Origin of the sequence: Burkholderia pseudomultivorans (genome assembly GCF_001718415.1) — a bacterium.
Classification (GTDB): domain Bacteria; phylum Pseudomonadota; class Gammaproteobacteria; order Burkholderiales; family Burkholderiaceae; genus Burkholderia; species Burkholderia pseudomultivorans_A.
In genome coordinates this window covers 1,608,917-1,665,155 of record NZ_CP013378.1, presented here as the reverse complement: position 1 = coordinate 1,665,155, position 56,239 = coordinate 1,608,917, and the positions used below count along the sequence as shown (strand labels likewise).

At 67.8% G+C, this 56,239-nt stretch carries 51 protein-coding genes (2 of these 51 cut by a window edge); 24 read left to right on the top strand and 27 right to left on the bottom strand.

Features of this window, described 5'->3' with window-relative positions; translation table 11 throughout:
* Positions 1 to 930: the 5' portion of an MFS transporter gene (locus WS57_RS20065; protein WP_069244756.1), read on the bottom strand. The gene continues 384 nt to the left of window position 1, outside the view; 930 of the gene's 1,314 nt are visible here — the first part of the coding sequence; it begins with the start codon at positions 928 to 930; its stop codon lies beyond the left edge, outside the window.
* A 191-nt stretch (positions 931 to 1,121) separates the two neighbouring features.
* Between WS57_RS20065 and gcvA the strand changes: the two genes are divergently transcribed.
* The 3 genes from gcvA to ettA all read left to right on the top strand — a co-directional run bounded on the left by gcvA (position 1,122) and on the right by ettA (position 4,282).
* Positions 1,122 to 2,048 carry a transcriptional regulator GcvA gene (gene gcvA / locus WS57_RS20060; protein ID WP_069244755.1) on the top strand — a complete coding sequence of 309 codons (927 nt, stop codon included), beginning with the start codon at positions 1,122 to 1,124 and terminating at the stop codon, positions 2,046 to 2,048.
* A gap of 57 nt (positions 2,049 to 2,105) precedes the next feature.
* Positions 2,106 to 2,414 carry a DUF3761 domain-containing protein gene (locus WS57_RS20055; RefSeq protein WP_009692751.1) on the top strand — a complete coding sequence of 103 codons (309 nt, stop codon included), beginning with the start codon at positions 2,106 to 2,108 and terminating at the stop codon, positions 2,412 to 2,414.
* A gap of 200 nt (positions 2,415 to 2,614) precedes the next feature.
* Positions 2,615 to 4,282, top strand: a complete 1,668-nt coding sequence (ettA, locus tag WS57_RS20050) for an energy-dependent translational throttle protein EttA (RefSeq protein ID WP_009692752.1) — start codon at positions 2,615 to 2,617, stop codon at positions 4,280 to 4,282.
* A gap of 127 nt (positions 4,283 to 4,409) precedes the next feature.
* Here ettA and WS57_RS20045 read toward each other — a convergent pair whose 3' ends face one another.
* Genes WS57_RS20045 through WS57_RS20030 form a run of 4 tightly spaced genes read right to left on the bottom strand, consistent with a single transcriptional unit; the run spans position 4,410 to position 7,729 of the window.
* Complete coding sequence (locus WS57_RS20045) at positions 4,410 to 5,033, bottom strand: HAD family hydrolase (protein ID WP_059603886.1); 624 nt, start codon at positions 5,031 to 5,033, stop codon at positions 4,410 to 4,412.
* Positions 5,030 to 5,581 (bottom strand): cysteine hydrolase family protein, encoded by a 552-nt coding sequence (locus WS57_RS20040; protein WP_059514664.1) that lies wholly within the window; start codon positions 5,579 to 5,581, stop codon positions 5,030 to 5,032. The genes WS57_RS20045 and WS57_RS20040 overlap by 4 nt, the downstream gene beginning before the upstream one ends.
* A gap of 60 nt (positions 5,582 to 5,641) precedes the next feature.
* A complete protein-coding gene (locus WS57_RS20035) occupies positions 5,642 to 7,456 on the bottom strand; it encodes an aminopeptidase P family protein (protein ID WP_059514663.1) in 1,815 nt (604 codons plus the stop codon).
* An 18-nt stretch (positions 7,457 to 7,474) separates the two neighbouring features.
* Entirely contained in the window at positions 7,475 to 7,729 is a 255-nt protein-coding gene (locus WS57_RS20030; RefSeq protein ID WP_040126553.1) for a hypothetical protein, read from the bottom strand.
* Positions 7,730 to 7,900: 171 nt separating this feature from the next.
* Between WS57_RS20030 and WS57_RS20025 the strand changes: the two genes are divergently transcribed.
* The 7 genes from WS57_RS20025 (at position 7,901) to WS57_RS19995 (ending at position 14,014) form a co-directional block, all read left to right on the top strand.
* A complete protein-coding gene (locus WS57_RS20025; protein ID WP_040128703.1) occupies positions 7,901 to 8,662 on the top strand; it encodes a response regulator transcription factor in 762 nt (253 codons plus the stop codon).
* A gap of 26 nt (positions 8,663 to 8,688) precedes the next feature.
* Entirely contained in the window at positions 8,689 to 9,987 is a 1,299-nt protein-coding gene (gene hemA, locus WS57_RS20020; RefSeq protein WP_009689210.1) for a glutamyl-tRNA reductase, read from the top strand.
* Positions 9,988 to 10,068: 81 nt separating this feature from the next.
* A complete protein-coding gene (prfA, locus tag WS57_RS20015) occupies positions 10,069 to 11,151 on the top strand; it encodes a peptide chain release factor 1 (protein WP_009689211.1) in 1,083 nt (360 codons plus the stop codon).
* Positions 11,152 to 11,159: 8 nt separating this feature from the next.
* Positions 11,160 to 12,002 (top strand): peptide chain release factor N(5)-glutamine methyltransferase, encoded by an 843-nt coding sequence (prmC, locus tag WS57_RS20010; protein ID WP_069244754.1) that lies wholly within the window; start codon positions 11,160 to 11,162, stop codon positions 12,000 to 12,002.
* Positions 12,003 to 12,069: 67 nt separating this feature from the next.
* Positions 12,070 to 12,381, top strand: a complete 312-nt coding sequence (gene grxD / locus WS57_RS20005; RefSeq protein WP_069244753.1) for a Grx4 family monothiol glutaredoxin — start codon at positions 12,070 to 12,072, stop codon at positions 12,379 to 12,381.
* Between the two features lie 25 nt (positions 12,382 to 12,406).
* Positions 12,407 to 13,003, top strand: a complete 597-nt coding sequence (locus WS57_RS20000) for a UbiX family flavin prenyltransferase (protein WP_009689053.1) — start codon at positions 12,407 to 12,409, stop codon at positions 13,001 to 13,003.
* A 219-nt stretch (positions 13,004 to 13,222) separates the two neighbouring features.
* Positions 13,223 to 14,014 carry a DODA-type extradiol aromatic ring-opening family dioxygenase gene (locus WS57_RS19995; RefSeq protein ID WP_009689054.1) on the top strand — a complete coding sequence of 264 codons (792 nt, stop codon included), beginning with the start codon at positions 13,223 to 13,225 and terminating at the stop codon, positions 14,012 to 14,014.
* Positions 14,015 to 14,118: 104 nt separating this feature from the next.
* Here the strand turns inward: WS57_RS19995 and ltrA are convergent, their stop codons facing one another.
* Together ltrA and WS57_RS19985 are read right to left on the bottom strand one after the other, a co-directional pair.
* Positions 14,119 to 15,480: a group II intron reverse transcriptase/maturase gene (ltrA, locus tag WS57_RS19990; protein ID WP_069244057.1), complete on the bottom strand. Its 1,362-nt coding sequence runs from the start codon at positions 15,478 to 15,480 to the stop codon at positions 14,119 to 14,121.
* Positions 15,481 to 15,967: 487 nt separating this feature from the next.
* Positions 15,968 to 17,566 (bottom strand): APC family permease, encoded by a 1,599-nt coding sequence (locus WS57_RS19985; RefSeq protein ID WP_009695232.1) that lies wholly within the window; start codon positions 17,564 to 17,566, stop codon positions 15,968 to 15,970.
* 422 nt (positions 17,567 to 17,988) lie between these two features.
* On the opposite strand from WS57_RS19985, the gene WS57_RS19980 reads away from it, so the two are divergent.
* Positions 17,989 to 18,192 carry a cold-shock protein gene (locus tag WS57_RS19980; RefSeq protein WP_006400508.1) on the top strand — a complete coding sequence of 68 codons (204 nt, stop codon included), beginning with the start codon at positions 17,989 to 17,991 and terminating at the stop codon, positions 18,190 to 18,192.
* Positions 18,193 to 18,299: 107 nt separating this feature from the next.
* Here the strand turns inward: WS57_RS19980 and WS57_RS19975 are convergent, their stop codons facing one another.
* The 3 genes from WS57_RS19975 to WS57_RS19965 all read right to left on the bottom strand — a co-directional run bounded on the left by WS57_RS19975 (position 18,300) and on the right by WS57_RS19965 (position 21,866).
* Complete coding sequence (locus tag WS57_RS19975; RefSeq protein WP_040126549.1) at positions 18,300 to 19,550, bottom strand: Hsp70 family protein; 1,251 nt, start codon at positions 19,548 to 19,550, stop codon at positions 18,300 to 18,302.
* Between the two features lie 269 nt (positions 19,551 to 19,819).
* Positions 19,820 to 20,425, bottom strand: a complete 606-nt coding sequence (locus tag WS57_RS19970; RefSeq protein ID WP_009695228.1) for a nitroreductase family protein — start codon at positions 20,423 to 20,425, stop codon at positions 19,820 to 19,822.
* A 157-nt stretch (positions 20,426 to 20,582) separates the two neighbouring features.
* Positions 20,583 to 21,866 carry an MFS transporter gene (locus WS57_RS19965; protein WP_009695227.1) on the bottom strand — a complete coding sequence of 428 codons (1,284 nt, stop codon included), beginning with the start codon at positions 21,864 to 21,866 and terminating at the stop codon, positions 20,583 to 20,585.
* A gap of 264 nt (positions 21,867 to 22,130) precedes the next feature.
* On the opposite strand from WS57_RS19965, the gene WS57_RS19960 reads away from it, so the two are divergent.
* Both WS57_RS19960 and WS57_RS19955 read left to right on the top strand, forming a co-directional pair.
* Positions 22,131 to 22,751 (top strand): TetR/AcrR family transcriptional regulator, encoded by a 621-nt coding sequence (locus WS57_RS19960; protein ID WP_009695226.1) that lies wholly within the window; start codon positions 22,131 to 22,133, stop codon positions 22,749 to 22,751.
* Between the two features lie 58 nt (positions 22,752 to 22,809).
* Positions 22,810 to 23,382: a DUF1415 domain-containing protein gene (locus WS57_RS19955; RefSeq protein ID WP_040126546.1), complete on the top strand. Its 573-nt coding sequence runs from the start codon at positions 22,810 to 22,812 to the stop codon at positions 23,380 to 23,382.
* Positions 23,383 to 23,416: 34 nt separating this feature from the next.
* On the opposite strand, the gene WS57_RS19950 is transcribed toward WS57_RS19955, so the two are convergent.
* The 3 genes from WS57_RS19950 to WS57_RS19940 all read right to left on the bottom strand — a co-directional run bounded on the left by WS57_RS19950 (position 23,417) and on the right by WS57_RS19940 (position 26,294).
* A complete protein-coding gene (locus tag WS57_RS19950) occupies positions 23,417 to 24,307 on the bottom strand; it encodes a class I SAM-dependent methyltransferase (protein ID WP_059606323.1) in 891 nt (296 codons plus the stop codon).
* A gap of 84 nt (positions 24,308 to 24,391) precedes the next feature.
* The gene (locus tag WS57_RS19945; protein WP_069244752.1) at positions 24,392 to 25,525 is read right to left on the bottom strand and encodes a methyltransferase; all 1,134 of its coding nucleotides are present in this window, start codon (positions 25,523 to 25,525) and stop codon (positions 24,392 to 24,394) included.
* Positions 25,526 to 25,799: 274 nt separating this feature from the next.
* On the bottom strand, positions 25,800 to 26,294 hold the full coding sequence (locus WS57_RS19940; protein ID WP_059482917.1) for an LEA type 2 family protein: 495 nt from the start codon (positions 26,292 to 26,294) through the stop codon (positions 25,800 to 25,802).
* Between the two features lie 645 nt (positions 26,295 to 26,939).
* On the opposite strand from WS57_RS19940, the gene WS57_RS19935 reads away from it, so the two are divergent.
* The gene (locus tag WS57_RS19935; RefSeq protein WP_059482919.1) at positions 26,940 to 29,108 is read left to right on the top strand and encodes a M1 family metallopeptidase; all 2,169 of its coding nucleotides are present in this window, start codon (positions 26,940 to 26,942) and stop codon (positions 29,106 to 29,108) included.
* Between the two features lie 138 nt (positions 29,109 to 29,246).
* On the opposite strand, the gene WS57_RS19930 is transcribed toward WS57_RS19935, so the two are convergent.
* Positions 29,247 to 30,167: a LysR family transcriptional regulator gene (locus WS57_RS19930; protein WP_040126541.1), complete on the bottom strand. Its 921-nt coding sequence runs from the start codon at positions 30,165 to 30,167 to the stop codon at positions 29,247 to 29,249.
* Between the two features lie 123 nt (positions 30,168 to 30,290).
* Here WS57_RS19930 and WS57_RS19925 point away from each other — a divergent pair, with 123 nt between their 5' ends.
* Both WS57_RS19925 and WS57_RS35925 read left to right on the top strand, forming a co-directional pair.
* Positions 30,291 to 31,268 carry a quinone oxidoreductase family protein gene (locus WS57_RS19925; protein ID WP_069244751.1) on the top strand — a complete coding sequence of 326 codons (978 nt, stop codon included), beginning with the start codon at positions 30,291 to 30,293 and terminating at the stop codon, positions 31,266 to 31,268.
* 22 nt (positions 31,269 to 31,290) lie between these two features.
* Positions 31,291 to 31,443 carry a DUF1427 family protein gene (locus tag WS57_RS35925; protein ID WP_009694099.1) on the top strand — a complete coding sequence of 51 codons (153 nt, stop codon included), beginning with the start codon at positions 31,291 to 31,293 and terminating at the stop codon, positions 31,441 to 31,443.
* A gap of 54 nt (positions 31,444 to 31,497) precedes the next feature.
* Here WS57_RS35925 and WS57_RS19920 read toward each other — a convergent pair whose 3' ends face one another.
* Complete coding sequence (locus tag WS57_RS19920; protein ID WP_040128701.1) at positions 31,498 to 32,526, bottom strand: transporter; 1,029 nt, start codon at positions 32,524 to 32,526, stop codon at positions 31,498 to 31,500.
* A 182-nt stretch (positions 32,527 to 32,708) separates the two neighbouring features.
* A complete protein-coding gene (locus tag WS57_RS19915; RefSeq protein ID WP_059515296.1) occupies positions 32,709 to 33,659 on the bottom strand; it encodes a hypothetical protein in 951 nt (316 codons plus the stop codon).
* 121 nt (positions 33,660 to 33,780) lie between these two features.
* On the opposite strand from WS57_RS19915, the gene WS57_RS19910 reads away from it, so the two are divergent.
* The 4 genes from WS57_RS19910 to WS57_RS19895 all read left to right on the top strand — a co-directional run bounded on the left by WS57_RS19910 (position 33,781) and on the right by WS57_RS19895 (position 40,806).
* Complete coding sequence (locus tag WS57_RS19910) at positions 33,781 to 34,626, top strand: M15 family metallopeptidase (protein WP_040126538.1); 846 nt, start codon at positions 33,781 to 33,783, stop codon at positions 34,624 to 34,626.
* Between the two features lie 300 nt (positions 34,627 to 34,926).
* Positions 34,927 to 38,874 (top strand): type VI secretion system membrane subunit TssM, encoded by a 3,948-nt coding sequence (gene tssM, locus WS57_RS19905; RefSeq protein ID WP_069244750.1) that lies wholly within the window; start codon positions 34,927 to 34,929, stop codon positions 38,872 to 38,874.
* Positions 38,871 to 39,860, top strand: coding sequence for a type VI secretion system-associated protein TagF (gene tagF / locus WS57_RS19900; protein WP_040126536.1), 990 nt, complete (start codon positions 38,871 to 38,873; stop codon positions 39,858 to 39,860). The genes tssM and tagF overlap by 4 nt, the downstream gene beginning before the upstream one ends.
* A 4-nt stretch (positions 39,861 to 39,864) precedes the next feature.
* A complete protein-coding gene (locus WS57_RS19895) occupies positions 39,865 to 40,806 on the top strand; it encodes an OmpA family protein (RefSeq protein ID WP_069244749.1) in 942 nt (313 codons plus the stop codon).
* 79 nt (positions 40,807 to 40,885) lie between these two features.
* Here the strand turns inward: WS57_RS19895 and tssA are convergent, their stop codons facing one another.
* The 9 genes from tssA to WS57_RS19850 all read right to left on the bottom strand — a co-directional run bounded on the left by tssA (position 40,886) and on the right by WS57_RS19850 (position 51,609).
* Positions 40,886 to 42,001, bottom strand: coding sequence for a type VI secretion system protein TssA (tssA, locus tag WS57_RS19890; protein WP_069244748.1), 1,116 nt, complete (start codon positions 41,999 to 42,001; stop codon positions 40,886 to 40,888).
* 43 nt (positions 42,002 to 42,044) lie between these two features.
* A complete protein-coding gene (tssH, locus tag WS57_RS19885) occupies positions 42,045 to 44,714 on the bottom strand; it encodes a type VI secretion system ATPase TssH (protein ID WP_069244747.1) in 2,670 nt (889 codons plus the stop codon).
* Between the two features lie 93 nt (positions 44,715 to 44,807).
* Positions 44,808 to 45,908 carry a type VI secretion system baseplate subunit TssG gene (tssG, locus tag WS57_RS19880; protein ID WP_059482932.1) on the bottom strand — a complete coding sequence of 367 codons (1,101 nt, stop codon included), beginning with the start codon at positions 45,906 to 45,908 and terminating at the stop codon, positions 44,808 to 44,810.
* Positions 45,872 to 47,707, bottom strand: a complete 1,836-nt coding sequence (gene tssF, locus WS57_RS19875) for a type VI secretion system baseplate subunit TssF (protein WP_009691917.1) — start codon at positions 47,705 to 47,707, stop codon at positions 45,872 to 45,874. Before tssF ends, tssG begins: the two co-directional genes overlap by 37 nt.
* A gap of 78 nt (positions 47,708 to 47,785) precedes the next feature.
* A complete protein-coding gene (tssE, locus tag WS57_RS19870) occupies positions 47,786 to 48,271 on the bottom strand; it encodes a type VI secretion system baseplate subunit TssE (RefSeq protein ID WP_009691916.1) in 486 nt (161 codons plus the stop codon).
* A 63-nt stretch (positions 48,272 to 48,334) separates the two neighbouring features.
* Complete coding sequence (locus WS57_RS19865; RefSeq protein WP_009691915.1) at positions 48,335 to 48,838, bottom strand: Hcp family type VI secretion system effector; 504 nt, start codon at positions 48,836 to 48,838, stop codon at positions 48,335 to 48,337.
* Between the two features lie 70 nt (positions 48,839 to 48,908).
* On the bottom strand, positions 48,909 to 50,399 hold the full coding sequence (tssC, locus tag WS57_RS19860; protein ID WP_009691914.1) for a type VI secretion system contractile sheath large subunit: 1,491 nt from the start codon (positions 50,397 to 50,399) through the stop codon (positions 48,909 to 48,911).
* A 15-nt stretch (positions 50,400 to 50,414) separates the two neighbouring features.
* Positions 50,415 to 50,930, bottom strand: a complete 516-nt coding sequence (gene tssB / locus WS57_RS19855; RefSeq protein ID WP_006484395.1) for a type VI secretion system contractile sheath small subunit — start codon at positions 50,928 to 50,930, stop codon at positions 50,415 to 50,417.
* A gap of 40 nt (positions 50,931 to 50,970) precedes the next feature.
* The gene (locus WS57_RS19850; RefSeq protein WP_040126529.1) at positions 50,971 to 51,609 is read right to left on the bottom strand and encodes a tetratricopeptide repeat protein; all 639 of its coding nucleotides are present in this window, start codon (positions 51,607 to 51,609) and stop codon (positions 50,971 to 50,973) included.
* A gap of 374 nt (positions 51,610 to 51,983) precedes the next feature.
* On the opposite strand from WS57_RS19850, the gene tssJ reads away from it, so the two are divergent.
* The 3 genes from tssJ (at position 51,984) to icmH (ending at position 54,823) form a co-directional block, all read left to right on the top strand.
* A complete protein-coding gene (gene tssJ, locus WS57_RS19845; protein WP_059482934.1) occupies positions 51,984 to 52,595 on the top strand; it encodes a type VI secretion system lipoprotein TssJ in 612 nt (203 codons plus the stop codon).
* 102 nt (positions 52,596 to 52,697) lie between these two features.
* Positions 52,698 to 54,044 carry a type VI secretion system baseplate subunit TssK gene (gene tssK / locus WS57_RS19840; RefSeq protein WP_009691911.1) on the top strand — a complete coding sequence of 449 codons (1,347 nt, stop codon included), beginning with the start codon at positions 52,698 to 52,700 and terminating at the stop codon, positions 54,042 to 54,044.
* Positions 54,041 to 54,823: a type IVB secretion system protein IcmH/DotU gene (gene icmH / locus WS57_RS19835; protein ID WP_009691910.1), complete on the top strand. Its 783-nt coding sequence runs from the start codon at positions 54,041 to 54,043 to the stop codon at positions 54,821 to 54,823. The genes tssK and icmH overlap by 4 nt, the downstream gene beginning before the upstream one ends.
* A 120-nt stretch (positions 54,824 to 54,943) precedes the next feature.
* Here the strand turns inward: icmH and WS57_RS19830 are convergent, their stop codons facing one another.
* Together WS57_RS19830 and WS57_RS19825 are read right to left on the bottom strand one after the other, a co-directional pair.
* Positions 54,944 to 55,261, bottom strand: a complete 318-nt coding sequence (locus WS57_RS19830) for a DUF7716 domain-containing protein (RefSeq protein WP_059515308.1) — start codon at positions 55,259 to 55,261, stop codon at positions 54,944 to 54,946.
* Between the two features lie 162 nt (positions 55,262 to 55,423).
* The gene (locus WS57_RS19825; protein WP_155741156.1) at positions 55,424 to 55,897 is read right to left on the bottom strand and encodes a hypothetical protein; all 474 of its coding nucleotides are present in this window, start codon (positions 55,895 to 55,897) and stop codon (positions 55,424 to 55,426) included.
* A 204-nt stretch (positions 55,898 to 56,101) separates the two neighbouring features.
* Between WS57_RS19825 and WS57_RS19820 the strand changes: the two genes are divergently transcribed.
* Positions 56,102 to 56,239: the beginning of a transporter substrate-binding domain-containing protein gene (locus WS57_RS19820; RefSeq protein ID WP_009691907.1), read on the top strand. It continues 663 nt past the right edge of the window; 138 of the gene's 801 nt are visible here — the first part of the coding sequence; its start codon is at positions 56,102 to 56,104; its stop codon lies off the right edge, out of view.

The window sequence follows — 56,239 nt, the reverse complement described above, 5'->3', positions numbered from 1 at the left end:
GTCCGCAAGGCCGCCGAGGAAGAAGCGTCCGGCCGTGCTGCCGACGCCGATCGCGCCGAGCAGCAGCACGGCAGCGGCCGGCGCGACGCCATGATCGAGCGCGTACGGCACGAGATGCACGAACGGCACGAACACGCCGAACGAGCAGACGAGGCAGGCCGCGTAAAGGCTCGCGAACGGCCGCGACATGACGGCTTCGCGCACCGTTGCGCCCGCGGCCGGTGCGACCGCCGTACTGGGCGCCGGCACGTCGCCGGACGGCGCACGCGGGCCGCGATCGTGCGGCGACGGCCACGCGCCGGCGGCGGCTCGGTCAGCGACATCGCCATCCGGCAGCAGCCCGCGCCCGCGCGGGTCATTCTCGATCAGCAGCGACATCCCTGCGCCGAGCACGACCGCCAGCACGGCCAACATGAAATACGCACCGCGCCAGCCGAGCTGCGCGATCAGCGCGGACGCGAGCGGCGGCATCACGAGCGTGCCGACGCCGATCCCCGCGACCGCGAGCCCCGACGCGAAGCCGCGGCGCCGCACGAACCAGCGCTGCACGGCGCCGACGGCCGGCACGTATGCGCAGCCGACGCCGAAGCCGACTCCGAGCCCGTATGCCGCATAGACCTGCAGCAGCGTGTGCGCGGCGCCGGCGGCCGCGAGCCCGGCGGCAGTCAGCAACATGCCGGCGACCGCAAGCCGTCGCGAACCGAATCGATCGGCGAGCGGCCCGCTGACGATCCCGAAGCCGAAATACAGGAAGCCGGCGAGCGAGAACACCAGCGAGATCTGGCCGCGCGACGCCGCGAAATCGCGCTGCAGCGGCTCGACGAACGCGCTGAACGTATAGGCGCTGCCGAATCCGACGAAGGTCACGGCGAAGGCGGCCGCGACGACGTACCAGCCGTAGAAGAAGCGCGATGCGCGCGGACGGTTCATGACGATGCTCCTGTCGGCTTCCTCGACGCCGGGCGGCCTCCGGATTGCCTCGTGGATATAGTTGAACTATGTTGACTGCAACGATTGCATGCCGGCTGCCCGCGTTCATGCAGTCCATGGCAGCAACGTTACTCGCGCACGTACGTCGCCTCAAACGATATTTCGTCGATGGTTCGCTTTAGAAAAACTGAATGAACCGCTCCCGCCTGCCACCGCTCAACGCGCTCCGTGCGTTCGAAGCGGCCGCCCGCCACCTGTCGGTGAAATCCGCGGCCGAGGAACTGTCGGTCACGCCCGGCGCGGTGAGTCAGATGATCCGCACGCTCGAGACCCACCTCGGCGTGCAGCTGTTCGAACGCGTGAACCGCGGCATCCTGCTCACGGCGGCGGGCCGCGCTTACCTGCCGCCGGTGCGCAACGCGTTCCGGCAGATCGCCGACGCGTCGCAGCGCGTGTCCGGCGCGGCCGAGAGCGGCGTGCTGACGGTGAGCGTCACGCCGTTCTTCGCGTCCGCGTGGCTCGTGCCGCGCCTCGCGCAGTTCCGGCACGCATGCCCGGAGGTCGACCTGCAGATCGTTGCGAGCCACGCGCTCGCGGATTTCTCGCGCGACGGCGTCGATGTCGCGATCCGTCACGGCCTCGGGCGTTACGTCGGGCTCTGCAGCGAGCGCCTGCTGACGGTCGAGATCGTCGCGCTCGCAGCGCCCGCACTGGTCGCGCGGCTCGGCATGCCCGCGACGCCGGCCGACCTGGTCGGCTGGCCCCACTTGCACGATGCCGAACGCAAGGGCTGGCACATCTGGTTCGATGCGCAGCGGATCGACGATTTCGGCCCGCCGCGCGGCCCCGCGTTCGACGATGCGGGGCTGCTGATGCAGGCGATCGTCGCCGGCCAGGGCGCCGGACTGCTGCCTGCCGCGATGGTGCGCGACGAACTCGCGAGCGGCCGGCTCGTGCAGCTCGCCGACACCGCCTGGCTCGACGATTTTGCGTACTACCTCGTCTATCCGCCGCATCATGCGGAGCGTCCGAAGGTCGCCGCGTTCCGCCGCTGGATCCTCGACGCCGCGCAGGCGGACGGCGCGGCATCGATGGCCGGACCGAAAGCCGTCCGCTAACATGCGGACCAGGCCGCCTGACGGCCCGTCAACCATCACGACATGCAGCGAGAGACCATGCGAATCCTGCTCCGGCGCGCGATGCGCGGCGCGACCCTGTCCGTCGCGCTGTTCGTCGCGGGCGCCGCCCTGTCGCCGGCCGCGCACGCGTATCGCGCCTCGCCCGGCTATGGCAACGAAGCCGATCTCGACCGTCACGACACCTATCGCAATCGCGACGGCGACACCGTGCATGCGCCGGCCCGCTCCAGATCGGGCCGCGTGCCCGAAGGCGCGAGCGCGCGCTGCCGCGACGGCACATACAGCTTCAGCCGCCACCGGCGCGGAACCTGTTCGGGTCACGGCGGCGTCGCCGCGTGGCTGTAGCCCCGGCCGAACGGCCAATATGGCCGCAGCGGCCACGCTCGCCCGCCAGCGCCGCCCGGCGGCGAAGTACAATAGCCGCTCGCGCCGCCGACACGCGGCGACACCGCCGCGCCTCGCGCGGCACACTCCGGACCGAATCACCCGACGCCGCCGTGCCAGCGCGCTGCGCGGCGGTCTCAACTTCTGACTTTCACACCCAAATGGCCCAATACGTTTTCACGATGAACCGGGTCGGCAAGATCGTGCCGCCCAAGCGCCAGATCCTGAAGGACATCTCGCTGTCGTTCTTTCCCGGCGCGAAGATCGGCGTGCTCGGCCTGAACGGCTCGGGCAAGTCGACGCTGATCCGCATCATGGCGGGCGTCGACAAGGACATCGAAGGCGAAGCGACGCCGATGCCGAACCTGAACATCGGCTACCTGCCGCAGGAACCGCAGCTCGACCCGACCAAGACGGTGCGCGAGGCGGTCGAGGAAGGCCTCGGCGACCTGTTCCAGGCCAACAAGAAGCTCGAGGAAATCTACGCGGCCTACGCCGAGCCGGACGCCGACTTCGACGCGCTCGCGGCCGAGCAGGCGAAGTACGAGGCGATCCTCGCGTCGAGCGACGGCGGCAGCCCCGAGCAGCAGCTCGAAGTGGCCGCCGACGCGCTGCGCCTGCCGCCGTGGGACGCGAAGATCGAGCACCTGTCGGGCGGCGAGAAGCGCCGCGTCGCACTGTGCAAGCTGCTGCTCGAAAAACCCGACATGCTGCTGCTCGACGAGCCGACCAACCACCTCGACGCCGAATCGGTCGACTGGCTCGAGCAGTTCCTGGTGCGCTTCCCGGGCACCGTCGTCGCGGTCACGCACGATCGCTACTTCCTCGACAACGCAGCCGAGTGGATTCTCGAACTCGACCGCGGCCACGGCATTCCGTGGAAGGGCAACTACAGCAGCTGGCTCGACCAGAAGGAAGAGCGGCTGAAGCAGGAAGAAGCGTCGGAATCGGCGCGCCAGAAGGCAATCAAGAAGGAACTGGAGTGGGTGCGCCAGAACCCGAAGGGCCGCCAGGCGAAGTCGAAGGCGCGTATCGCGCGCTTCGAGGAGCTGAACAGCCAGGAATACCAGAAGCGCAACGAGACGCAGGAAATCTTCATTCCGGTCGGCGACCGCCTCGGCAATGAAGTGATCGAGTTCAAGAACGTCAGCAAGTCGTTCGGCGATCGCCTGCTGATCGACAACCTGAACTTCAAGATCCCGGCCGGCGCGATCGTCGGCATCATCGGCCCGAACGGCGCCGGCAAGTCGACGCTGTTCAAGATGCTGACGGGCAAGGAACAGCCGGACTCGGGCGAAGTCGTGCTGGGGCCGACCGTGAAGCTCGCGTACGTCGACCAGAGCCGCGACGCGCTCGACGGCTCGAAGACGGTGTTCGAGGAAATCTCGGGCGGCGCCGACGTGCTGACGGTCGGCAAGTACGAAACGCCGTCGCGCGCGTATATCGGCCGCTTCAACTTCAAGGGCGGCGACCAGCAGAAGATCGTCGGCAACCTGTCCGGCGGCGAACGCGGCCGCCTGCACCTCGCCAAGACGCTGATCTCGGGCGGCAACGTGCTGCTGCTCGACGAACCGTCGAACGACCTCGACGTCGAAACGCTGCGCGCGCTGGAAGACGCGCTGCTCGAATTCGCGGGCTCGGTGCTGGTGATCTCGCACGATCGCTGGTTCCTCGACCGGATCGCGACGCACATCCTCGCGTTCGAAGGCGATTCGCAGGTCACGTTCTTCGACGGCAACTACCAGGAGTACGAGGCCGACAAGCGTGCACGCCTGGGCGAGGAAGCCGCGAAGCCGAAGCGCCTGCGCTACAAGCCGATCAGCCGCTGACCGGCATGCGCCCGTACGGGCGCAACGATACGCAGGCCGGCGGCTCGCCGGCCTGACGACAAAAACCCCGCGTGTGTCGGTGACACCACGCGGGGTTTTCTTTTTGACGACCGGGCCGGACGCCCGCTCAGGCTAGCGCGCCCAGCTCGCGCAGGCGCGCCTCGGTCGACGCCGCGCTCGTATGGTGAATGCCGTGCCAGCCGAGCGCCGTCGCGGCCGCGGCGTTGTGCGCGTTGTCGTCGATGAACACGAGTTCGTGCGGCGCGACGCCCGGCAGGTGCGGATCGATCCGCGCATGCATCTCGCGGTAGATCGCCGGATCGGGCTTCACGAGCTTCACGCGGCCCGACACGACGATGTCCTTGAAGCGCCGCAGCACCGGGAAGTTCTCCCACGCATACGGAAACGTCTGCGCGGACCAGTTGGTCAGCCCGAACAGCGGCATGCGCTGCGCGTCGAGCCGCTCGACGAGCGCGACGCCCTCCGCCAGTTCGCCGCCGATCATCTCGTGCCAGCGCGCATAGAACGCGCGGATCAGCGCCTCGTGCCCGGGAAACTTCGCGACCAGCTCGTTCGTGCCGTCCTCGATGGTCTGCCCGCCGTCCTGGCGCACCACCCAGTCCATCGCGCAGACATGCGTGAGGAACCAGCGGCGCTCGGCCTCGTCGGGAATCAGCTGCCGGTACAGGTAGTCGGGGCTCCAGTCGATCAGCACGCCGCCGAAATCGAACACCACCGCCTTGATCGTCATGCGAACTCCGTCGCGAGCACATCGGCGAGCGGGCGCGGCGTCACCGCGTTGCCCGACAGCGAATTGTTTTCCCACACGTAGTGGTGATGCGCGACGATCTGCGCGGCCGACAGGTGCGGGCGCTCGTTCGTCGTATGCAGGTCGGACACGACGGTCGTGCGGTAGCCGAGCAGCGCCGCGCGGCGCGCGGCCGAATCGACGCAGAACTCGGTCGCGTAGCCGCAGATCAGCACCGAGCGGATGCCGTGGCCGTCGAGCTGCGCGGCGAGCGGCGTGTCGTGGAACGCATCGCTCACCCGCTTGCGCACGCGCCAGTCGCCTGCGTCGACGGTCAGCCCCGCGTGCAGTTCCCAGCCCGGCGTGCCGGGCACGATATCGTCGTCCGCGCCGCCGTCGTGCTGCACGAAGCACACGGGCGCCTGCGCGGCGCGCGCCGCCGCCGTCAGCCGGTTGATACCCGACACCACGTCGTCGAGCCGGTACGCGAGCCGCGCCCGCTGCACCAGCCCGCGCTGCATGTCGATCACGATCACTGCCGTATCCGCCATCGCCTGCCCTCGTTGTCCTTATCGTTCAGCCCCGGCCCGGCCGGAACCCGGGGCATGGCATCAGATCGGCTGCGTGCGCGCGTCGAGCCACGCCTTCGCAGCGCCGCTCACATGCCGGCCGACGCGCTCGCGCACCGTCGCGTGATACGCGTTCAGCCACGCGCGCTCTTCTTCATGCAGCATCTCGATCAGCACGCAGCGCGTGTCGATCGGGCACAGCGTCAGCGTCTCGAACGCGAGGAAGTCGCCGAACTCGGTCTGCCCGGCCGCGCGGTTCACGACCAGGTTCTCGATCCGGATGCCCCACTGGCCGGGCCGGTACACGCCCGGCTCGATCGACGTGATCATCCCCTCTTCCATCGCCGTGTACGGCTCGGCCGGCGCGTAGTGCGAGATCACCTGCGGCCCTTCGTGCACGTTCAGGAAATAGCCGACGCCATGGCCCGTGCCATGCCCGTAGTCGAGCCCGGCCGCCCACATCGGCGCCCGCGCGATCGCGTCGAGCATCGGCGAGCGGATGCCGCGCGGAAAGCGCGCGCGCGACAGCGCCATCATCGACTTCAGCACGATCGTGAAGTCGCGCCGCTGCAGGTCGCTGACGGTGCCGACCGGCACGACGCGCGTGATGTCGGTGGTGCCCGTCACGTACTGGCCGCCCGAGTCGATCAGCAGCAGGCCATCGCCGGCGATCGTCGCGTGCGACTCCGGCGTCGCGTGGTAATGCGGCATCGCGCCGTTCGCGTTGAAACCGGCGATCGTCGCGAAGCTCGGCGACACATAGCCGGGGCGACGCGCGCGCGCGGCCGAGAGCCGTTCGTCGATGGTCAGCTCGGTGATCGTCTCGCGGTTCACGGCCTGCTCGAACCACGCGAAGAATTCCGCGAGCGCGGCGCCGTCGTGCTCCATCGTCACGCGCACGTGCTCGATCTCGGCGGCCGTCTTGCGCGACTTCGCGAAGGTCGACGGATTCACGGCCTCGATCAGCTTCACGCCGGCCGGCACCGCCTCGAGCGTGCCGAACGTCACGCGGCGCGGATCGATCAGCAGCGTCGCGCCGGCGGGCAGCGCCGCGAGCGACGCACGCGCGGCGTCGTACGCGCGCACCTCGACGCCGTCCTGCGCGAGCGATGCGGCCAGCGCCGGCGACACCTTGCCGTCGGCGACGAACAGCGTCGCGCGATCGACGCCGATCATTGCGTGCGCAACGAAGACCGGGTTGAAGCTGACGTCGGCGCCGCGCAGATTGAACAGCCACGCGAGATCGTCGAGCGTCGACACGAAGTGCCACTGCGCGCCCTGCGCGTGCATCGCGCGGCGCACTTCGGCGAGCTTGCTCGCGCGCGTCGTGTCGGCCTGCGGCGCCGCATGCTCGAACACCGCGTCGCCGGGCAGCCCCGGCCGCTCGGGCCAGATCGCGTCGAGCAGGTCGAGGTCGGTGCGCAGCGCAATGCCGCGCGCGTTCAGCGCGGCCGTCAGCCCGCGCGCGGCCGCGACGCCGAGCACCGTGCCGTCGACGCCGACCGTCGCGCCCGCCGGCACGTTCTGCGCGAGCCAGTCGACGTGCGGCGCGCTCTGCTGGCCGCCCGTCATCTTCATCAGCTGCACGCCGGTGCCGGCCAGTTCGGCCTCGGCCTGCACCCAGTAGCGGCTGTCGACCCACAGCCCCGCGAAATCCGCGGTCACGACCAGCGTGCCGACCGAGCCCGTGAAGCCGGACAGCCAGCGACGCGCCTGCCAGCGCTCGGGCAGGTATTCGGACAGATGCGGATCGGCGGACGGCACGAGATAGGCGGCCAGGTCCTCGCGGACCATCGCGCCGCGCAGCAGCGCGAGACGGGCCGGCACGGACGAGACTTCGGGGAGACGGGCATTCATGATTTCACCTGAGGGCAATCAGCGACGGGCCGACAGTGCGACCGTCACGGCTACGGCAAGGAACGCGACGCCGGTGCAGACCGGCCATTCGAGCGTCTCGCCATCGTAAAACAGTCCCGAGAGATTGCCGGCCATGCGCGCGGCGGCGGCGCCCACGATGCCGACGAGCACCGCGATCCACCACGCGGGCCGGGCGGTGCGCCGCATCGGGTGCAGCCATCGGCCGAATAGCCCGACGGCTGTTCCCAGGACCATGATTCCAAACCAGTTCATTCGACGCCCTCTATAAATTCGGATTCGTCCAATAGGCGTGAACGTTGCCAGCGGCTAGCATCGATTCATCCATCGAACCCGACATCAGCCGGGCGCCGCGAACATTCGAGTTTAGGGGCCGACTCGACGTTATGGCAAGCGCGCACCGGCTGCCGTACAGAAGAAATGCACATGCGAATCGCTCTGATCGATCCGGAGGCACGTCACGCCGCACTCCTGAATCGGCTGCTCTTTGCAGGCGGCCATGTCTGCCACATGTTCCCGTCCAGCGCGGCGTTCTTCGCGTGGCTTGCCGACGGCACCTGCGACATGCTGATCACCGGCGGCTGGGCCGGCGACCACCCCGCCGAGGAAGTCATCCCGCGCGCGCAGGCGATCCTGCCCGGCTTGCCGGCGATCGCCGTGATGCAGGGGCCGCGCGAAAGCGAGATCGTGTCGTGCCTGCACGCGGGCGCCGACGACTGCATCGTGCGCCCGGTGAGCGGGCCCGAGCTGCTCGCGCGCGTCAACGCGCTGAGCCGGCGCGCGGGCGTGCGCCGGCCGCCGGACCGTTTGCGCGAAACCTATGAAGGATATGCGTTCGACGCGGCGCGCTGCCTCGTGCGCTTCGACAACGAGATCATCGCGCTCACGCCGAAGGAGTTCCGCTTCGCGCGGCTGCTGCTCGCGAACCTGTCGCGGCCCGTCTCGCGCGCCCACATCCTCGAGACCGTCTGGGGGCGCCACCGCGACATGAAGTCGCGCACGCTCGACACGCACGCGTCGCGGCTGCGCAGCAAGCTGCGGCTGCTGCCGGAGCGCGGCTACCGGCTTCTGCCCCTCTACGGCTATGGCTACCAGCTCGATCGCGTGCCGATCGAGCCCCCAAATTGCCGCCCCCGGATCGGGGATGCGCGTTACGCCGGGAGTGAGGAAATCGCCGAGACGCTATAATATGCGGCTAAACGATAGCCCTCGATATGCAACTCCTCACGATCGGAATCAACCACCACACTGCGCCAGTCGCCTTGCGCGAACGCGTGGCGTTTCCGCTCGAGCAGATCAAGCCGGCTCTCGTCACGTTCAAGAACGTGTTCCTCGGGCCGCAAGCGCCCAATACGCCGGAAGCGGCGATCCTGTCCACCTGCAACCGCACCGAACTGTACTGCGCGACCGACGATCGCGCGGCGCGCGACGCGTCGATCCGCTGGCTGTCCGAGTATCACCGGATTCCGGTCGACGAACTCGCGCCGCACGTGTACGCGCTGCCGCAGTCGGAGGCGGTCCGGCACGCGTTCCGCGTCGCGTCGGGCCTCGATTCGATGGTGCTCGGCGAAACGCAGATCCTCGGCCAGATGAAGGACGCCGTGCGCACCGCGACCGAAGCCGGCGCACTCGGCACCTATCTGAACCAGCTGTTCCAGCGCACCTTCGCGGTCGCGAAGGAAGTGCGCGGCACGACCGAGATCGGCACGCAGTCGGTGTCGATGGCCGCCGCCGCGGTCCGGCTCGCGCAGCGCATCTTCGAAAAGGTGTCGGATCAGCGCGTGCTGTTCATCGGTGCCGGCGAGATGATCGAGCTGTGCGCGACGCACTTCGCGGCGCAAGGCCCGCGCGAGCTCGTCGTCGCGAACCGCACGGCCGAACGCGGCCAGCGGCTCGCCGAGCGCTTCGGCGGCCGCGCGATGCCGCTGTCGGACCTGCCGGCCCGCATGCAGGAGTTCGACATCATCGTGTCGTGCACCGCGTCGACGCTGCCGATCATCGGCCTCGGCGCAGTCGAGCGCGCGGTGAAGGCGCGCCGCCACCGGCCGATCTTCATGGTCGATCTGGCGGTGCCGCGCGACATCGAGCCTGAAGTCGGCAAGCTGAAGGACGTGTTCCTGTACACCGTCGACGATCTCGGCGCGATCGTGCGCGAAGGCAACGCGTCGCGGCAGGCCGCGGTCGCGCAGGCCGAGGCGATCATCGAGACGCGCGTGCAGAATTTCATGCAATGGCTCGACACGCGCAGCGTCGTGCCGGTGATCCGTCACATGCACACGCAGGCCGACGCGCTGCGTCGCGCCGAAGTCGAGAAGGCACAGAAACTGCTCGCCCGTGGCGACGACCCGGCCGCCGTGCTCGAGGCGTTGTCGCAGGCGCTGACCAACAAGCTGATCCACGGCCCGACGAGCGCGCTCAACCGCGTGAGCGGCGCCGACCGCGATTCGCTGATCGACCTGATGCGCGGCTTCTACCAGCACGCGCCGCGCTCGAACGACCAGTCCGGCCACTAGCGCCGACCGGCCGTCCCGCCGCCGGCCGCGAGCCGGCCTATCCTTTCCGAATACCCTTGCCCGGGAGCGCCGCTCCACACCATGAAGACGAGCATGCAACGCAAGCTCGACCAGCTTTCCACCCGGCTGGCCGAACTGAACGACCTGCTGAGCCGCGAAAACGTCACGGCCGACCTCGACCAGTACCGCAAGCTGACGCGCGAACACGCGGAACTCGGCCCGGTCGTCGAGCAGTACGCGCTGTGGCGCCAGTCGCGCAGCGACGAGACGGCCGCGCAGGAGCTGCTCGGCGATCCGTCGATGCGCGATTTCGCCGAAGACGAAATCCGCAGCGCGCGCGAACGGATGGTGCGTCTCGAAGTCGAGTTGCAGAAGATGCTGCTGCCGAAGGATCCGAACGACGACCGCAACATCTTCCTCGAAATCCGTGCGGGCACCGGCGGCGACGAATCGGCGCTGTTCGCGGGCGACCTGCTGCGCATGTACCTGCGCTTCGCGGAACGCCAGCGCTGGCAGGTCGAGATGATGTCGGAAAGCGCGTCGGATCTCGGCGGCTACAAGGAAGTGATCGTACGGATCGCCGGCCAGGGCGCGTATTCGCGGCTGAAGTTCGAGTCGGGCGGCCATCGCGTGCAGCGCGTGCCGGCCACCGAGACGCAGGGACGCATCCATACGTCCGCATGCACGGTCGCGGTGATGCCGGAAGCCGACGAGATCGGCGAGGTCGAGATCAATCCGGCCGACCTGCGGATCGACACGTTCCGCGCGTCCGGCGCCGGCGGCCAGCACATCAACAAGACCGATTCGGCGGTGCGCGTCACGCACATCCCGACCGGGATCGTCGTCGAATGCCAGGACGACCGTTCGCAGCACAAGAACAAGGATCGCGCGCTGAAGGTGCTGGCCGCGCGCATCAAGGACAAGCAGTATCACGAACAACACGCGAAGGAAGCCGCGACGCGCAAGAGCCTGATCGGCTCGGGCGACCGCTCCGAGCGGATCCGCACCTACAACTTCCCGCAGGGCCGGATGACCGATCACCGGATCAACCTCACGCTGTACCGGCTCGAGGCGATCATGGACGGTGATCTCGACGAACTGATCGGCGCGCTCGTCAGCGAGCATCAGGCCGAACTGCTCGCGTCGCTCGGCGACGCGGACTGAGGCCCGTCATGGCCGAGCTCACCGCCGACGCCCTGCTGCGCGCCTCCGCGCTCGACCCGGTCGATGCGCGCGTGCTGCTCGCGCATGCGCTCGGCTGGACCCGCACGCAGCTGATCACGCGCGGCGACCAGCCGCTCGACGCGGCCGCGGTCGAACGCTACCGCGCGCTCGAAGCGCGCCGCGTGGCCGGCGAGCCGGTCGCGCAGTTGGTCGGGGTGCGCGAATTCTTCGGGCGGCCGTTCGACGTGACACCCGACGTGCTGATCCCGCGCCCCGAAACCGAACTGCTGGTCGAAGCCGCGCTCGACGCGATCGACGGCTTGCCGCATCCGGCCGTGCTCGATCTCGGCACGGGCAGCGGCGCAATCGCCGTGTCGATCGCGGCCGAGCGGCCCGACGCGCGCGTCTGGGCGCTCGACCGCTCGCCGGCCGCGCTCGCGGTCGCGCAGCGCAACGCCGGCAAGCTGCTCGACGCGGACCGTCCCGGCGGCCCGCTGCACTGGCTGGAAAGCGACTGGTACACGGCGCTCGACCCGGCGCTCGCGTTCGACGCGATCGTCAGCAACCCGCCGTACATTGCCCGGCACGATCCGCACCTGTCGCAGGGCGACCTGCGCTTCGAGCCGCGCGGCGCGCTCACCGACGATGCCGACGGCCTCGACGCGATCCGCACGATCGTCGCCGGCGCCCGCGCGCACCTGAAGCCGGGCGGCACGCTGTGGATCGAGCACGGCTACGACCAGGCCGAGGCCGTGCGCACGCTGCTCGCATCGCACGGCTTCGTCGCGGTCGAATCGCTGGCCGACCTGGCCGCGATCGAGCGCACCACCGGCGGGCGCCTGCCGGGCTGAGGCCCGGCTCCGCCGGTTGAAATCCGCTATCATTTCGATCTAACGCCCCGCAAACGCAAGGTCAGTCATGGACACCCAACAACGTATCAAGCAAATCGTCGACGAAAACCCGGTCGTGCTCTTCATGAAGGGCAACGCGCAATTTCCGATGTGCGGCTTCTCCGGCCGCGCGGTGCAGGTGCTGAAGGCCTGCGGCGTCGAGCAGTTCAAGACGGTCAACGTGCTCGAGGACGACGAGATCCGCCAGGGGATCAAGACCTTCTCGAACTGGCCGACCATCCCGCAGCTCTACGTGAAGGGCGAATTCATCGGCGGCTCGGACATCATGATGGAGATGTACCAGTCGGGCGAACTGCAGCAGTTGTTCGCCGCCGCGTAACACGCGGCTGCCCGCTTCCCTGCCGATGGCACCTCCCAGCGCGCCGCCGCGCCGGCTGATCGTCGCGATCACCGGCGCCACCGGCGCGATCTACGGCGTGCGGCTGCTCGAGCTGCTGCGCGCCGCCGGCGGCGTCGAGACGCACCTGCTGATCTCGAACGCCGGCTGGCTCAACATCCAGCATGAACTGAAGCTGTCGAAGGCCGACGTCGAAGGTCGCGCGGATGTCGTGCATTCGGTGCGCGACGTCGGCGCGACGATCGCGTCCGGCTCGTTCGCGACCGACGGAATGGTGATCGCGCCCTGCTCGATGAAGACGCTCGCGAGCGTCGCGCACGGGCTGTCGGACAACCTGATCACGCGCGCGGCCGACGTCACGCTGAAGGAACGCCGCCGTCTGGTGCTGATGGTGCGCGAAACGCCGTTCAACCTCGCGCATCTGCGCAATATGACGGCCGTCACCGAAATGGGCGGCATCGTGTTTCCGCCGCTGCCGGCGTTCTACGCGATGCCGAAGACGATCGAGGAACTCGTCGACCAGACCGTTACGCGCGTGCTCGACCTCTTCGCGCTCAGCGCACCGCTGACGACGCCGTGGGCCGGCATCCGGCACGCGCAGTAGCGTCCCCGAGACGGCGCCATGGCGCCGTTCTTCGCGCATCTCCCGTCATTTCCACCGGTTTCCCGCCAATTTCCCGCTAGCGAGCGCTGCCGCGTCGCGCCTGGCGAGCCGTCGCCGCCATTATCAACAAACAGGCGTCAATAAAATTCCGCGCCGCCCGTTTATCAATTGCCGGTGCGCGCTTATAGTCGTCGGCAACTCCTTTCGCAGGCCACCATCATGAACCGCTTGCCTTCGCTCTACCTGTCCCACGGCGCGCCGACGCTGCCGATCGATCCGGCGATGCCGTCCGGCGCCTTTACGCACCTCGGCGCCGAACTGCCGCGCCCGCGCGCGGTGCTGATGCTGTCCGCGCACTGGGGCACGCAGCAACCGGTCGCGAGCATCGCCGCGCAGCCGGAAACGATCCACGACTTCTACGGCTTTCCGCGCGCGCTGTACGAGCTCCGCTACCCGGCGCCGGGCGCGCCGGACGTCGCCGAACGCGCGGCCGCGCTGTTGAACGCGGCCGGCATCGCGACCGCGACGCACGAGCACGGCCTCGATCACGGCGCATGGGTGCCGATGCTGCTGATGTTTCCGGAAGCCGACGTGCCGGTCGCCCAATTGTCGATCCAGCCGCGTGCGGACGCGGCCCATCACTTCGCGCTCGGCCGCGCGCTGCGTCCGCTGCGCGACGAAGGCGTGATGGTGATCGGCTCGGGCCAGATCACGCACAACCTGCGCGCCGCCGATTTCGGCGCCGCGCCCGAGGATGCGGATCCGCGCGTCGCGGAATTCACCGACTGGTTCGAGGCGAAGCTCGCCGCGCGCGACGTCGACGCGCTGCTCGACTACCGCCGCCAGGCGCCGCACGCGGTGCTGATGCACCCGACCGACGAGCATCTGCTGCCGGTGTTCGCGGCGCTCGGCGCGGCCGACGACGACTACCGGCTCGGCATCCAGTCGCTCGGCACCTACCAGCGCGTGCTCGCGATGACGAACTACGTGTTCGCGAGCGCAGCCGCCTGACGCCGCAGCCGGCGGACAATCGGCATAGGGGGTAGCCAACAGGCTACGCCCCTGCCACACCACCCGGCATGCGGGTCCGCACCGGGCGGTTCGAGAAGTTGAGGTCAGGAGAGACGGGGTAAGCCTAGCCGGTCGAACCATGCAATGGGCAGCACGCGGTTGAGCAGCTTGCCGCTGTTGCGCCACCAGCGATGGCTGTTGGCCGCCACCTGTCGCGCAACATCGTGGGCCGCACCAAGTGCGCGCAACTCACGATACATGGTCGGGCCGCGCTTCCAATGCTTCAGCTGGATCGCGCGCAAACGATGGCGCACCCATTCGTCCAGTTCGCGCATCACGCCCGGTGTCTGCGCCAGACGGAAGTAGCCTTTCCAGCCCAGCAGGTAGCGGCGAAGCTTCTCCACCACCTGCGCCAGACTACGTCCGCCCCGGCGCGTCAGTTCCCGCACGCGCTGTTTGAACGTGGCCAATGGTTTGACTGCCACCTTGCGCTTGACCGCACCACCCGCAGCTACCCACAAGCTGTAGCCCAGGAACTTGCGACCGAATACGCTTGCCACCGCGCTTTTGGCTTCATTGATCTTCAGGCGTAGTCGCCCGTACTGCCGGCGCAACAGCGCCATCACCCGTTCGCCCGCCCGGCGTGAGCGAACGTACACGTTCGCGTCGTCGGCATAGCGCACGAAGCAATGACCCCGTCGCTCCAGTTCCTTGTCCACCTCATCGAGCAGCACGTTCGCCAGCAACGGTGAGAGCGGACCGCCCTGGGGCGTCCCCTCGTGCCGCTCCTGCACCACGCCATCGCCCATCACACCTGCGTTCAGGTACGCCCGGATCAGCCGGATGACTCCCGGATCTCCGATACGCTTCTGCAGCCGGTCGATGAGAATGTCGTGAACCCGGTCAAAGAACTTTTCCAGGTCCACGTCCACCACGATCCGCCGCCCCGACTGCACGTACGATTGCGCGGCCAGCACCGCGTCGTGCGCACGCCGCCCTGGCCGGAAACCGTAGCTGTGCTCGCTGAAGGTGGGCTCCAGTACCGGTTGCAGCACCTGCAGCAACGCCTGCTGAATCAGCCGATCCGTCACCGTCGGGATGCCCAGCTCGCGCTCGCCACCATCCGGTTTCGGGATCGTCACCCGCCGCACCGGCATCGGCCGGTACGCCCCCCGCAGCAGCTGCTCACGTATTGCCGGCCAAGCTGTCACCAGGTGTCGCGCAGTCTGGTCAATGTCCAGTCCGTCGACACCCGGTGCTCCCTTGTTCGCCCGCACCCGCCTGAACGCCTGCCGCAGGTTCTCTCTCGTCAGCGCCGCTTCCAGCAACGCCGACCCTGTGTCTCTCGTCTCATGCCGCGAGCCGCAAGCTTCGTCACTCACGGCTTCACGCGCAGCTTCACCGCGCGCTGCCACCGCTCGCCCCGCTCGCGCGGGCATCTGACGCCTTGCCTGTTGCGTCGGCATGTCGTTGAACACTCCTCCTCGTTTGGTCCTTCGCCACTAGCCTCAGCCTTCCCGGCCTATCCTGCGGCTACTACGACCTCTGCTGACTCCTCGCTCCGGCTCGACGCCGTTGCCCTTTCAGGCATGAGGCGAGGCCTCCCCAGGTAAGAACGCACTCCTTCATCGCACAGCCGCCGCATTTACGCCACCTCGCCTTGGTCACCAGAGCTTCGCGGTTTACGGCCCGCTCGCCCTGCTCGGCAGCGCCTTCTATGCAGTTCTTGTCCATCGGCTCGCGATTTACGCTCCACGCTTCCTCCCCACACTCGGTCGCCCTCATGCAGTTGCGCTTCGCTTCATTCGCCGTGACCAGCTCATGGCGGGACTTGCACCCGCAGGAGTGCGCCCATGCTGGGCGCACCGCAATAAAAAACCCGCCCGGGCATCGCCCGGACGGGTTTTCTTGCACCTGCTGCCGCCGCCGATTCCGGCGGCAGACCAGGCGAGGTCAGGCGCCGATCCCTTCGAGGATCTCGTCGTGCGTCTCGCGCTCGTCGAGATACTTGGTGCGATAGCCGGTGTTCACGCCCCAGAAGTAGAACACCAGCGAGATCGCAGCGACGACCAGCATGTCCCAGCCGTACGGCAGGTAGCCGTAGCCGCCGAACTCCTTGCTGCCGATCAGCGACAGCACGGCCATCGTCGGCAGGTACGCGACCAGCCACCACGCGGCCTTCAGGTCGGCGCCCCAGCCGGTCCAGCCCGCCTTGCCCTGGAAGTAGAAGTACACCGGCAGCGCGACGATCATCAGCAGGATGATTTCGCCCGTCAGCGGCCACTTCGCCCAGTACAGGATCAGCGACGCGCAGACGAACGCGAACGGTGCGATCAGCTTCATCAGCGGAATCGACAGCGGACGCTCGATGTCGGTCGCCGCGCGGCGCAGCGCCATCAGGCTGATCGGGCCGGTCAGGTACGAGATCACGGTCGCGACCGAAATCACCGCCGCGAGCGAGCTCCAGCCGCGGAAGAAGAACAGGAACAGGAACGACACGAACAGGTTGAACCACATCGCCTGGCGCGGCACGCCGTAGAGCGGGTGCACGTTGCCGAACATCTTCGGCATCGTGTTGTTGCGCTCCATCGCGTAGATCATCCGCGTCGTCGTCGCCATGTAGGTCGTGCCGGTGCCGCTCGGGCTGACGAACGCGTCGACGTACAGCAGGATCGCGAGCCAGTTCAGGTTCAGCGCGATCGCCAGCTCGGCGAACGGCGACTTGAAGTTGAAGTGCGACCAGCCCTGGGCGATGTCGGCCGGGTTCACCGCGCCGATGTACGCCATCTGCAGCAGCACGTAGATCACCAGCGCGAGCAGGATCGACGTGATCACCGCGAACGGCACGCTGCGCGACGGGTTGCGCGCTTCGCCGGCAAGGTTCACCGGGCTCTGGAAGCCGTTGAACGCGAACACGATGCCGCTCGTCGCGACCGCGGTCAGCACGGCCGACCAGCCGTACGGCGCGAAGCTCGCGTTCGACGTGGTGCCGAGGTTCTCCGAATGGAAGCTCGTCAGCATCAGGCCGAGGATCGTCAGACCCGGGATCAGGAACTTGAAGATCGTGATCGTGGTGTTCGCGCGGGCGAATGCCTTCACGCCCCAGTAGTTCAGCATGAAGTAGATAACCACGAGCACGGCCGACAACAGCAGGCCCGGCGTGGTCAGCTCCCCGTTGACGAACAGCGCGTGCGCCCACGGATACGGCCACGTGCTCATGTACTGGATCGATGCTTCGGCCTCGATCGGGATCACCGACACGATCGCAATCCAGTTCGCCCATGCGCTGATGAAACCCACCAGCGAACCGTGCGAATAGCGCGCGTAGCGCACCATGCCGCCCGACTCGGGGAACATCGCGCCCAGTTCGGCATACGTCAGCGCAATCGCGAGAATCACGACGGCGCCGATAATCCATGCGCAGATCGCCGCCGGACCGGCAATCTTCGCGGCTTTCCAGGCACCGAACAGCCAGCCCGAGCCGATAATCGAACCCAGCCCCGTCAGCATCAATGCAAACGGGCCGATGTTCCGTTGAATAGAACTCTTCACATCCTCTCCTGTGTCTCAAAAAGCATGGTCGGCCCGCAGCCCGGGATCGGCTCGGACTGCGCCGCGCACGCATTCTTGGGGGGACAAGCCGCCCGATCGGGGCAACCTGGTCCACGCGGCGCGTAGTTTAACGGTTGCACCTTGAAGTTGGCGCCAAAATCGATCAGCCCCTACAAAAAATCAGACGCCTCTGCAATATTTGTAAGCCAAATCTACGCAATAACCCTGAGTGCATGGAAATACGGTTGACCGCGCGGCCAATTATCCGTATAAAGAACTTCGCAGGATTTCAAGCGGCGAGTGAATTGGTTCTTTCGTAGTTCGCCCATCAACGGTACTCCGGTTGGTCCCATTACCCCCTTCCTTGATCTTCCGCACCCCATGGGCTTCGGCCCCGTTTTATCTTTTTAGGAACAAGTAACATGGCAACCGGTACCGTCAAGTGGTTCAATGACGCAAAGGGCTTCGGCTTCATCACCCCGGAAGGCGGCGGCGACGATCTGTTCGCGCACTTCTCGGAAATCCGCGTCGAAGGCTTCAAGACGCTGCAAGAAAACCAGAAGGTTGAATTCGAAGTGAAGACGGGCCCGAAGGGTCTGCAAGCTGCGAACATCCGCCCGCTGTAAGTACTGCGCGAGATTTCGTGTAAAAAAGCCCCGCTTCGGCGGGGCTTTTTGTTTTTCGGCCGCGTTCGGGCGGCGCAGTCGGTGCGGCCAGGCGGGCCGCCCTTCGCTCAGCCGAACAGCCGCTGCGCGTGAATCCCGAGCCCGGTTGCGACGCTCGCGAGCCGGTCGCCGAACACCGGCTGCGCGTCCGGGAACGCCCCCGCCAGCGCACCCGACAGGAACGCGAGCCCGGTCGAGCCGCCGGTGAAGTACAGCGCGCCGACCTCGCGCGGCGCGATGCCGGCGAGCCGCACCGTTTCGCGCGCGGCTTCGACGATGCGCGCGGTGTCGTCGCGGCTCGCGTCGACCAGGCGCTGCGCGTCGAACGCGATCTGCAGGTCCTCTTCGACGTCGTTCAGGTCGATCACGGTGTCCCCACCCGCCGCGACGCCGATCTTCGCCTCTTCCGCGCGCGCCATCAGCGCATGCCCGAGCCGTCGCTCGACCACGCTCACGAGTCGCTCGTGCTGCCGCGCGTCCCGGTACAGGTGCTTCATCAGCGTCAGTTCGCCGAGCCGCTTCGGCGTGTAGACCGTGTTGATCAGGTGCCAGGTCGCCAGATCGAAGTAGATGCGGTTCGGCAGCTCGCGCCCCTCGGGATCGAGCGAACGATAGCCGAATGCCGGCATGATCGCCGACAGCTCGACGCGCCGGTCGTAGTCGGTGCCCGCGACGTGCACGCCGTGATGCGCGAGCACGTCGTCCTTGCGCTCGAGGCGAGCCATCCGCTCGGGCCCGACGCGCACCAGCGAGAAGTCCGACGTGCCGCCGCCGATGTCGGCGACGAGCACGAGCCGCTCGGCCTGCTGGCGCGATTCATAGTCGAACGCGGCCGCGATCGGCTCGTACTGGAACTGCACGTCCGCGAAGCCCACTGAGCGCGCGGCCGCTTCGAGCTGGGCCTGCGCGAGGCGGTCGGCGCGCGGATCGTCGTCGACGAAGAACACCGGCCGGCCCAGCACCGCTCGGCCGATCGGCGCGCCTGCGCACGCCTCGGCCTTGCGCTTCAGGTGCGTGAGGAAGCGCGCGATGACCTCGGTGTACGCGATCGCGCTGCCGTCGCCGAGGTCGGTCGTCGTCTCGGCGAGCGCCGAGCCGAGGATGCTTTTCATCGAGCGCATCAGGCGGCCGTCGAAGCCGTCGATATACGACGCCAGCGCCGCGCGGCCGTATTCGACCGTCTCCTCGTCGTTGTTGAAGAAAATCGCGGTGGGCAGCGTCAGGTGGTCGCCCTCGACGGGCGCGAGGCGCATGCCGTCGCCGTCGGGCAAGGCCACGGCGGAATTGGACGTGCCGAAATCGATCGCGCAGTAAGTCATGGGAAGGTGCCGTCGCATGGCCGGCGCGAAAACGGAAAGGACGGGCTTTTTAACATGAAGCCCGCGGGATCACAACCGGGGAGCCCGTCAAGCGGGTCGGCTCGGCTGCGTATGCGGATCGGAGTGGATGCGCAGGTTGCGCCGGCGGGCGGCGAGACGCGATCCGGCCTGGCGCGGCATCGCCGACGCGGCTGCCGCCTGCGGGCCGTGCGGCGCGAGCGCCGCGCCTGGGAACGGGGCCGTGCGCGGCCCCGCATCACCGCATCGCGTTACGCGGCCGCGTCGAAGCTCTTCTTCCACGCCCCTGCGTACACGACCTCGCCGAGCGCATGACGCGTGCGCGGCGCCTTCTCGCGATCGCGCAGCACCGGGTCGAGCTTGTCGACGTTGCCGTAGTGGCCCAGCGAGATGATCGCCGGAATCGCGACGTCGGCCGGAATCTCGAACGCCTCGCGGAACGCGTTCGCGTCGAAGCCGCTCATCTGGTGCGCGGCGAGGCCGAGCGCATGCGCCTGCAGCACCAGCGACATCGCGGCCGCGCCCGCGTCGTACAGCGCGGTCGGCGCCGGTTCGCCCTTCGGCGTGAGCGTGTGCGCGGTCACCGCGATCAGCACCGGCGCGGGCGCGTTCCAGCCCTGGTTGAACGGCACCAGCGTCGCGAACGCGCGCTTGAACGCCGCTTCGTCCTGCGTGCGGTCGAATACGATGAAACGCCACGGCTGCGCGTTGTACGCGGACGGCGCCCAGCGCGCGGCTTCGAGCACCGCGTGCAGATCGTCGGCGCCGACAGGCGCGTCCGAATACGCGCGCGGGCTCCAGCGGCCCGCGATCAGGTCGTGAATCGAAACAGTGGTAGGAGCAGGTTTGACGGACATGCAGATCCTCGCTGACATCGATGAAGGGGCGCAAACGCCCGGCGAAACGCAAGCATAACCGCTTGCGCGCGCGTGCGCCCGGCCATCCCCGCCAATGCAAATCGCGGAACCTGCAATGGACGGCCCGCCCGACGCCAGCGGGCCGCGAGCGGCGCGCTCAGGCCGCCTGCGCGGCGGCGCGGGACGGGCCGCGGTTGATCCGCAGCACGATCAGCGCACCGACGATGCACAGCCCGCCCGAAATCATCGACGCGACCGTATAGGTGCCGAGGCTTGCCCGCAGCATCCCGGCGCCGAGCGCCGCGAACGCCGCGCCGAGCTGGTGGCCGGCGACGATCCAGCCGAACACGACCGGCGCGGCCGCCTTGCCGAACACGTCGGTCGCGAGGCGCACGGTGGGCGGCACGGTCGCGATCCAGTCGAGCCCGTAGAACATCGCGAACAGCGGCAGCCCGAAGAAATCGATCCCAAACGCATGCGGCAGGTAGATCAGCGACAGCCCGCGCAGCCCGTAGTACCAGAACAGCAGCACGCGGTTGTCGTAGCGATCGGACAGCCAGCCCGACAGCGTCGTGCCGAACAGGTCGAACACGCCCATCGCGGCGAGCAGCGACGCGCCCTGCACTTCGGTCATGCCGTAATCGCTGCACATCGCGATCAGGTGCGTGCCGACGTAGCCGTTGGTGCTCGCGCCGCAGATGAAGAAACTGAAGAACAGCAGCCAGAAGTCGCGCGAACGGCTCGCGGTCAGCAGCGTGCGGAACGCGACGGCCAGCGGATTCTCCTTCGTCGCGTCGGCGGCGGGCGGCGCATCGTGCGGCTCGCCGTACGGGCGCAGCTTCACGTCGGCCGGCCGCTCGGGCAGCAGCAGCGCGACCAGCGGAATCACGATCGCCGCCGCCAGCGCGACGACCAGCACGACCGGGCGCCAGCCGTGGTGCTGCGCGATTGCCGCGAGCATCGGCAGGAACACGAGCTGGCCGGTGGCGGTGCTGGCAGTCAGGATGCCCATCACGAGACCGCGCCGCGCATGGAACCAGCGCGTGACGAAGGTCGCGGACAGCGTCAGCGCGACGACGCCCGTCGAGCAGCCGACCATCAGGCCCCAGATCAGCACCATCTGCCAGCTCTGCGTCATCATCGACGACAGCGCGACGCCCGCGCCCATCGTTGCGAGCGCGACGAGGATCGTCGGACGCAGCCCGAAGCGCTGCATCGCGGCGGCGGCGAACGGCCCTGTCAGCCCGTACAGCGCGATGTTCACCGAGATCGCGAGCGAGATCGTCGCGCGGCTCCAGCCGAGTTCGCGCTCGAGCGGCACCATCAGCACGCTCGGCGTCGCGCGCGTGCCGGCCGCGGCGAGCAGGATCAGGAATACCACGGCTGCCGCGAGCCATCCGTAATGGAAGCGCCCGCCGATTCGTCTCACTGCCCAGTTCATGTGTCGTTCTCCTGTCGGTGCGACTTGGCGCTTTAGCGCTTAGTCGCACCCCATGCAAAGCTGTCAGCGAGACCCGGCGCTTCGGCACCGCCCCGCCCCCACCAGGCCACCTCCGCCGCACACCGCATCGGCTGACCCGGGCCGACGCATGGCATTCGTCTGTCGAACCGGCCGCGATTGTTACCGATCGGTCACAACTGTGTTGCGATCGTAGTTACCACTCGGTAACATGTCAAGCATTCCATCACGCAGTCGAGGGTCATCATGTCGGGCATCGAGGCCGCCAAGCCGCCGGCACGCCGCACACGCCAGCCGGTCGCCGGCGCCACCGCGCAGGAGCATCTGCTGCGCGCCGCCGAGGAGCTGTTTTACAAGGAAGGCGTCCGCACGGTCGGCGTCGAAGCCGTCGTGGAGCGGGCAGGCGTCAACAAGATGAGCCTGTATCGCCAGTTCTCGTCGAAGGACGAGCTGATTCTCGCGTATCTGGAACGGATGGATGCGTGCTTCTTCGAGCGCTTCGACGCGAGCGTCGCGAAGCATCCGGGCCAGCCGAAGGCGCAACTGATCCAGTATTTCGTCGACCTCGCCGAGCGCGCGACGCAGAAGGACTACCGCGGCTGCCCGTTCGTCAACGTCGCCGCCGAATTCCCGGACGCGACGCATCCGGCCCGCGAACGCGTCGCGCGGAACAAGGCGCAGTTGATGCAACGGCTGGTCGAGCTCTGCGAAGGCGCCGGCGCGCGCGAGCCGCAGGCGCTCGCAAACTCGCTCGCACTCGTGATCGAAGGAATTTACGCGGCGAGCCAGACCTACCGGCACGGCGAAACGCCGATCGGCACCGCGCCGGCGCTCGTCACGCTGCTGGTCGACGCCGCCTGCGCGTGACCGGCCGCGCGCCGCTACAATGCGGGCCTTGCCGCACCTTCGCCCGTTCCGCCCAGCCATGACCGACACCCGCCCCGAGTCCCACGACGACATCCTCGCCGCCACGCGGCACTGGCTCGCGCGCGCGGTGATCGGGCTCAATCTGTGCCCGTTCGCGAAAAGCGTCTACGTGAAGGAGCAGGTGCGCTATGCGATCAGCGACGCCACGACGCTCGAGGACGCGCTCGCCGATCTCGAAACCGAGCTGCGCACGCTCGAAGCGGCCGATCCGCAGCAGCTCGATACGACGCTCGTGATCTACCCGCGCGCGTTCGCCGACTTCGTCGACTACAACGACGCGCTGTTCTTCGCCGACCGGCTCGTGCAGCAGCTGAAGCTCGACGGCGTGCTGCAGATTGCAAGCTTCCATCCGCAATACCGGTTCGAAGGCAGCGAACCCGACGACATCGAGAACTACACGAATCGCGCGCCGTACCCGATCCTGCACCTGCTGCGCGAGGACAGCATCGCGCGCGCGGTCGACGCGTTCCCGGACGCGTCCGCGATCTACGAGAAAAACCAGGAAACGCTGCGCCGCCTCGGCCATGACGGCTGGCGCGACTGGATGCGCCGCCCCGGCGACGACGTCTGAACGCCGCGCCGGGGGGCAGCGGGCGCGCCGCCCGTCAGCCGGCGTTCGCCTCGACGGCCGTGCCGGCAGGCGCCGCCGGCGCAGGCACGAAGAAGCGCTCGCGCAGCTCGGCCAGCCCGAACATGTCGAGGATCTCGTTGAGCCGCTCGCTCGGCCGCCGGCGCGGCAGGTTCTTGTACTGCGCGACGATCAGCTCGTTCTTCATCGAATGCTCCCAGCCGACCAGCTCGGTCACGCTCACCTGGTAGCCATGCGCCTCGAGCTGCAGGCAACGCAGCACGTTGGTGATCTGGCTGCCGAATTCGCGTGTATGCAGCGGATGCCGCCACACCTCGGTCAGTGCGCTGGCAAGCGACTTGCCCTTGTTCCGGCGCAGCACGCCCGCGACTTCCGCCTGGCAGCACGGCACCAGCACGATGTGCCGCGCGCGCTTGGCGAGCGCGAAGCGGATCGCGTCGTCGGTGGCCGTGTCGCAGGCGTGCAGTGCGGTCACGACGTCGATCGCATCAGGCAGCTTCGGCGAGGTGATCGAATCGGCGACCGACAGGTTCAGGAACGACATGCCGCCGAAGCCGAGCCGCGCGGCCAGTTCCGTCGAGCGCGTGACGAGTTCCTCGCGCGTCTCGATCCCGTACACGTGCGATGCGAACGCCGGCGTGCCATGCCCCGGCTGCTGCTTGAAGAACAGGTCGTAGAGGATGAAGCCGAGGTACGACTTGCCCGCGCCGTGATCGACCAGCGTCACGTTGCCCTGGTCGGCCTGCACGCTCGCGAGTAGCGGCTCGATGAACTGGAACAGGTGATAGACCTGCTTCAGCTTGCGGCGGCTGTCCTGGTTCATCTTGCCGTCGCGGGTGAGGATGTGCAGCTCCTTCAGCAGCTCGACGGACTGCTCCGGACGGATTTCGTAGGTCTTGTTCGACATCGTGAAGCGCGGCCGGGCCGCGGTCGGTCGACCACGGCCCGGCGGCGGGAATGAGGAATGGCGACAGTTTACCGAAACGCGCGCTCAGGCGCGCGCGCCGAGCCGCCACAGGGACGTGACTTCGGCGCGCCGCGCCGCGTGCAGCGGATCGTCGGCGTCGGCGGATTTCGGGTGCGCGGGGCGGATGTCGTCGCGGCCGAGCACGACGAGGCCCGCTGCGTCGATCCACTGCAGCAGCGTGTCGCGCGGCCGCAGGCCGAGATGCTCGGCGAAATCGGACAGGATCAGCCAGCCTTCGCCGCCCGGTTCGAGATGCGCGGCAAGCCCGTCGAGGAAACCGCGCAGCATGCGGCTGTCGGGATCGTAGACCGCATATTCGATCGGCGCGCTCGGCCGGGCCGGCACCCACGGCGGGTTGCAGACGATCAGCGGCGCGCGGCCGGCCGGAAACAGGTCGGCCTCGACGACGTCGACGCGCTGCGCGTAACCGAGCCGCTCGAGGTTCTCGCGCGCGCATGCGAGCGCCCGCGCATCCTGGTCGGTCGCGACGACGCGCGCGACGCCGCGCGACGCCAGCACCGCCGCCAGCACGCCGGTGCCGGTGCCGATATCGAACGCGAGCGACGTCGCGGGCAGCGGCGCACGCGCGACGAGCTCGACGTATTCGCCGCGCACCGGCGAAAACACGCCGTAGTGCGGATGAATCGCCGCGCCGCCGAGCGCGGGAATCGGCAGGCCTTTCTTGCGCCATTCGTGCGCGCCGACGAGGCCGAGCAGCTCGCGCAGCGACACGACCGACGGCTCGCCGCCCGGCCCGTACGCCTCCTCGCACGCGGCGCGCACGTCGGGCGCGCGGCGCAGCGGGATCGTGTAGTCGGCGTCGAGCGGGATCAGCAACATGCCGAGCGTGCGTGCACGCTGCGACTGCGCGAGCCGGTGCAGGTTGAACGCGTCGACGCCGGCGGCGGCCTTCGCCTTCTTCGGCTTGCGGTCGACGCGGCGCGCGAGCGCCTGCAGCAGCTGGCGCGCATTCTGGAAATCGCCCTGCCATACGAGCGCGCTGCCTTCGCATGCAAGGCGGTAGGCCGCATCGGCATTCAGGCGGTCGTCGGCGGGCACCGCGCGCTTCGGCGGCGGCACGCCGGCTTCGGAACGCCAGCGCACGGCATGGTCGACGCCGTCGGCGTCGGTCCAGTGGAAAACGGGGAAATCGGTCACGCGAGTTCGGCTACGGTTGGCTTCGACGGGCGGCGGGAATTCGCCGCGCGGACGACACCATACCGCGCTTTGACCGGCGCGGCAAAGCACGCGCCGCGACGCCCGTCCGGCAGCGGGAGCCGCGGCGCCATCTCGGTTCAGGTGAGATCGACGACGCCCGCGTCGGGCGCGCCGCGCTTGACGGCCGCGATGCCGGTCTCGCACCGTCCCTGGTCGCGTACGGCTCGCGCGCGAGGACGGTTTCCCCGTTCGCGGGTGCGCGCGTCGCGAGCCCTTACCCGCCCCACCCCGGCATCGCCGGCATCCGCAGCGTGCCCGCATCGTTGAAGCGCACGGTGCCGAGCACGCCGCCCGCGAGGCGGCCGCGCAGCGCATAGGGCAGCTCGCCGTTCGCGGCCGCACCCGGCAGGTTCCACGCCTGCCGCGCGGCAGCGAACGCGGATACCGACACGGGCACGTCGAGCACGGTCTCGCCGAAGCGCGGCACGACGCCCGAGCGATCGCTGACGCCGCTCGCGAACGGCGTGCCGTTCAGGTCGAGCGCGACCGAGACGCCGTCGTATTCGATCGGCGTGTCGTTCGGGTTCTGCACGCGCAGCTTCAGGCTGAAGCGCATTTCGAGCCCCTGCCCGACGAGCGGATCGAGCCCCGCGACCGTCACGCTCACCGGCTCGCGCGTCAGGCCCGCGCAACCGCCGAGCAGGAACACGGCGGCAAGCATCGCCAGCACGGCGCGCAACGGCGCGATACGGAACAGGGCACGTGACATGGGCAGGCCTCCTCGGCAATCGATCGTCGGTTCGTCGATGCATTGTACAGAGCGTGCCCGCGCCCGCCGGCTTTCGTAGTTTTTGCGGCGCCCCGCAATCCTTAATAGATTAAAACTACGAACTCCCCGCTCATTCAGAAACGCGAATTAATGCCTCCCGTCATTCAATGAATCGCGAAAACCGCAATAGATGCGCTTTCTAATTTTTTCGTTTCCTTTACTCAAAACCATCAAGTATATTGACGCATCCTTCGAGCAGGCCGACAAACCTTGAAGCCGCATGACGGCGCTTTTACGGAACGGCGACACCCTCGCCGTCCTTCCGTCCGCGGCCTGGCCCGGCCAGCCCCGTAGGTCGTTGGTTCAAAGGGTTGCGCGCCCGCGCCGGGCGTGCCGCCTGTCGTCGTGCGCGCGAAATCCACTCAGTACAACACGCGCCCGGCGCTTTTGAACCGGCAAGTCAACCGATATCCGGAAATTGAGAGGGGGCAGCAAACCATGATTACCTTCACGTAGCCGGCCGACCGTCTTTTCGAATAATCCGTCATTAGCATTTCTCGTCGCTGTTGATTAACGGCGGGGGACTGCTTTTGCCGGCGATTTCGCAGCACTGAACCACTCTTTCAATAATCGAGGTTTTCAGTCATGTCGATCCAGATTCGCAAGATGCGTTACCTGCCGCTCGTCGCCGCACTCGCGCTCGCCGGCTGCGGCGGCGACGACGGCGGCGTCGGCTCCGCGTCCGCGCTCAGCTCGGCCGCCGCACCGAACGCGGGCTCGTCGCCCGCCGTCACCACGCCGCCGGCCGCTTCCAACGTCGACAAGAGCGTGCCGCCCGTCGAGCTGCCCGACACCGTCGTGCCGGTGAACTACCGCCTGTGGTTCCGCCCGAACGAAGCGCTGAACGCGTTCGACGGCCGCGCCGACGTCGAGATCAAGGTGCTGAAGCCGGTCAACAACATCGTGGTCGCGGGCCACCGGATCAAGTTCACGAACGGCCGCATCACGCTGCAGCCGGGCAACATCCAGCTGATCGCGACGCCGCAGGACAAGGGCGACTTCTACCAGCTGCGCCCGGTCAGCGGCTCGATCTCGCCGGGCAACTATTCGCTGCACATGGAGTGGTCGGGCATCATCAACTTCAAGTCGTACGACGATCCGGTCAAGAAGACCGGCGGCAGCTGCGGCGACGATCCGTATCCGGGCTGCTCGGCCGCCGAAGGCGTGTTCCGCGTCGACCTGAAGAGCACCGACGGCACGACCAGCGGCGCGATCCTCACGCAGGGCGAAACCAACCTCGCGCGCCAGTGGTTCCCCGGCTGGGACGAACCGGCCTTCCGCCCGACCTACGAGGTGACCGCCGAAGTGCCGTCGAACTGGCGCGTCGTGTCGAACGCGGCCGAGAAGCCGTCGACCAACGTCGGCGGCGGCTACAAGCTCGTGCAGTTCGAGAAGACCCCGCCGATGCCGTCGTACCTGCTGTTCTTCGGCGGCGGCCTGTTCGACACCTACGAGGACGACTTCACGAGCCCGCTGCCGGGCGGCAAGGGCGGCCTGCACCTGCGCGTGTTCACGCCGCCGGGCATGCGCGAATGGGCGAAGCCGGCGATGGACCGCACCAAGCAGGCGCTCGACTTCTACTACCGCTACACGGGCATCCCGCTGCCGCTGAAGAAGTTCGACACGGTCGCCGCGAACGACGCGTTCAAGGAAGAGAAGGACCTGAACTTCGGCGGCATGGAGAACTGGGGCTCGATCCTCGAATTCGCCGACGACATCCTGCCGCAGCCGGGCCAGCCGATGTCGCAGTACGGCAACGAGGTGCTGACGCATGAAGTCGCGCACCAGTGGTTCGGCGATCTCGTGACGACCGACTGGTGGGACGACGTGTGGCTCAACGAGTCGTTCGCGACCTTCTTCGAGACGAAGACGACGATCCAGTTCTTCCCCGACGAGTTCAGCTGGCTCGACCAGGTGAAGAACAAGTACCGCGTGATCAATCGCGACATCGGCCCGAACGCGTTCCCGGTCGCGCCGAACTTCAACGACTGGGCGTCCAACGACTTCGTGCTGAGCGCGAGCGCGTTTACATACGACAAGGGCGGTCATGTGCTGAAGACGCTCGAGAACTATCTCGGCGAGCAGACGCTGCGCAAGGGCCTGCAGCAGTACCTGACCGACTACTCGTTCGGCAACGGCACGCCGAAGCGCCTGTGGGACGCGCTGTCGAAGGCGAGCGGCCAGCCGGTCGGCCCGATCGGCGACAGCTACGTGCGCCAGACCGGCGTGCCGCTGATCTCGCTCGACACGCAGTGCGACCTGACGAAGAACCAGACGATCGTCACGCTGAAACAGCAGCCGTTCCCGAACAAGAACGCGTATCCGGGCCTGCAATGGACGGTGCCGATCACGCTCGCGTACGGCCAGGGTCTCGCGAACCGCACGACGCTCGCGCTGAAGGACACGCAGACGCAGACGCGGATCGATGGCTGCACGGGCGTGGTCGCGGACCCGACCGGTCTCGACTACTACGTCGTGAACTACAGCGACGCGGCATGGAGCGGGCTGCTCACGCAGATCAACAGCTCGACCGATCCGGTGCTGCTCGCGAACCTGAAGAGCGAGGCGGCGCTGCTGGTCGCGAACAACCTCGCGCCGGCCTCGCGCTCGACGTCGATCGGCTCGGTCGCTTCGCCGGCCGCGATCAAGCTGCGCCAGACGCCGAGCTTCGGCGGCATCCTGCCGACCACGAAGGAACGCCCGGCGCTGCGCTACCAGGGCGCGTTCAAGCCGCGCAAGACGGTCGCGCAGTAACGGCGTCCGGCCGGCGGCGCCGCGCGGTTGCGGCGCCGCGCCGGCCGGTGGACGGTTTCTTCCTCTTCGACGGGCCTCGCGAGCGGGGCCCGCTTTTTTTTGGCACGGCGCGGTATCACGCGGCGCCGCGTCATGCCGTCACGTCCACGCGGCGTCCCACGCGGGCTGCGCGAACCACGTGGAGAGAAACGCGACCAGCCGCGACGCGCGTGCGCTGCCGCGCGCCTGCTGGCGCAGCACGTGGATCGTCGCCGCTTCGGGCGCCGCCGCGTAGCGCGGCAGGATCGTGCGCAGCCGCCCCGCGCGCAGCGCATCCGCGACGAGCCAGGTCGGCAGGTGCGCGATGCCGAGCCCCTCGGTCGCCGCCTCCAGCAACGCTTCCGAATGATTGCTGCGAAACCGCGGTTGCGCGGGAACCTGGCGGCGGCCGTCGAAGCGCCACGCGCCGGGCGGCGACGCGCCATGCCAGCCGAGGCAGTCGTGTTCGGCCAGCGCATCGGGGGACGCCGGCTCGCCGCGCCGCGCGAGATAGGCCGGGCTCGCGCACAGCACGCGCCGCTGCGGCGCCAGCACGGTGGCGACGAGACGCGTGTCCTCGAGCGGGCCGATGCGCACCGCGAGATCGACGTCGGTGCCAAGTCGCGCGCCCTGCAGGTCGACCATGCTGTCGGTGAGCACGAGCTCGACCTGCAGCGCCGGATGACGCTGCATGAAGGCGACCAGCGCGGCCATCAGGTGCAGCCGGCCGAACGGCGCCGGACAGTCGACGCGCAGCAGCCCGCTCGGCTCGTCGTGCTGGCTGTGCAGGTCCTCCTGCAGCCCGCGGAGCTCGGCGAGCATGCGCGTCGCGCGCTGGTAGAGCAGTTGTCCGGCCTCGGTCGGCCGCAGCGCGTGCGTGGTCCGATGCAGCAGGCGCAGCCCGAGTTGCGCCTCCAGCCGGTCGATGCGCCGCGTGACCGACGACGCGGCGACGCCGAGCCGGCGCGCGGCCGCCGAAAAGCTCTGCTGTTCGACCACGTCGACGAACAGCGCCAGATGCGGTGAAAGGAAGTCGTCCATGCGCGATGCGATCCTGCCTGTGCGTTGATTGCAAAACAATCGTGCGCCTTTGCAGGTTTCCGCGTCAATCCCGCGCGCCTAGACTGCGTGCATCCCTTTCACGCGCCGCCTCAGGAGCCGATCATGCGCAGTCTTCGTCTGGAAGCCCCCGCCGCCGACATCGAGTCGCTCGATGTCCGCATCCGCGATATCGCCGACCCCGTGCCGACCGACGGCCGGATGCTGATCGAAGTGCGCGCGGCCGGCGTGAATCCGAGCGACGTGAAAGCGGCACTCGGCCGCATGCCGCACGCGGTGTGGCCGCGCACGCCGGGGCGCGACTGGGCCGGCATCGTGCGCAGCGGCCCCGCCGACTGGGTCGGCGCGCAGGTGTGGGGATCGGGCGGCGACCTCGGCGTGCACCGCGACGGCTCGCACGCGGAACGCCTGCTGCTCGACGCCGCGCAGGTGCGCCGCAAGCCCGCCGCGCTGACGCTCGACGAAGCGGCCGGCGTCGGCGTGCCGTTCGTCACCGCGTACGAAGGCCTACGGCGCGCCGGCATGCCGACGGCCGGCGATGTCGTGCTGGTGTTCGGCGCGAACGGCAAGGTCGGCCAGGCGGCGATCCAGCTCGCGACCGCGCGCGGCGCGACGGTGATCGGCGTCGAGCGCGGCCCGGGCGGCTATCGCGGCCACGCGTCGCGCGACGTGCACGTGATCGACGCATCGAGCGAAGCGGTCGCCGACGCCGTGCGCGCGGCGACTGGCGGGCATGGCGCGGACATCGTCTACAACACGGTCGGCAGCCCGTATTTCGAGGCCGCCAACGCCTCGATGGCGATCGGCGCGCGGCAGATCTTCATCTCGACGATCGAGCGCAGCGTGCCGTTCGACATCTTCGCGTTCTATCACGGCCAGCACACGTACGTGGGTGTCGATTCGCTACAGCTCGACGGCGCGGCCGTCGCGCGCATCCTCGACACGCTCGCGCCCGGCTTCGAGAACGGCTCGCTGCGCCCGTTCCCGATCGTCGACGACTACGTGTATCCGCTCGAACGTGCGCACGACGCGTATCGCGCGGTGCTGGCCGGCGCCCGCGAACGCGTGCTGCTCAAGCCGTGACGTCGCGCGACCGGAGAACGCGATGATCGACTACGTGACTTCGCTCGCGGTGGGCGTCGGTGTCGGCGTGCTGTATGCGCTGCTGCAGGTGCGCTCGCCGGCCCCGCCGCTCGTCGCGCTGATCGGCCTGCTCGGGATGGTGATCGGCGAGCGCGCGATCGCGCTGCTGCGCTGAGCGCGGCGACTATGCCCTTCGTTGCGGCGGCGGTGACGAAGGCTGCGGCGGCCGCTAGCGATCGTCCCGACGACGAAACGCCCACCATGCCGCGAGCGCAGTAAAGCCCGCGACGAGCAGCACCATCAGCCAGAAGCCGTGCTTGTTGTCCGAGAACGGCACGCCGCCGACGTTCATCCCGAAGAAGCCTGCGACGATGTTGATCGGCAGCGCGATCACGGTAACGAGCGTCAGCGTGAACAGCGTGCGGTTGTTCTGCTCGTCGAGCCGCGAGCCGATCTCTTCCTGCAGCAGCTTGATCCGTTCGACGAGCCCGGCGAGATCGGCGAGCACGAGCGAGAACTCCTCGGTCGACTCGCGCAGTTCCTGCACGTCTTCCGCATGCAGCCAGGCGGGCGGCTTCGCGAGCAGCCGGAAGATCGAACCCGGTTCGGGCGCGAGCATGCGCTGCAGGCGCGTCAGCGTGCGGCGCATCGCGCCCAGCTCGATGCGGTTCGACGTGAGCCGCTGCGACAGGAAGCGATCCTCGATGCGATCGACGTCGACGCTCGTGCGCCGCATGATCTGGATCAGCAGGTCGGCCTGGTCGCGCAGCAGGTGCATCAGCAGCTCCGCGGGCGAGCGGAACCGTTCGCCGTCGCGCACGCACGCGCGCAGCGTGTCGACCGAGCGCAGCGGCTTCAGTCGCGCCGTCACCATGATGCGCTGCTCGACGTGGACGAACAGCGTCGCGATCTCGGACGGCGTCAGCTCGAGGTTGAACATCACGTCGTTGACGATCGCGCGCAGCGCGCCGTCCTCCTGCTCGATGCGCGTCGAGCGCGAGCCTTCGTGCAGGAATTCGAAGAAGCTGTCGGGCAGCCCGAGGTGCGTGCGCATCCAGCGCTCGCTCGCGCCATGCGCGAGATTGAAGTGCAGCCAGACGAAATCGTCCGCCGCGGCCGTGCCGCCCGCGCGGCACGCGTGCAGCCACTCGGCGGCGGCGGACGCGTCGAGCATCGCGCCCGAGCCGCCGGGCACGAAGCGGAAACCGCATACCATGCCGGAGGTATCGGCGCCGTAAGTCTGTACGATCAGGTCCATCGTGTCGAAGCTCGCGCGGTGCATGCACGGCCCGCGCCGGAAAGGGAAAGGAGACGTATGCCCGACGGTCGTGACGCGTGCATGACAGCGTCACACGCGGGCACGCCGGCCGACTCGCGGCCCCAAAAGCAACGCGCCGCCCGAGGGGCGGCGCGCATGCGACCGTCTGCCGTCCGCGATGATTACTGGCGGGTTTCCGCCTGCGCGGCGTTCGGGCATGCCGGGTCCTTGCCCCATTGCCCTTCGCAGACGCGCCAGCGGCACAGCTGATCCTCGAAGAAACCGCGCTGCGAGCATTCCTTCACGCGCGCGGCCAGCGAGCCGCCGGCGGATGCGGCCGTCTTTGTCGGCACGGCCTGCGCCTTCTGCGCGGCGGTCTTCTTGTCGGCGGGCTTGGTGCGCGCGACGAGCGCTGCGAGCAGGTCCGCATCCGGATCGTCCTTCGCGCCCGCGGTGCGCACCGGCGTGTCGCGGCGCTTCTTCGCCTGCGCGAGCTCGGCCTCCTTGCGATGCCTGCGGGCTTCGGCCTTGCTCTCGGCCTTCGTCTCCGCCTTGCTGCGCGCGGCGAGCTTCGTGTTCTTCGCATCGGCCTTCGCGGCTTTCGTCGTCGCGACGGCGGCGGCGGTCGTTGCGGCGGCAGCGACACCGGCCGTGGTCGCGCCCGATGCGTCGGAGGCGCCGTTGGCGAGCGCGCGCGACAGGCGGCTGTCGTCCGCGGCGGGCGCGGACGAGGCAGACGACGCGGACGTGCCCGATGCAGCATCTTCAGTGACGATCGTGGCCGGCTGCGCGGCAGGCGCGGCCGACGCGGCGTTCTGCGCCACCTGCACGGCGGCGCCGCTGGCAGGCGCGGCCTTCGCGGCCGCGGGTGCCGCTGCGGCCGCAACGGCAGACGGCTCGGCCGGCTGCTGCTGCCAGCGCCACGCGCCCCAGCCGCCGACGGCGACCAGCAGCGCGACGACGGCCGCGATCGGCGCCTTCAGCGAACGGCGCGGCGGTTCGGCGGGCGGCGTGACACGGCCTTCCAGATTCGCGAGAATGCGCGACTGCTGAGGTCCACCCTCGCCTGCCGGTTTCGTATCGGACAGCAGGCTGGGCGGAGTTTTCGAATTTGAATTTTCCGGCGCACTCATTCAGCGTCTCATTGAATCCTGGTTTAATTCACCGCGATAATATAGCCCGGCCTCTCGAAGCAGCCTGATTCTAAGAGCAAGCATTGCAAAACACAATCAATTCCAATTTCCGGGGATTTCATTGATTGCCGTCGCACTCGTCGCCTATTTCACCCTTGCCGTCGCGGTTGCGGCACTGTTGCTTTTACCGGGTGTCCGCGCGACGGTTTTCGAATCCGTCGCCCAGTTTCACGGCCGTCTTGCACGCCGTGCGAACGATCGCGCCGCGCGAACGCGGAGTCAGATTGTTAAATCGGCAACCGTTACGCGCAGCACTTTAAGCGATGTGCAAAATTTACTGATTCGCCGCCGCTTGATGATTATGGTCTCGGCGGGTATTCTTGCGACGCCGCCATTGGTCGCCATCGCGTTACGCGGCAGGCAATTGTTCCAGTTCGACGACACGGCACGCGTGCCCGACGAGAAGATCGCCGCGCTATTGCAGGGCGAGCAGCTCGTCCCGCCCCCGCCGTTGCCGCCGGAGGTCTTTGCCACCAAGGAAGTCGAGCAGGTGCGGCCGGCGCTGAAGGACGCGAGCCGCGACTGGAATCTGCTGGATCCGGATTTCCGTACGCGTTTGCTGCTGGTCTACAAGATCATGCACGAACAATATGGTTACGAAATGGCGCTGCTGGAGGGTTACCGGAGCCCGGAACGGCAGAACCGGCTTGCGCAGATGGGCGGCAGCGTGACCAATGCGGCCGCGTTCCAGAGCTATCACCAATTCGGGCTGGCGGCCGACAATGCATTCCTGCGCGACGGCAAGCTGGTCATTTCCGAGAAAGATCCGTGGGCCATGCGCGGCTATCAGTTGTACGGGCAGGTTGCCGAGCAGGTTGGCCTGACCTGGGGTGGTCGCTGGAAAATGATGGATCTCGGGCACGTGGAATACCATAAACCCGGTTTTAAACTGGGACGCGGCAGCTAGCCAGGCTGCCGGACAGGAAATAATGAGGGCGGCATGGGGCTTTTTAATCACCCGGCAGGAAACGATATGGGCGGCGCAATCGATCGTGCATTCCGATGCGCGATTTTTTCGGGCCGCCGCTTCCGTTTTAAATCTCACAGCGTCCTTTCATTAATGCGCGCGCCGTCTCCGATGCCGCGAGCGCATTGATGCCCGCCTCCTTCACCCCGTTTGACAGCATGGCGACACATCGCGGCGTCACCCTTGCCGCTCGGCGCGCCTGCGTCGCCTCACCGAATCGCACCGGAACCTGAACGTCCTATGCAACGCATCCTCAACGTGCTGACTCATCCGCGTACGCTCTCGATCGTCGGGATCGTCGCGCTAGCGGCGATTCTCTTCATCGTCGCCGACATGCTGCAGCTGCCGCTCCTGTGGGCGGCCATCGCGTTCGCGGCGATCCTCGCGCTGTGGCTCGGCGTCGCGCTGTGGCGCCGCTGGCGCGTGAAGCGCGCGAACCAGCAGCTCGGCGCCGTGCTCGAGGAGCAGGCGGAAACCGGCACGATCGCCGCGCCGGCCGCGGCCGCCGCCGGCCCCGACACGCGCACGGCCGACCTCGACGTGCTGCGCACGCGCCTGTCCGACGCGGTGAAGACGATCAAGACCTCGAAGATCGGCCAGGTATCGGGCGGCTCCGCGCTGTACGAACTGCCGTGGTACATCGTGATCGGCAACCCGGCGGCCGGCAAGAGCAGCGCGGTGATCAACTCCGGCCTGCAGTTCCCGTTCGCCGACAAGAACAGCGCGGTGATCCACGGCATCGGCGGCACGCGCAACTGCGACTGGTTCTTCACGACCGAAGGCATCCTGCTCGACACCGCGGGCCGCTATTCGGTGCATGAAGAGGACCGCACCGAATGGCTCGGCTTCCTCGGGCTGCTGAAGCGCTACCGCCCGAAGGCGCCGATCAACGGCATCATCGTCACCGCGAGCATCGCCGAACTCACCGGCAACCGCCCCGAATTCGCGATCAATCTCGCGAAAAACCTCCGCCAGCGCGTTCAGGAGCTGACGGAAAAGCTCGAAGTGTTCGCGCCGGTCTACGTGATGTTCACGAAGGCCGACCTGATCACCGGCTTCACCGAATTCTTCAGCAGCAGCGACAAGCACGAATACGACCGCGTGTGGGGCGCGACGCTGCCCTACGAGCCCGACGAGAAGCGCGACGTCGTCGCGCTGTTCGACGAGCGCTTCGAGGAACTCTACGAAGGCCTGAAGGAAATCAGTGTCGCGCAGCTGTCGCTGTCGCGCGGCAACCAGCTGTCGCCGGGCCAGCTGAGCTTCCCGCTCGAGTTCTCGACGGTCAAGCCGGCGCTGCGCGCCTTCCTCGCGACGCTGTTCGAGAACAACCCGTTCCAGTACAAGCCGATCTTCCGCGGCTTCTATTTCACCAGTGCGCTGCAGGAAGGCGAGACCAGCAGCACGGCCGCGCAGCGCATCGCGCACCGCTTCGGCCTCGACGCGAGCGCGCTGCCCAAGCCGCACAGCGCGTTCTCGAAGAACGGCTTCTTCCTGCGCGACCTGTTCTCGAAGGTGATCTTCGCCGACCGCCAGACGGTGCGCCAGTTCGCGAGCCCGACCAAGACGCGCCTGCGCTATGCGACCTTCTTCGGCTTCGTCGCGGCGCTTGCGCTCGCGCTCGGCGGCTGGACCTGGTCGACGATCGGCAACCAGCAGCTGGTCGCGAACGTGCAGGCCGACCTCGACAACGTCACGCGCCTGCAGCAGGGCCGCAACGACCTGCAGTCGCGCCTGCAGGCGATGGACATCCTCGAGGACCGGATCGACCAGCTCGAGCAGTTCCGACGCGACAAGCCGCTGTCGGTCTCGCTCGGCCTGTACCAGGGCGACCGCCTCGAGCAGCACCTGCTGACCGAGTACTACAACGGCGTGCGCCAGATCCTGCTGAACCCGGTATCGCAGAACCTCGCGTCGTTCCTGAAGGACGTGAACGCGCACCCCGACCAGCTCGTGCCGATGACGCGCCCGCCCGAGTCGGGCGCCGTGCAGGCGAACGCGCTGCCGGTATCGACGAACCCGGCGGGCGCCGCGCCGCAGGCCGGCGCCGCGCAGCCGTCGTCGTCCGTCGCGGGCGCACTGGCCGCGCCGCAACCGCCGGCCGCGCCGCAAGGCGGCCTGTACAGCGACGCGTCGCCGACCAACGTGCAGGATGCGTACAACGCGCTGAAGACCTACCTGATGCTGTCCGACAAGCGCCACGTCGAACAGGCGCACCTGACCGACCAGCTCGCCCGCTTCTGGCGCGGCTGGCTCGAGACGAATCGCGGCAACATGCCGCGCGACGAGATGATCAAGAGCGCCGAGCGCATGATCTCGTTCTATCTCGCCCGCGTGAACGACAACGACTGGCCGATGATCGACGCGAACTACGCGCTCGTCGACCAGACCCGCGAGAACCTGCGCCGCGTCGTGCGCGGCATGCCGGCCCGCCAGCGCGTCTACGAGGAAATCAAGGCGCGCGCGTCGACCCGCTTCGCGCCGATGACCGTCGCGCGCATCGTCGGCGACGGCAACCAGTCGCTGGTCGCGGGCAGCTACGCGATTCCGGGCACGTTCACGCGCGAGGCCTGGTTCGACTACGTGCAGCCGGCGATCCGCGATGCGGCGACCAAGGAGCTGCAGGCGAAGGACTGGGTGCTGAACACGTCGACGCAGGACGACCTGACGCTCGAGGGCAGCCCCGAGCAGATCCAGAAGACGCTGGTCGGCATGTACAAGACCGAGTACGCGCAGCACTGGCAGAAGTTCATGCAGGGCATCGCGGTGCAGGGCTTCAGCAGCTTCGGCCAGGCCGTCGACGGGATGAACCGCCTCGGCGACCCGCAGGATTCGCCGATCCGCAAGATCCTGGAGACCGCGTACGACCAGACCTCGTGGGACAACCCGTCGCTCGCGAACGTGACGATCAAGAAGGCGCAGACCGGCGTCGTGAACTGGGTCAAGCAGCTGTTCACGCGCTCGCAGGCCGGCCAGGTCGCGGCTGCCAACATCGACATCAACGGCAATCCGGTCGAGGTGCCGATGGGTCCGATCGGCCAGGAGTTCATCGGCCTCGCGCGGATCGTCGCGACGCATGACGGCACCTCGTTGCTGAAGGGCTACATGGACACGCTGTCGAAGGTCCGCACGCGCTTCAACGTGATCAAGAACCAGGGCGATCCGGGCCCGGGCGCGCGCCAGCTGATGCAGCAGACGCTCGACGGCAACGGTTCGGAACTGGCCGATTCGCTGAAGTTCGTCGACGAGCAGATGCTGACGGGCCTCACCGACTCGCAACGCAAGTCGCTGCGTCCGCTGCTGGTGCGGCCGCTGATGCAGGCGTTCTCGGTCGTGATCCAGCCGGCCAGCGTCGAAGTCAACAAGGTGTGGAACGCGCAGGTCTATCAGGCGTTCCAGGGCTCGCTCGCGACCAAGTACCCGTTCGCGGCGAACGCGAAGGTCGAGGCCGGCGCCGGCGAGATCGCGCAGGTGTTCGGTCCGGACGGCTCGATCGCGAAGTTCGTCGGCACGACGCTCGGGCCGCTCGCGGTGCGTCGCGGCGACACGCTCGCGGCGCGCACGTGGGGCGACATGGGCCTCGCGCTGTCGCCGGAGTTCACGAACGGCTTCGCGCGCTGGGTCGCGCCGCTGTCCGGCGGCGCCGCAGGCGGCGCGGCCGCGTCGTCCGAGCCGCAGACGGTGTTCCAGATCCTGCCGCAGCCGAGCACGGGCACGACGGAATACACGATCGCGATCGACGGCCAGCAACTGCGCTACCGCAACACGCCGCCGCAGTGGACCAACTTCGTGTGGCCGAACCCGCAGGGCTCGCCGGGCGCGACGCTGTCCGCGACGACCTTCGACGGCCGCACGATCCAGCTCGTCAACGAGCCGGGCCGCTACGGTCTCGAGAAGCTGATCAACTCGGCGCAGCGCAAGCGCCGTCCGGACGGCACCTTCGACCTGACGTGGGCACAAGGCAGCGTGAGCGTGTCGGTGACGATGCGCATCATCAGCACGTCGCAGCCGACGGGCGGCGGCGGCGACCAGCCGCAGCAGCAGAGCCTGCGCGGGCTGCAGCTGCCGTCGTCGGTCGCCGACGTGAGCGCGGGCGCCGCGCAGAACGCGGCCCAGACCGGCGCAGGCGCGCCGGGCGCCGCACCGGCCGTCGCGGCCGCTACCGGAACGAATGCACAGGGGGCGCAATGACGCAAACCGTTCAGGCGCAAGTCGCCTACTTCGGCAAGATTCCTTCGCGCGGCGACTTCGTGAAGAGCGCGCACAATCCGCAGCTGCTGCAGACGCTCGACCGCTGGATCGCGCAGGCGCTCGAACTGCTCGCGGAAGACCCGCGCTGGAAGCTCGTCTACGAGGATGCGAAGCCGATGCACTTCGCGTTCCTCGGCTCGCGCAGCAAGCTCGCGATTGCCGGGCACATGGTCGCGAGCCACGACGTGTCGATGCGCCGCTTCCCGTTCCTCGGCGCGACCGCGCTCGAAGTCGACCGGCCGCTCGCGTTCCTCGCGCGCAGCCCGCTCGCGTTCGCGCGGCTGTGGTCGCGCATCGCCGCGCAGATGCCGGCGCTGCTCGGCAAGGACGAGCCGCCCGGCGCGCTGCAGGCGCTCGGCGACACGCAGGTGCCGATCGACATCGGCGGCCCCGGCACGTCGCATGACGGCACCTTCAACGATTTCGTCGAACACCAGTCGCTGTACGGCCTGCAGCAGATGCTGCTCGAGAGCGGTCACCCGGTGCGGCTGCGCGGCGCGATGCTCGCGCTCGGCTCGCTGCTGCGCCCGGTGATGCAGAGCGGCTCGTCGCACATCGAGCGCGGCCTGACGCTGCCGCTGCCGGTCGATCCGTTCTACCGCAGCCTGGTCGCCGCGTTCTGGCTCGAACTGATCGCCCCGTTCGTCGCGCAGGCCGACTTCGAGCTCGCGATCTTCATCGGCTCGATCGCCGAGCGCGAGCGGCTCATCATCGGCTTCAACGGCGCGTCGGCGAAGACGCTGCTGAGCGTCGTCGACCCGCAGACCTACGCCGCCCACAACATCGACATCGACGATCCCGAGTGGATCGACGCCCATGCGCAAAACGATCAGCAGATCAGCAAGCTCGTCAGCTACCTCGACCAACCGCAACTGTCGCTGCGCGTCGCAATCGACGCGTTCCGCGAAGCGTTCATCGGAGGCTGACGGCATGCACCAGATGACTCACGCCCGGTGCACGCTGGGCGCCGCCCTCCTCGCTGCCGGGCTCGTCGCGAGCGGCGCGAGCTTCGCGCAGAACACGGGCGCGACCGTGACGCCGGTCGGCAACGGCACGGTCGCGACGGCCGCGCTGCCCGCCAACGCGAATCCCGGCGCGGTGCAGCCGGCCGCCGGCTCGGTCGTGCACGGCACGGCCGGCACCGCGGGCACGATCACGCCGCCGCCGGCGAACGCGACGCCCGGCCAGGTGGTCGTCGGCGGCAAGGTGCCCGACGAGGCGACCAAGGCCGCCGTGCTGCAGAAGCTGCGCGACACCTACGGCGCGGCGAACGTGGTCGACCAGATCGAGGTCGGCGACGTCGCGACGCCGCCGAACTGGAGCGCTAACGTGCAGAAGCTGCTCGGGCCGCAGCTCAAGCAGATCAGCAAGGGACAGCTGAAGATCAACGGCACGCAGATCGAGATGAAGGGCGAGGTGCACAACGAGGCGCAGCGCCAGCAGCTCGCGAGCGACATGGCGAACACGCTGAACCCGACCTACACGATCCGCAACGGGCTGCGCGTGTCGGCGTCCGAGCAGGGCCTGCTCGACCAGACGCTCGCGAACCGGACGATCGAATTCGAGACCGGCAGCGCGACGCTGACGCCACAGGGCAAGCAGATTCTCGACCAGATGGCGGCCGCGCTCGCGAAGATGCCGAACCGCACGGTCGACATCATCGGACACACCGACAACTCGGGGAACCGCACGTCGAACATCGCGCTGAGCCAGGCGCGCGCGGATGCGGTGAAGGGTTATCTGATCACGAAGAGCATCGCGCCGCAGCAGATGACGACGACGGGCGTCGGGCCGGATCAGCCGATCGCACCGAACGATACGGCCGAAGGGCGCGCGCGGAACCGGCGGATCGAGTTCCGGGTGGGGCAGTAGCGCAAGCCGGCCGCGCCCGCTGCGGGGGCGGCCCGGCCGACAGCGGGCGGCGCCGGAAAGGGCGTCGCCCGTTTTGCGTTTACGACTGCTCGTCCGGCCTCACGCCCAGCAGCTCGCGAATATGCGACAGCGAACCGTCGTCCTTCACGACGCTCTCGAGCCACTTGTGCAGCGGCATGTCGGCCCACTCGGCGGCCTTGTCGGCCAGATACGCGACCGGGCTGTGCGGCTCGGTCTGGCGGAAATAGCGCGCCACCGCACGCAGCTGGTCGACCGCCTGCGCGCGGTTCTGGATGCCGGCGATCATCTGCGTCACCGGCGCGCGTGGAACGGGCTGCGGCTGCACGTGCGTGTCCTCCGTCTGGATCGGGTTACCGAAACTCGGCTCGATGCGCTCGGGCTGCGGCGCCGCCTGCGTATGCGGCGCGCTGCCCGTATAGCCCTGCTCGCGCGCAAAGCGCTCCGCGAGCCGGTATACGGTCTCGAACGCATCGCGCGCCTGCCGGAAGCTCGGCGCGGACTCGCCCGCGCGACCAACCAGCGTTTCCTCGAACGCGTCGAGCGCAAACTCGAACGCCTTCAGGTTCGCGAGCAGCGTCGTGTAGAACGCGATCGGCGTCACGCGCCGCGACGCGTCGATCTGGTCGACCGACGGCTTGCCGCGCGCGATGTCGTCCGCGTGCTCGGGATCGCGCTTGATCGCCTGCGCGACGTGCTGCGCGACTTCCCAGTCGAGCGTGGTGAACGCGTTCGACGCGCCGTCCGTCATCGGAATCCCGCGCAGCAGCTCGGCCGTGCGGCCGGACAGCCATGCGACGTTGCCGAGCCGGTATTCGATGTCGTCGCCTTCCGGCAGCGGGTGCACGGTGTCCCAGTACTCGCGGCACAGCCCTTCGAGCAGCGCATAGCCGTCGGTGAGGCCCGTGATGCCGTCCTCGAGCGCGAGCGCCTCGGTCAGCCACACCGCGAGCCGCAGGTCCTTGGTGCGCGTGCGCAGCAGTTCGCTCGCGCGATCGACGACGAAGCCCCAGTCGGCTTCCTTGATCTCGGTCACCCATTCGCCCTGGTCGAGCGTCGGGTCGTCGTAGCGCCGCGCTTCCTGGATCGCGTCGAATTCGTTCGAGAACAGCAGGTCGTCGCCGGTGGGCGACGCGTCGCTGACCGGCGTCAGCAGCTCGGGAAGATTGATCGGCATGGTTCAGTGAATCCGTTGAGGCATGAGGTTGCGCGGGCCGCGCTCATTCGACGGTATACGCGAATTCGCCGGCCTCGTCCGCGCGCACCGCGATGCGCGCGATGGCCGCGCCGTCGGCGATCCGGCCCAGCACATGGCCCGCGATCTCCGGCAGCAGCGTGCCGTTCAGGATGTGGTCGACGTTGCGGGCGCCCGAATCGACCTCGGTGCAGCGCGCGAGCACCGCATCGACGAGCGACTCGTCCCACTCGAACATGGCCTTGTGGTTCGCTTCGATGCGGCGGCGGATCCGCTCGAGCTTCAGCTCGATGATCTCGGCCAGCACGTCGTCGGAGATCGGGTAGTACGGCACCACCTTCATCCGGCCGAGGAACGCGGGCTTGAAGGTCTTGTACAGCTGCGGGCGCAGCGCGTCGGCGAGCGCGTCCGGATCGGGCAGTTCCTCCGCCGGCTTGTTCAGGCACGCCTGCATCACCGCGGCCGAGCCGACGTTCGACGTCAGGATGATCAGCGTGTTGCGGAAGTCGATCTCGCGCCCTTCGGCGTCGTCCATCATGCCCTTGTCGAACACCTGGAAGAACATCTCGAGCACGTCCGGGTGCGCCTTCTCGACCTCGTCGAGCAGCACGACCGAATACGGATTGCGGCGCACGGCCTCGGTCAGCACGCCGCCCTCGCCGTATCCGACGTAGCCCGGCGGCGAACCCTTCAGGCCCGACACGCTGTGCGCTTCCTGGTACTCGCTCATGTTGATCGTGACCATCTTGCGCTCGCCGCCGTACAGGATGTCGGCCAGCGCAAGCGCCGTCTCGGTCTTGCCGACGCCCGACGGCCCGACGAACATGAACACGCCGCGCGGCTTGTTCGGATCCTCGAGGCTCGCGGACGCCGTACGCACGCGCTGGGCGATCGCCTCGAGCGCATGGTCCTGGCCGATCACGCGCGCGGCGAGCAGCGGCTGCAGGTTCAGCACGGTGTCGATCTCGTCCTTCACCATCCGGCCGAGCGGAATGCCCGTCCACGCGGCGACGATCTCGGCGACGACATGGCCGTCGACCTGCAGCGGCACCATCGGCTCGCCGCCCTGCAACGCATGCAGCGCCGCGACGCGCTCGGCGAGCTTGTCGCGCGTGGCCTGCACGTCGACCGGCTGGCCGTCGTCGGACGGGCCGCGTGCATGGTCGAGCGCTTCGCGCAGTTCGGTGATCTCGGCGACGATCGCGCGCTCCGCTTCGTAGCGCGCTTCGTCCTTCGCCAGCTGTTCGAGCGCCGCGTCGCGCTCGGTGCGCAGCTCGCCGAGCCGCTCGTCGTGCGCCGCGCCGCCGGCCGCCTCGCGTTCGAGCGAGGCGATTTCCGCATCGATCCGCTCGATGCGCTTCTTCGTATCGTCGATCGCGGCCGGCGTCGCGCTGTGCGCGAGCGCGACCTTCGCGCACGCGGTGTCGAGCACGCTGATCGCCTTGTCCGGCAGCTGGCGGCCGCTGATGTAGCGGTGCGACAGGCGCACGGCTTCGGTGATCGCATCGTCGAGGATGCGCACGTTGAAGTGCTTCTCCATCAGCCCGGCCATCCCGCGCAACATGGCGGCCGCAAGCGGCTCGCTCGGCTCCTCGACCTTCACGACCTGGAAGCGCCGCGCGAGCGCCGCATCCTTCTCGAAGTACTTCTTGTATTCGCTCCACGTCGTCGCGGCGATCGTGCGCAGCTCGCCGCGCGCGAGCGCCGGCTTCAGCAGGTTCGCCGCATCGTTCTGGCCGGCCTGGCCGCCCGCGCCGATGATCGTGTGCGCCTCGTCGATGAACAGGATGATCGGGTGCGCGCTCTTCTTGACCTCGTCGATCACGCTCTTCAGCCGGTTCTCGAACTCGCCCTTCACGCTCGCGCCGGCCTGCAGCAGTCCCATGTCGAGCACGTGCAGCGCGACGCCGCGCAACGGCGGCGGCACGTCGTCGGCCGCGATCCGCAGCGCGAGGCCCTCGACGACGGCGGTCTTGCCGACGCCGGCCTCGCCGGTCATGATCGGGTTGTTCTGGCGGCGCCGCATCAGGATGTCGATCGCCTGGCGAATCTCCGCCTCGCGGCCGATCACCGGATCGATCTTGCCGTCGCGCGCGCGCTGCGTGAGGTTGGTCGTGTACGTGTCGAGCGCGGGCGTCTTCGACGGTCCGGCCGCGGGTGCGGCGCCGTCGGCCGCGGGCGCGGCGTCGCCGTCGCCCGCATCGGCCTGGCGCGGTTCCGCTTCGCTGGAGCCGGCAACGATCTCGTCGAACTTGTGCTTCAGGTCCGTCACGTTGACGTCCGCGAACTGCGCGGACATCCGCTGCGCGAACTGCGCGAGATCGGGCGCCGTCAGCAGCGCCAGCAGCAGATGCCCGGAACGGATGCGGCCGAGCTGCGAATCGAGCGACGCGATCAGCCACGCCTGCTCGAACAGCGCGATCAGGTGCACCGAGAACACCGGCGTGCGCGTGTTGCCGGTCTTCAGGCGCGTCAGCTCGCGTTCCAGGTCGGCGCGCAGCGCGTGCGGATCGATGCGGCTCGCACGCAGCGCGAGCGGCAGGTCGCCCGCCGGCTCCTCGAGCAGCGCGAGGAACAGGTGCTCCAGATCGACCTCGTAATGGCCGCGCGCCAGGCATGCGCTCGCCGCGCGCTCGGTCGCATGCCGGCACAGCGGATTCAGTTTCGTGATCAGGGTCTTCAGGGGCGTGCTCATGGCGTCGATCTCAGGTTCGATTGCGTACTTGTTGTCGGGGTCCGCCTGCCGATGGCGCGCGCATGCGCTGCATCGGCAGGCGGACCCGCGGAATCAGTGAATCACGTGCAGCTCGTAGCGTGCATCCGCGCGATCCTCGGCGGCGTCGCGCGTGCACAGGAACGCGTCCCAGCCGAGCCGCGAACCGGCGCCGAGCACGCTCGCGCCGACCTCGGTGCGCTTGAGCACGAGCTTGACCTCGTATTCGAGCGTGACGCCGGCCAGCAGCGTCAGCATCCGTTCGAGCGCGACGGCCTGCGCGCCGCCGGGCAGGAACGCCTCGTAGTCGCGCTTGGACAGCGGCCCGACGACGATCCGCGCGCGCATGTCGCGCTGCCACACGCGCTCGCCGACGAGCGCCGTCGCGCCGAGCACCGCATTGACCTCGCCGAGCACGCTCAGCTGGTCGGGCGGCACGTCGTACCACTTGCCGACGAACTGGTCGATCTTCACCGGCACGCGGAAGTAGTCAGACAGCGTGCGCTGCAGGTACGCGGCCGACATCGGCCGGTGCCGCGCGGCCAGCGCGTAGCCCGCGACGGCCTCGTCGAGCACGCCGCCGACCCCGGCCGCGAGACTGTCGCGCACCTCGTCGTTCGGCACGCCGGCGATCGCGAGCAGCAGCGGCAGATAGCGCTCGTCGCGGTCGAGCTCGTAGTGGAACGGCAGCCGGTACTTCTTCCACGCGGCATAGAACAGCGCGGTCGCGCGGTTCGAGAACACGTCGAAGAACGCGCGCGCCGCATGATCGCGCTTCAGGTGCTCGCGCGCGACGATCTGCTCGGTGTAGTGCAGCGGCAGCGCGCCCTGCCCGCCGAGCAGCCCGAAGAACGCGGGCGTCAGCTCGACGTGGCCGAGCTCGCCGGCCGCGAGCGCGGCTTCGCGCTGCTCGCCCGAGTCGAGCGGCGTGCCGTCGTCGCCATACGAGCGTGCGCCTTCGATTTCGCTCGGCGGAAAGCCGAGCGACAGCGTGTTGCGGAATTCGATGCGCTGCGCGACGACGTCGCCCTGCCGCCACGCGCCGGGCGCATCCGACGCCTGCCGCGCGAACAGCCCTTCGAGCACGCGCACGGCCTGGAAGAACTCGAAGCGGTGCGGCTCGTCGAGCAGCGCGTCGACTACGCCAGGATCGATTCGCCGGTGCGGGGCTTGCATCGGATGATCTCCTCGCCGGTGCGCTTCGACACGACGACTAGTTGAACGAAACTGTTGAGGTGGACGTACAGCCCGAAGAAGCTGTCGAGCACGCGTACGAACGAGGCGAGACTCGCGCCGACGAAGTGTTCCTCGTCGATCGTCAGCCGCACCTCGATGCCGCGCACGAAGGTCGCGAACGGCTTGCCGGGCAGCCATTGCACCGCGCCGCGCTGCTCGACGCTGACCAGCCCGTCGATCTGGCGCGTCGACACGGCGGTGCGCCGCAGGTCGTACAGCGTCAGCATTTCCTTCAGCGGCGCGAGCCCGTGCGCGACCAGCGACACGTGATTCAGCGCGAGGTGCGACACGAGCCGCCAGTGCGCGGCGCGGCCGCGCTCGAAGCGCACGCTCTGCGTCGGGCGGCGCAGCAGTGCGATGCCGCTCGTCTGCGCGCCGCCTTCCTGGAACAGGTCGCCGCCTTCGAGGCCGAAGGCGAGCATCGCCGGCAGGTCGCGGTTCGTGCAGGTGAGATCGAGGCTCAGCGTGTCGGTCTGCGGCGACGTCGGCTCGAAGTCGATGTCGACGATCGAGATCTCGGTTTCATAGCCGGGGCTCTTCTGCGCGACCCAGTCGTTGCGGCGCGCGAACCAGTAATGACCGATCCGCGCCGCCTCGCCGTGATGCAGCGAGTAGAACGGCCGGAACTCGATCACCGATTCCTCGTGCGCCTGCTGCCGGACCAGCTTCACCGAGTCGATCGAATACACCTCGTATGCGAACGCGCGCCTCGCCTCGGCGATCACCGGATACGACACCGCGCGATGCGTGATGCGGATCGGCTCGCCGTGCTGGCGGAACAGGTTCACGATCGGCGTGCAGAACAGCCGGAAGTGGCTCGCGCTCAGCAGTTCGAGCAGCCGCGCGACATGCGAGTCGCTGCGCACGTCCTGCAGCACGAGATGCAGCGTCGCGCGCTGGCAGCGGCCCGCCGCGCGCGCGATCGCCGCGAGATCGAAGTCGACGAAGTCGAACTTGTCGGGAAACGCGAAGTATTCGGTGAGCAGGCGATATGCGGGGTGCGACTTCGCCGGATAGTCGATCAGCGCGTCGTCCTCGTCGAAGCCGGCCTGCGCGATCGGCAGCTTGCGCAGCGCGGTCCAGCGGCCGTTGCGCTCGGGCTCGACATACGCGCCGAGCACGTTGACGAACAGGCAGTCGGTCAGCTCGGCGACGAACGACTGCTCGCCGTGCAGGTGCGCGCGCAGCGTCGGCAGCTTCAGCGCGCCGAGATCGAGCTGCGCGGCGAGCGATTCGAACGTGATCGAGATCACGCCGGTCGCGTTGGACGGCAGCACCGTCGCGCTCGGCGCGAGTGCGACCGGCGTGTAGCGCGCTTCCGAGATGCGGACGGGCGCGAGCGTCACGTCGTACGCGGTGCGGAACCGGCACTGCACGCCGCGGATCGGGCGGCTCTTGAGCTCGGTGCCGCGCCGGATCACGACCGGCTCGGTCTGCTGGCCCGGCGCCGCCGGTGCGAACTGCGCGATCGAGCAGGACGGAAACGGTCGCAGGTAGTGCGGATACAGCACCTCCAGCAGCGCTTCGGTGAATTCGGGGTAGTCGTCGTCGAGCTTCTTGTTGATGCGCGCGCCGAGCAGCGCGAACGACTCGATCATCCGCTCGACGTGCGGATCCTCGCAGTGCTCGCCGGACAGCGCGAGGCGCGCCGCGATCTTCGGATAACGTTCGGCGAAATCCCGCGAATAGCGCCGCAAAAACGATAATTCGCGCTCGTAGTACGGCAGCAATTCTTCCATCGACGACCCCGAAGCTCTTCCATTCCTTGCCGGACCCTGATCCGCCACCGGGCGGTCCGGCCCGCTCGGCGGCTTGAATTACGGCATTCGCGCCGCGCGCGCGCGCGTCACCGAATACTGCAGTGTCGACGGTTGCAGCATCGCGTCGAAGCTGACCGGCTCCTCTGCCGGGTGCACGACGAGCAGCGCCTGGATCGCGAAATAGAGCGCGTTGGTCGACTGCTCGTTCAGCTCGAACGTCACCTGCACCTGCTGCAGCCGCGGCTCATGGCGCGCGATGGCCTGCTGGATCGACTTGCAGATGAACGCGCGATCGTAGTGGCTCGCGAGGCTCAGCCCGGCGAAATCGTTCAGCCCGTAGGTCAGCACCGACTTCTGGCACTCCGGCAGCGCGGCCAGTTCGGACTCGGTGTGCGCGATACGGGTATTGAGGATCGCCTCGACGTCGCGGGCGACCGTGTTCTTCAGCTCGTCCAGCGACAATTGCCGCATCGCCGCCGAGGCCGGCAGGTGCGGTTCGTCGTCGAACAGCTTGTCGAGAAAACTGGGCTCGAAGCGTTTCATCGGCCGGCATCTGCTGCGAAAAACGGCAACGGAGCGCCGCGCGCCCCGTTGCCGCAACCGACCTTAGACCGCGTAGGTCTTGTCGTTCTTGGTCAGGCTCCAGGCGCCCTGCGTGTTGCCGCCCTGGTTGCCGCCGATCTTCTGCTGGGTCTGCTTCCACTGCACGGCTGCATACTTCAGCGAGAACGTCTCGATCGGCAGGCCTTCCTCGCGGACGCTCGGCGCGATGCTCGAGATGATCACGTACTTCAGCTTGACTTCCAGGTACTGCACGCGCTTGCCTTCACCGTCCGCGCGCGAGAAATGGACCGTCACTTCGTCGAACGTGGTGCCGCCCGACGCGTGCTGATACAGCAGCGGGCTCGACGAATCGATTTCCTTCGTGAAGATCATGTCGCCGTGCTCGCAACGCGTCATCGTGTGACCGCCTGCGGTCGATGCGGTTGCCGAACGCGGCTGCAGGATCGAGTGATCCCACGATTTCAGTTCGATCCAGCCCTGATGGTCCTTGTCCGCGGATTCGCCCTTCACCGCCGGACTACCAAACTGCAAGTGCATATGTAACATGGCCCTTCGACTCCCCAAAGAGGTGGTTTTAACGTCCTACCCAGGCGGCCCGCCCAGGCGATTTGCTCGCTTATGAATTTGCCGGTTTGGGCAGATCAGCGACAAGCCGCAGAGAAATCGAGAGTTCGTCGAGCTGGAAGTGCGGGCGCAGGAACGCGACCGAACGATACGAGCCCGGCTTGCCCGGAATCTCCGCTACTTGTATGGATGCCTCGCGCAGCGGGAATTGCGCCTTCTGTTCCTGCGACGCGTTGTCATCGAGCAGGACGTACTGCGAAATCCACCGGTTGAGGAAAGTCTCCACGTTCTGCGCCGATGCGAAGCTGCCGATCTTGTCGCGCATCATCGCCTTCAGGTAGTGCGCGACGCGCGATACCGAGAAGATGTACTGAAGCTGGGCGGACAGGACGGCGTTCGCGTTCGCGCTGTCGGTGCTGTATTTCTTCGGTTTCTGCACCGATTGCGCGGCGAAGAACGCGGCGTAATCAGAATTCTTGCAATGGACGAGCGGGATGAAGCCGAGGTCGCTCAGCTCCTTCTCGCGGCGATCGGTGATCGCGATCTCGGTCGGGCACTTCAGCGCGACTTCGCCGTCGTCGGTCTTGAACGTGTGGGTCGGCAGGTCCTCGACGAGGCCGCCGCCTTCGACGCCGCGGATCGCCGCGCACCAGCCGAAGTCGTCGAATGCGGCCGTGAGGCGGGCGGCAAATGCCCACGCGGCGTTGCACCACAGATACTTGTCGTGGTCGGTGCCGTCGACGTCCTCGACGAAGTTGAAGTTCTCGGCGGTCTGGCCGTCCTTCGGATTGAACGGCAGGCGGCCGAGGAAGCGCGGCAGCGTGAGGCCGACGTAGCGCGAATCCTCGGAATCGCGGAACGACTTCCACTTCGCGTATTCGACCGTGTCGAACACCTTGCCGAGATCGCGCGGCTTGCCGAGATCGGCGAACGACTCGAGGCCGAGCAGCTCGGGCGACGCCGACGCGATGAACGGCGCGTGCGCGGCCGCCGCGACGTGCGACATCTGCTCGATGAAGTACATGTCTTCCGGCTGGCGCGAGATCTCGTAGTCGCCGATCAGCGCGCCGAACGGCGAGCCGCCGAACGTGCCGAACTCTTCTTCGTAGACCTTCTTGAACAGCGCGCTCTGGTCGAACTCGCTCGCGCCCTTGAAGTCGCGCACGAGGTCGCGCTTCGGCGCATGCAGCGCCTTGATCTTGATCGTCTGGCCGGTGTTGCTCTCCTTGACCAGGTAATCCAGTCCGCGCCACGTGCTTTCGAGGCGCTGGAATTCCGGCGCATGCATCACCGCGGACAGCTGCGTCGAGATCAGGCGGTCGAGCTCCGCGACGCGGGCGTCAATCGTCGCCGACAGGTTGTCCGACACGATCACCGTGCCGTCGAGCACCTGATGCACGAGTTCGCCGATCAGGTCCTTCGCGCGCGCGTGCTCGGAATCGGATTTCGCGACCTTGCTCTTCTCGACGATATCGTCGAGCAGCGAAGTCCCGGCGGCGTATTCCGCGCCGCTTGCTTGGGCCGGAGCCGTTTGCTGGTTCATCTCAACACTCCGTCGTCATTCGCCGTCTTTGTCGCCGCCCGTGCCCTTCGCGAGCTCCTGCAGCTGCTGCGTGTTCTTCAGCACCTCGGACAGCAGATCCTCGAGCTTGTCGTTGCCGGCCAGCTTGTTGCGCAGGTCGGCGAGCTTCGAGCGCGCCTCGAGCAGGCGGCGCAGCGGCTCGACCTGTTCGACGACTTCGTCCGGGCTGAAGTCCGACAGCGAACGGAACTTCAGGTCGACCGCGAACTTGCCGCCTTCCGGGCTCAGGCGGTTTTCCACCTGGAACGCGGCGCGCGGCTCGATCGCCTTCATCACGTCGTCGAAGTTGTCGCGGTCGATATTGACGAACTTGCGGTCGCGCAGCTTCGGCTGCTCGATCTCGGACTGGCCCGCCAGATCGCCGACGACCCCGACGACGAACGGCAATTCCTTCACCTCGATCGCGTCGCCCTTCTCGACCTCGTAGGTCAGCTGGACGCGCGGCGGCCGTATTTTTTGCAAGCTTTTCTGAATGCTCTCTTTCTTGGCCATCTCGACGGCTCCCAGGTTGGTTGTGGTTTGGTCGATCCGCTCAGCGCAGCGCGCTGAACGGATCGCCGCCCTTCTGCGGCGTGCCGGAGCTCACCGGCGGGGGCGGGGGCGGCGTGGTTGCCGCGCCGCTGTCGGCGGCCTCTGTACGGGCCGTTACTTTCGGACGATGCAGCTTGGTGCGCGTCCATTTCTTCGGCTGAGTCTTCTGCTCCGGCGGGAACAGCGCGTTCTCGCCCAGCGTTTCGCGCAGCTGCTTCGCCAGCGCCTGCGCGTCCGACTTCGCATCGCCCGCGAGCGAGGCGTCCTGACGCAGCTCGCCGAGCGACTGCGTCGCGATGCGCAGGCCCGCGACGGCCAGCACGCTCTTCGCCTGACGGTCGGTCGCATCGCGCTGCAGCGCTTCCTGGGCGGCGACGATCGCCTGGCCGTAGTGGTTCTGGGCGAACTGGATCTGCGCGATGCGCGACCACGGTTCCTCGCGCGTCGGATCCGACTTCGCGAGCTGCTGGTAAAGGCCGAGCGCCTTGTCCTGATCACCCGATTTCGCAACCGCGTCCGCATCGGCCAGCGACTTGTTGAATACATCGGCGGTCGGCGGCGTCGGCTGGGTCGCACAGCCGGCGATCACGCCGCAGGCCAGCACTACCCCGGACAATTTTGCGAAGAGACGGTCTTTCATCGTTATATCCACCGGCGCGTGAGTTTTAAAATCGTTGAGAATCTGGTTCTTTTGCTTTGCAAGAAGCGCGCGGGTATAGTACCGATCAATTTTTCATAATTCAATCGTCGCGTGCAGAGTAATTCCTTTTAAAACCGGGCGCTACCCCCTCGAAAAGCCTGTCGCAGCACGTGCGCGACGATTTTCCTGGCGGCCGGAACGCGCAAGTTTTACTGGTTCCCGGGCGGGCCGCCCGGACGGCGGAAAAAATTTCCGAATGCCTGTCGCGACGCGCGCTGCTTAATAGTTGATCGGTAGGACGACCGGCATTCGCGTCGACGCTGAAATGCCCGGTAGATTTGACAGGGAGCAAAAGGCGACACGCCGGAAACACGATGAGACCGACCATGATTCGCTACGCGCTGACGCTGGCCGCCTGCGCGCTACTGGCCGGCTGCGCGGCCGCCCCGCTGCTCGGCTCCGCCGCGAGCGCCGTCATGTCGGCCGCCGGCATCGGCAAGCCCGAAGTGCCCGACGCGCAGAAGCCGCCGCGCAACATCGGCATCACGCTCGCCGCGGCGCCGAACCTGAACGCCGCGACCGACAACAAGCCGCTCGCGCTCGTCGTGCGACTCTATGCGCTGAAGGACCCGACCTCATTCCAGCAGGCGCCGTTCGACGCATTTACCGATCCGACCAAGGAAAAGGCCGCATTGGGCGCCGACCTGCTGAACGTGCGCGAAATCACGCTGATTCCGGGCCAGCGCTATACGGCGACCGAAAAGGTTTCGCGCGAAGCGCAGGCGTTCGGCATTGTCGCGCTGTTCCGCGATCCCGCAATCCAGCGATGGAAACTGACGTTCGATCCGGCAAAGTCGGAGAAATCCGGCATAATCATCGGCCTGCATAACTGCGCGATGACGGTCACCGACGGCACGGTCATCGCACCGCAACAGGGTGCGCCGTCACAGCCGCTCAATTTGCTTTCGTCGGTGAGCTGCGGTTAAACATGACGCACGAATGTCAATTAACAAGAGTTAACACTTGGCGATTTAATTCGGGCACGAACAAATCGATTACATCGCAACGCCACATTAACCGGATTTGACATGAGTTATTCGGCCAAGGTGCTGTGGGGGGAAGGGCTGTTCCTCCGGCCTCAACATTTTCAGCGGCAGGATGCGTACCACGAAGCGCGCCTGTTCGAGTCCATCCAGGCGATCCAGCCGTACAACTGGGGCGTGCGCTCGGTGCGCATCGACCGCGATGCGCTCGGCAGCAACGTGCTGCGCGTCGCCGAGCTGGCGCTCGTGTTTCCGGACGGCGCGCTCTATGCGGCGCCGCAGGCGGACGACCTGCCGCCGCCGATCGCACTGGACACGCTGCCCGACGGCATCAACGAATTCGTGTTCTATCTCGCGCTGCATCCGCTGCGCGAGAACGGCACCAACTACAGCGACGATCCGGCTGCCGGCTTCACGACGCGCTTCGTCAGCGAGCAGACCAGCGTCGCCGACAACTTCACCGATGCGGCCGAGGCCGACATCACGTTCCTGAAGACGCAGGTGAAGCTGATCGCGCACAGCGAGCCGCGCGACCAGCTGCTGTCGGTGCCGCTCGTGCGCGTGCGCCGCACCGCGACGTCCGGCTTCGAGATCGACGACAGCTTCGTGCCGCCGTGCCTCGCGATCGACGCATCGCCGATCCTGCACCAGCGGCTGCGCCAGCTGATCGACGCGCTGCAGGCGAAGGTGAACGCGCTGTACGGCTTTCACCGCGAGCCGTCGAAGAACATCATCGAATTCCGCTCCGGCGACATCGCGTCGTTCTGGCTGCTGCACACCGCAAACGCCGCGTTCGCGACGCTGGCGCACCTGCACCAGCACGCGGCGCTGCACCCCGAACGGCTGTTCCAGGAACTGCTGCGCCTCGCGGGCCAGCTGATGACGTTCTCGAAAGGCTATTCGCTGGCCGATCTGCCCGTGTACCGCCACGACGATCCGGGGCCGAGCTTCGCGCGCCTCGACCTGATGCTGCGCGAGCTGCTCGACACCGTGATCTCGACGCGCTACTTCGCGATCACGCTCGACGAAGTGCGTCCGTCGTTCCATCTCGGCCGGCTCGACTCCGGCAAGATCGACGAGAAGACCGCGTTCTACCTCGCGGTGTCCGCGGACCTGCCGAGCGTCGAGCTCGTCGAGGCCGTGCCGGCCCGCTTCAAGGTCGGCGCACCCGACGACGTCGACAAGCTCGTGCTGTCGGCGATGCCCGGCGTGCGGCTCGCGTATACGCCGCAGGTGCCGCCCGCGATTCCGGTGCGCCCCGGCGCATGCTACTTCGCGCTCGATTCGCGCGGCGCGCTGTACGAGCGCATGCTGCAGGCCCAGTCCGCGATGATCTACGCGCCGACTGGCATCAATGACCTGAAATTCGAACTGATCGCGGTCACATCATGAGCTACGCGCCTTCCCTGTTCGGCGACAACGCGCCGGCCCCCATGCATACCCCGGCGTCGACGGACGCCGCGTTCCAGGCCCGCTCGCTGCTCGACCTGCTGTACGACGGTTTCTTCATGCTGTTCCTGCTCAAGAACGGCCGCGAGCCGGACAGCGCGAGCGAATTCAGCACGCGCATCCAGGAATTCCTGTCCGATTTCGAGCGCGGCGCGAAGAAGCTGAACATCGCTGCCGAGGACGTATACAGCGCGAAGTTCGCGTACTGCGCGGCCGTCGACGAGATGGTGCTGTCGTCGCAGTTCAAGATCCGCCCGGATTGGGAGCGCCGGCCGCTGCAGCTCGTGCTGTTCGGCGAGCAGCTCGCGGGCGAGAAGTTCTTCACGTATCTCGAGGATTGCCGCGCGCAGGGCGCGGCGCGGCTGCAGTCGCTCGAGGTGTTCCACATGTGCCTGCTGCTCGGTTTCCAGGGGAAGTATCTGCTGGAAGGGCCGGAGAAGCTGGCCTACCTGACCGCACGGCTCGGCGACGAAATCGCGCACATGAAGGGCAAGCGCGCGCCGTTCGCGCCGCACTGGCCGCTGCCGGACCAGATCGCGCATCGGCTCAAGCGCGAAGTGCCGGTGTGGGCGATCGGCGCTGTGTTCGCGCTCGTCGCGCTGCTCGGGTATCTCGGGCTCAATACCTATCTGAAGGACAAGACGCTGCAGGCGCTCGCCCCTTATTCGCAGGTGATCAAGGTCGGGCCGGAGTCGGCCAATTTGACGATTTCGTTGCCGTAAGCGGCGGCGCGTACGTCATATGAAGGTGAAAGGACCGCTGCAGTTCACGAGCGGTCCTTTCTTCATGGTGAAGTGGAGGTCGATCGTTGCCGCGCGCGGTGGTGCGCGATTCGCGTGTCGTCAGAACAGGATGAACGCGTCGTTCTCGACGTAGAAGGAAAATGCGTCGAGCAACTGCGCGATGCTCGGCTCGTCGATCTGGTCGTGCGCATTGATCACGATGTCCTCGATCGTCGCGCTGTCCAGCGTGATCTGCCAGCCCCGCTGCCGGGCGACGGCCGGGACCGCGTCGTCGTCCGCATCGGGGTGGTCCTCGGAGAATGCGCCTTCGGTGTCGAGCGTCCACGGCATCGGCGGCAGGTACAGCCATCCGGAAAAATCGCCCGGACGTTCGAGAATGTGCTTCAGCGACACTTCGGTCGCGGGGGTGGTCGACATGGTATTGCGGTGGTAACGGGTGAAATGCGTCGAGACGGCCGCGCAATCGCAACCGGCGATCGCTGGCACGCGCCGCCTGCGGCGCGGAGGGCGCATGGTCGACGAGCCGTGATTATGCCAATTCCGCGTGCAGGCAGTTGTCTTCCGGTCCTCGGGCCTCGATCAGACCGGCCGACCGAAATACACGACCTCGAACGCATCGCCCCACCCAGCGAACTCATCGGGCAGCACGGCCAGCCAGTCGTCGCGCCCGGCAATCCGCGCATCCGACGCGAACAAGACCGTGTCGCACCGCGCGGCGCGATGAACGGTCAGCACGACAAGGCGACCGCCCTTCCCTGAAAACGCCGCGCGCCGGCATACTCCGGGATCCTCGACGTCGTCGAAGAACGCGACGCCCGACGCAGCGAGATCCGCTTCGCGGCAACACAGGTATCCCCAATCCGCGATCCGGACCGGATGCGCACGGCGCGCGGCCTCCAGCGACGCGAAATGACTCGTCATGCCGCCGCCCGTTGCGTTTCCGGCCGCCCGACGGCGCGGCGGCCCCCCTCGCTGCAATACGACTTCATCGCTTCCCTCCGCCTGCGTTGCCGCGTGTTGCACCGCCACGGCAAAACCGCAAAGGTACGCCACGTCGCCGCGCGATGTCCATCCGGCACGGACTTCCGCGGCCGCCCTCACGCGCCTGTCACTCGATGAAACCGTTTGCAATCCGTGTCAATTCCGCTTCCAGCGCGGCCCGGTTGCGAGTAGCGTCTATGTGCCCGTACTCCGGCCCCGCCGGATCCGCTCGAGATCCGGCGCTCACTACACGACATCGAAACCTGGAGATCTGCAATGAAACGTTCGAAGTTCCTGCTGTCGGGCCTGCTGCTCGCGTCGGCCCTCGGCTTCACGGCCGTCGCCGCCCACGCGGAAGACCTGCTCGACTCCGTGAAGAAGGCCGGCGTGCTGCGCGTCGGTCTCGAAGGCACG

Excerpts from the sequence above, each read along its gene's own strand:
- gcvA (WP_069244755.1), top strand. The coding sequence starts at position 1,122 with ATGAACCGCTCCCGCCTGCCACCGCTCAACGCGCTCCGTGCGTTCGAA.
- WS57_RS20055 (WP_009692751.1), top strand. The coding sequence starts at position 2,106 with ATGCGAATCCTGCTCCGGCGCGCGATGCGCGGCGCGACCCTGTCCGTC.
- ettA (WP_009692752.1), top strand. The coding sequence starts at position 2,615 with ATGGCCCAATACGTTTTCACGATGAACCGGGTCGGCAAGATCGTGCCG.
- WS57_RS20045 (WP_059603886.1), bottom strand. The coding sequence starts at position 5,033 with ATGACGATCAAGGCGGTGGTGTTCGATTTCGGCGGCGTGCTGATCGAC.
- WS57_RS20040 (WP_059514664.1), bottom strand. The coding sequence starts at position 5,581 with ATGGCGGATACGGCAGTGATCGTGATCGACATGCAGCGCGGGCTGGTG.
- WS57_RS20035 (WP_059514663.1), bottom strand. The coding sequence starts at position 7,456 with ATGAATGCCCGTCTCCCCGAAGTCTCGTCCGTGCCGGCCCGTCTCGCG.
- WS57_RS20030 (WP_040126553.1), bottom strand. The coding sequence starts at position 7,729 with ATGAACTGGTTTGGAATCATGGTCCTGGGAACAGCCGTCGGGCTATTC.
- WS57_RS20025 (WP_040128703.1), top strand. The coding sequence starts at position 7,901 with ATGCGAATCGCTCTGATCGATCCGGAGGCACGTCACGCCGCACTCCTG.
- hemA (WP_009689210.1), top strand. The coding sequence starts at position 8,689 with ATGCAACTCCTCACGATCGGAATCAACCACCACACTGCGCCAGTCGCC.
- prfA (WP_009689211.1), top strand. The coding sequence starts at position 10,069 with ATGAAGACGAGCATGCAACGCAAGCTCGACCAGCTTTCCACCCGGCTG.
- prmC (WP_069244754.1), top strand. The coding sequence starts at position 11,160 with ATGGCCGAGCTCACCGCCGACGCCCTGCTGCGCGCCTCCGCGCTCGAC.
- grxD (WP_069244753.1), top strand. The coding sequence starts at position 12,070 with ATGGACACCCAACAACGTATCAAGCAAATCGTCGACGAAAACCCGGTC.
- WS57_RS20000 (WP_009689053.1), top strand. The coding sequence starts at position 12,407 with ATGGCACCTCCCAGCGCGCCGCCGCGCCGGCTGATCGTCGCGATCACC.
- WS57_RS19995 (WP_009689054.1), top strand. The coding sequence starts at position 13,223 with ATGAACCGCTTGCCTTCGCTCTACCTGTCCCACGGCGCGCCGACGCTG.
- ltrA (WP_069244057.1), bottom strand. The coding sequence starts at position 15,480 with ATGCCGACGCAACAGGCAAGGCGTCAGATGCCCGCGCGAGCGGGGCGA.
- WS57_RS19980 (WP_006400508.1), top strand. The coding sequence starts at position 17,989 with ATGGCAACCGGTACCGTCAAGTGGTTCAATGACGCAAAGGGCTTCGGC.
- WS57_RS19975 (WP_040126549.1), bottom strand. The coding sequence starts at position 19,550 with ATGACTTACTGCGCGATCGATTTCGGCACGTCCAATTCCGCCGTGGCC.
- WS57_RS19970 (WP_009695228.1), bottom strand. The coding sequence starts at position 20,425 with ATGTCCGTCAAACCTGCTCCTACCACTGTTTCGATTCACGACCTGATC.
- WS57_RS19965 (WP_009695227.1), bottom strand. The coding sequence starts at position 21,866 with ATGAACTGGGCAGTGAGACGAATCGGCGGGCGCTTCCATTACGGATGG.
- WS57_RS19960 (WP_009695226.1), top strand. The coding sequence starts at position 22,131 with ATGTCGGGCATCGAGGCCGCCAAGCCGCCGGCACGCCGCACACGCCAG.
- WS57_RS19955 (WP_040126546.1), top strand. The coding sequence starts at position 22,810 with ATGACCGACACCCGCCCCGAGTCCCACGACGACATCCTCGCCGCCACG.
- WS57_RS19950 (WP_059606323.1), bottom strand. The coding sequence starts at position 24,307 with ATGTCGAACAAGACCTACGAAATCCGTCCGGAGCAGTCCGTCGAGCTG.
- WS57_RS19940 (WP_059482917.1), bottom strand. The coding sequence starts at position 26,294 with ATGTCACGTGCCCTGTTCCGTATCGCGCCGTTGCGCGCCGTGCTGGCG.
- WS57_RS19935 (WP_059482919.1), top strand. The coding sequence starts at position 26,940 with ATGTCGATCCAGATTCGCAAGATGCGTTACCTGCCGCTCGTCGCCGCA.
- WS57_RS19930 (WP_040126541.1), bottom strand. The coding sequence starts at position 30,167 with ATGGACGACTTCCTTTCACCGCATCTGGCGCTGTTCGTCGACGTGGTC.
- WS57_RS19925 (WP_069244751.1), top strand. The coding sequence starts at position 30,291 with ATGCGCAGTCTTCGTCTGGAAGCCCCCGCCGCCGACATCGAGTCGCTC.
- WS57_RS35925 (WP_009694099.1), top strand. The coding sequence starts at position 31,291 with ATGATCGACTACGTGACTTCGCTCGCGGTGGGCGTCGGTGTCGGCGTG.
- WS57_RS19920 (WP_040128701.1), bottom strand. The coding sequence starts at position 32,526 with ATGGACCTGATCGTACAGACTTACGGCGCCGATACCTCCGGCATGGTA.
- WS57_RS19915 (WP_059515296.1), bottom strand. The coding sequence starts at position 33,659 with ATGAGTGCGCCGGAAAATTCAAATTCGAAAACTCCGCCCAGCCTGCTG.
- tssM (WP_069244750.1), top strand. The coding sequence starts at position 34,927 with ATGCAACGCATCCTCAACGTGCTGACTCATCCGCGTACGCTCTCGATC.
- tagF (WP_040126536.1), top strand. The coding sequence starts at position 38,871 with ATGACGCAAACCGTTCAGGCGCAAGTCGCCTACTTCGGCAAGATTCCT.
- WS57_RS19895 (WP_069244749.1), top strand. The coding sequence starts at position 39,865 with ATGCACCAGATGACTCACGCCCGGTGCACGCTGGGCGCCGCCCTCCTC.
- tssA (WP_069244748.1), bottom strand. The coding sequence starts at position 42,001 with ATGCCGATCAATCTTCCCGAGCTGCTGACGCCGGTCAGCGACGCGTCG.
- tssH (WP_069244747.1), bottom strand. The coding sequence starts at position 44,714 with ATGAGCACGCCCCTGAAGACCCTGATCACGAAACTGAATCCGCTGTGC.
- tssG (WP_059482932.1), bottom strand. The coding sequence starts at position 45,908 with ATGCAAGCCCCGCACCGGCGAATCGATCCTGGCGTAGTCGACGCGCTG.
- tssF (WP_009691917.1), bottom strand. The coding sequence starts at position 47,707 with ATGGAAGAATTGCTGCCGTACTACGAGCGCGAATTATCGTTTTTGCGG.
- tssE (WP_009691916.1), bottom strand. The coding sequence starts at position 48,271 with ATGAAACGCTTCGAGCCCAGTTTTCTCGACAAGCTGTTCGACGACGAA.
- WS57_RS19865 (WP_009691915.1), bottom strand. The coding sequence starts at position 48,838 with ATGTTACATATGCACTTGCAGTTTGGTAGTCCGGCGGTGAAGGGCGAA.
- tssC (WP_009691914.1), bottom strand. The coding sequence starts at position 50,399 with ATGAACCAGCAAACGGCTCCGGCCCAAGCAAGCGGCGCGGAATACGCC.
- tssB (WP_006484395.1), bottom strand. The coding sequence starts at position 50,930 with ATGGCCAAGAAAGAGAGCATTCAGAAAAGCTTGCAAAAAATACGGCCG.
- WS57_RS19850 (WP_040126529.1), bottom strand. The coding sequence starts at position 51,609 with ATGAAAGACCGTCTCTTCGCAAAATTGTCCGGGGTAGTGCTGGCCTGC.
- tssJ (WP_059482934.1), top strand. The coding sequence starts at position 51,984 with ATGAGACCGACCATGATTCGCTACGCGCTGACGCTGGCCGCCTGCGCG.
- tssK (WP_009691911.1), top strand. The coding sequence starts at position 52,698 with ATGAGTTATTCGGCCAAGGTGCTGTGGGGGGAAGGGCTGTTCCTCCGG.
- icmH (WP_009691910.1), top strand. The coding sequence starts at position 54,041 with ATGAGCTACGCGCCTTCCCTGTTCGGCGACAACGCGCCGGCCCCCATG.
- WS57_RS19830 (WP_059515308.1), bottom strand. The coding sequence starts at position 55,261 with ATGTCGACCACCCCCGCGACCGAAGTGTCGCTGAAGCACATTCTCGAA.